The organism is Desulfoferrobacter suflitae (assembly GCF_022603395.1).
In the GTDB taxonomy this organism is placed as follows: Bacteria; Desulfobacterota; Syntrophobacteria; order Syntrophobacterales; family Syntrophobacteraceae; genus Desulfoferrobacter; species Desulfoferrobacter suflitae.
In genome coordinates this window covers 1-49,831 of sequence record NZ_JAIBKA010000018.1, presented here as the reverse complement: position 1 = coordinate 49,831, position 49,831 = coordinate 1, and the positions used below count along the sequence as shown (strand labels likewise).

The following is a 49,831-nucleotide window of genomic DNA, read 5'->3' as shown; positions in this document are numbered from 1 at the left end:
CATCGCTGCGCCGCTCCCTATGAAAAAAAATCGCCTGCGCAGGCTTGCCGAAAGCACACGGTTAACTGCAAAGGTTGAAATATTGAGATAGCGGGCAACCTCCGCACCTGCATACCCGAACCTGCGCACCGCGATCTGGCTTATTAACTTTCTTGCTTGTACCACTGTTCTTGGTGTGCTTTCCGAGTTCCTTCTTAAAAGGTCTTGTAAAATGTCATTTTACACTTTACAATTAACACCCCTGATAAAGACCTTTCGACATAAAGGATTGAGGCGGTTCTTCGAGGATGACGACGGCAGCAAGTTGCCGCCGGACATGTTGGAACGGATCAGGCTCATTCTTTCGACCCTTCACGCGGCGCAGATTATTGAAGGCATGGACGTACCAACCTTTCGCCTGCATCATCTCAAAGGGGACATGAAAGGCCTTTTCTCGGTGACCGTTCGCGCGAATTGGCGGATCGTTTTCAGATTTGAAGATGAAAACGCCTTCGACGTGGATTTCATCGACTACCATTGAAGGGAGGCAGAACCATGGATATGAAAAACCCTGCGCATCCTGGCCAGCTCGTCAAGGCGTGCCTTGAAGACCTCGGCTTGAGCGTTGCCGAAGCCGCCAAGGGAATCGGTATTTCCCGCCAGCAGCTTCACAACGTCATTGCCGAGCGTAGCAGCGTAACGCCCGAAATGGCGGTCCGCTTTGAAAAGGCTTTTGGCGGCACAGCTGACACGTGGCTTCGGATGCAGATGAATTACGATCTTGCGCAGGTACGCAAGCGGGCGTCCAGCATTGCCGTTGAACGTCTAGCCCCCAAGGTCACCTGATCCGCCGTGAACGAGTAAATCCCACTTTCCGGAAGCGAACCGCAACGTCTCCTTTTCCTGTTCCTTCACTTCCGACAATATACGGTCAACAAAGTCGCTGCCGCCCACTATCCTGGCATCGGAACTGATAGTTGCACCTTTGCGCCGCATTGACACCACCTGGAACTAGTCTCCAAGACTACGGACGAGACCGCCGCCAACCAGTTCGGGACGTCTGCCCAGTGCGACTCCTTCTTCTACAAAACTCTCATAGCCTTTTCTCGCCTTCGCGAGCTCCGATCCGAAATAGTCCAGAATCGTCTTCTGATCCTGCCATTCTCTGAGCACTTTTCCCATCAACGCGGAATGACCCGACCAGAGATATTTGTTCAGCCCTGACATCCCTTCAACCATGCCGGCCCGCGTCGGGTTCAAGTGAATATATCGGGTCAACTCCAGCAGGTATGGATCGTCCTCACACACAATTGACTTGTAACGGTTCTGGAATAGATGGCCGGCACGTCGGTGTCGTTTGTTAAAGTTGACCACATAACCGTTAAGAAGTCGTCGCATACTCGTTAAAAGCGGTAGGTTTCCGGTTCTGGCCAGGATATGAAAGTGGTTGGACATGAGAGCCCAACCCTAGACAGCCAGATTCTCCTGCAGACAAAGATCCGCCCACCGGGCGAGAAAATCTTCCCGGTCTATCTGCTTACGAAATATCTTTGTCCGCTCGATCCCTCTGCCCATGATATGGTGGAGAGTGCCCAGCGCATCCATTCTTGGTTTCCCGGGAAGCAAAAAACAAGTTGTTTTAGAACCAGCGTCCCCCATTTCAGATAAAGCGCGGAGCATGTGGTTCGATTCGGGTGTTCGAGCGAGCTGTAAGCTCGCGGATTCCGAAACCTTGCAGTGTCCGAAGTGTGTGCACGTCATGCCATCAGCTTTTATGCGGTTTGCGAACTGCTTGACTCCACGTTTGCGCACTCGTTTGAATCGGGTCCCAGGGACTGCTGAGTGGGGGTGTGTAGCTCAGGTCCAGATCGTTGAGATCCTCTACGCGCATCCCGTTGTAAAGTGCTGATGCGAAAATATCGATCCGCTTGGAGACCTCCGATTGCTTGTGTCCCACAATCTGAGCTCCGAGAAGACGATGGCTTCTGCAATCACCGGTGATCCGAATGTGCAGTTTCTTTGCACCGGGATAATAGGCTTTATGGTCCAAAACCCCGCACTCAACAGTAAGGGGATGAAAACCTGCGGTAGCTGCTTCCGAGTCGCGTAGCCCCGTTCGGGCAAACACGAGGTCGAAGATTTTTACCGCTTGAGTCCCGAGTGAGCCTTGAAATTTTCGGCGGCCACCCGCTGCATTTTCTCCTGCTATCCGGCCCTGCTTGTGAGCCGTGGTGCCCAACGGCAAATAGGCATACCGGTCCATTACTCGATGCCAGGTTTCCACGCAGTCTCCGGCGGCAAAGATATCGTTTGTATTAGTTCGCATGAATCGATCCACCTTGATAGCTCCGTTAATCCCTGTTTCAATACCGGCGGAACGAGCCAACTCGCTCCGGGGTCGGGCGCCGACAGCCACTAGAACAAGATCCGCTTCAACCGAAAAATCATTCGACCCCAGAACCACAAGCCGATGGCCTCGCCGCTCGATCTCTCCAACCGCAACCCCGGTTGCAACTGTCACACCGTGGGATTCAAGCTCCCGTCGAGTTCTCTCGCCGAATTCGCGGTCAAAGTTGGACAACACCGATGCAGCATATTCCACAACCGTTACCTTCAGTCCACGATATGTCAATGCATCGGCCATCTCCATGCCGATGTAGCCGCCTCCAACGACAACTGCCGACTGTGGCTGTTTGGCTGCCATAAATTCATGTAAAGCAAAGGCGTCGTCCATCCAACGCAGCAAAAAGACACCCTGCTGATCGATCCCATCGATTTGCGGTCGAATGGGCTCGGCTCCAGTTCCAATTATCAGTCGGTCATAGGCCAGTCTGTGAACCCCATCCTCGCGGCTTGTGGACCTTACCTCCTTTCTCTCAACATCAATGGAAGTCGCTGAGTGGTCAAGAAGGAGGTGAATGCCCGCCCTCTCGATTTCTTTGATTGATCGATGGGCGAGAGTACGCCAGTTACTGACTTCACCGCTGAGGTAAAAGGGCAGACCACAAATGCTAAAATTGGGGTAACGATCTGCAACGGCGACGGTTATTTCGATGGTGGGGTCGAGCTCTCTTGCCCGCAAGGCAGCACTAATACCAGCATCGCTGCCGCCAATAATGAGGAGATTCGGCACAGGGTTCTCCTTTTGACACACGAGACATAATGGCGGAACACTCGTGGATTGTTTCCCAGGCTAATTCACTCACACGAGTTAGTGACTCGAATGTTACGAGTATATTAAGAAAGTAAGGTTCTATTTTTCAATTAGCGCTTTGAAGGAAAAAGTGCCTTCGGCCGGATATAGCAGCCAATTTTTGATCATGTCCCGAATTTCGCGCACTTTGGCAATCCTTTCTTCCGGTGCGCCCTCAACCGCAGCCGGATCCGGAAAAGGACAGGACCACCGTTTGGTAATACCGGGAAAGACCGGACATTCTCCCTCAGATTCCTCGCAGACGGTTATGACATGATCGTAAAGATTGCTCTCCTTGAAAAGCTGAAAGACCTTTTGCGGTTTTTTGTCACTGAGGTCGATACCCTCCTCTTTCATCACCTCGACTACGAGGGGATTGACCTTTTCGGCGGGCTCAAATCCGCCACTTTCCACCTCCAGCTCTTCTCCCGCAAATTTTTTTAAATAGGCTTCCGCTATTTGACTGCGGCCGTTGTTGTGCCGACATATGAAAAGAATTCTCTTTTTTCTCACGGTAAAAACTCCTTTGGACAAAGGCGAATCCTTCGCGGTTGAAGTTTTCTTAACATATAATAAATGGGTATATTGTTAGCTCACATAGGTCTTTACATGTTACAAGTTGGCGTCTTTTGTGTGACATCTCTTTTACCCCACTAATTTGTGGTTCTGGTTTTTCACAGGTTAAATGGTGTCCATACCATTCAATATCCGGGCTAAGAAGCAGCATAAAAGTCTAATGCTCTAATCTTCAATTCTATGTGACTCGAGCCTATAACTTACATTCCGCAGTTACCGCCCATTCAATTAGGCTAATTTGTTTTGCATAGACCCTGGACATTAAGAGCACACTCCTGTATGAATGCGATTGGAAGTCCGAATTCGACTGTTCAACCGCAAAGGAGACAGGATGATCGAGTCCCAGGAGATCGAAGTCTATGACGTTTACCACCTTCCTATTATCAAAGCCTATGCCGATCGGATCGATCTTGTGAACACGATCAACCGCCTGGTACCAACCAGAATGGACATCGATCCGGGAACCCTGGTTCTGGCCATGGTGCTCGATGCCGTTTCGGGCCGACACCCGCTTTACCGCATTGACAGCTTCTACAGGAACAAGGATATCGAGCTGCTTCTGGGCCGCTCCATTGATATTGAAAAGCTCACGGACGACAATTTCGGCCGAGGTCTGGATCAACTGTACAAGGCCAACACATCCCGTCTCTTTTCACCGATTGCGATGAATGCCTTGCGCTCCTTCGATGTGCCCACGCGCCACATTCACTACGACACCACCAGTGTGAACGTCTTCGGGCAGTACAACAGCCAGGCTCCGGACACGCCCAGCACCATCAAGATCACCAAGGGTTACAGCAAGGATCATCGGCCGGATCTTAACCAGTTTGTGGTTTCACTGCTTTGCACGGGCGGTAACGTTCCCATTTTCTCCAAGCTCGAAGACGGCAACGCTTCAGACAAGAAGCTCAACAATGGTTTGCTCACCGAAATCTCCAAGAAACTGGCTGACGTAGGTATTGATCCGGCTGGTTCCATCTACATTGCCGACAGCGCTCTCGTTACTGAAGAAAACCTGCGCCTGATGGGAGAGGAGACCCGTTTTATCTCTCGTCTACCGGCCACCTTCGGAGAACATCAACACTTGATCGAGCACGCCGTTGAAAGCCAGTCATGGCAGGACTACGGCATTCTTGCCGCAACCGAGCCTACCCGAAACCGTCCCGGCGTCCAGTACCGCGGTTTCGAGACCACCGTAACCCTCTACGGGCAAACTTACCGAGCCATCGTTGTACATTCCAGCGCTCACGACCGGCGCAGACAAAAACGACTGGATCGTGAGGTCAAGGCAGAGTACGCCTCATGGTCAAGAAAACTCGCACAGATCGAAAAGACCCTCTATTTCTGCATGGCGGACACTCAGGCAGCAATGCTCAGACTTCAAAAGGAAAGCCTTCGTTTTCACGACATCCAGCTCGCCATGGAAGAGAAGCCTCTCTATGCCAGAGGAAGGCCCAAAGCCGATGGCACACGAACCGTGAAAAAGATGCGCTATGCCATCACTGCTACCCTTGGGCAAAAGCCTGAGGCCCTCAACACGATACGCGAACAGGCTGGATGTTTTGTACTGGTTACCAATGTCCCGCTCGAGGGGCCACCCAATAGCGACATCCCTTACGACGGTAAAAGGATCCTACAAGCCTACAAGGATCAGAACGGCATCGAGCACAACTTCAGTTTCCTCAAAGATCCCGTGGTCATCAACTCCGTCTTCCTCAAAAAACCCGAGCGTATCGAAGCCCTGGGGCTCATCCTCGTGATCTCCCTCCTGCTCTGGCGCCTTATAGAGCTCAACATGCGCACTCATCTAGAAAAACAACAAGCAACGATCCCCGGATGGGACAACAAACCCACAGAACGCCCAACCACCTTCATGATGACAACAAAGTTCGACAACATTCGCATCATAAAGATTCGACGCAAAAGAACTCTCAACGGCCCCCTTTCACAGGTCCAAGAAAAGTACCTTCTGGCACTGGGGGTGACCAGTACCATTTTCACTCAACCTGCTCGCTCTCATATATCGACAGGATAACGATGACACTCCATTCAAAAACATGGGCTGCCTCAATTCATAATTACCCCGTTCATCACCCGCTCAACTGCGGAATGTAAGCTATAATAATAACGATGGGAGGTTGTGTGGAAACCGTCGCAGCAATTAAATCAATCTTTTTCTTCGTCTTGGCCGGGCTCTGCGAGATCGGCGGAGGTTATTTGGTGTGGCTCTGGCTGCGGGAAGGAAAGCCTCTCTCCTACGGCTTGGCGGGTTCAGTTGTGCTGGTTTTTTACGGAATCGTGCCGACGTTGCAGCCCGCTCATTTTGGACGTGTGTATGCCGCTTACGGCGGGGTATTCATCGTACTTTCGATCCTGTGGGGCTGGAAAGTGGACGGTATCGCTCCCGACCGCTTCGACCTCATCGGGGGCCTGATTGCCCTGGTGGGTGTGGCTGTTATCATGTATTGGCCGCGTGGCTGACCAGGATATCGGAAGAATATGAGAGCAGAGGATATGGGAAATATGATGGTTGAACTTTTGGTTGCCCCTGGCTGCCCGGCCAAGCCACTGATTCTTTTGGAGGTGAATCATGAAGCGATTCGACTGTGACCTGTTGATCCTCGGTGCGGGCTCGACAGCTTTTGCCGCGGCTCTGCGCGCTCGGGAACTGGGTAAGACTGCCATCATGACCGAGAATCGCACCGTTGGAGGTACGTGCGTCAATCGCGGCTGCCTGCCGTCGAAGAACCTGATCGAGGCGGCTCACATCTTGGCTGAGGCAAACCACCCACGCTACCCTGGCCTCACCGGCGAAATGCGGCTTGCCTTCGCTGATCTGATCGCACAAAAGGACCAGCTTGTCGAGGACTACCGCCGGAAGAAGTACGAGAGGCTCATCGACGGAGGAATTCGCATTGAGCGCGGCCATGCCCTTTTCATTGATCCGCACACATTGGAGATCAACGGTCGGCGATTGCGCGGCGAGAAGGTCCTGATCGCAACGGGATCGCGGCCGGTCGAGCCGTCCATCGAAGGGCTTGACCGCGTACCGTATCTGACCAGCGATCTGCTGACCGTGGGCGAGGAGCAGGAACTGAAAGATCTGCCCGAGTCCCTGCTGATCGTCGGCGGCGGCTATATTGCTTTGGAGCTGGGGCAGATGTTCCAGCGTTTCGGCACAAGGGTCACCATCCTTGAGCGCAGCGCCCAAGTGCTCGCCCACGGCTACGAGCCACAGGTCGGTCAGGCAATCCAGGAAATCCTGGTCAACGAGGGCGTACAGATCTTAACCAAAGCGAACGTACAGGGTGTAGAGCAGGAGAATAAGGGGATCGTCGTCCACGCCATCCTGGATAATCGGTCCCGGTCATTCAAAGCCCAACTTCTACTCGTCGCTGCCGGACGGCGTTCCAACACCGATAAGCTCAGCATAGAGAAAGCCGGCGTACGGCTCGGCGAGCGTGGGGAGGTAATGGTGGATGAGCACCTGCGCACCAGCATAGAGCATATCTTTGCCGCGGGCGACGTGATCGGATCACAGCTTGGTAGTCAATTTGCCACGCCCGTCGGCAGTCACGATGGCGGGATCGCCGCCCATAATGCCCTGTCCAACGAAGATGTTCGTAAGGTTGACCACCGTGTCATACCGCGCGCACTCTTCACCGACCCCCAGATCGGGCTGGTGGGCATGACCGAGGAAGAGGCCATCGCCGCCGGCCATCCCTGTTGGTGCAACACGGTGCCGATGAGTTTGGTGCCGAGGGCCGGAGCGATTCGCGACACGCGCGGCCTTATCAAAATGGTCGCTGATGCGGAGACCAATGAGGTGCTCGGGGTATCCATGGTAGGGCACAATGCGGGCGAAGTAATCCATGAGGCAGCGATGGCAATGCGCTTTCATGCCAAGCTTCAAGATTTTATCGACCTGATCCATGTTTATCCGACGATGGCCGAAGCGCTGAAAATAGCCGCCATCTCGCGCTACAAGAACCCTGAGAAGCTTTCGTGCTGCGCCGATTGAAGGAAGCAGAATGAAGTATCCCCACTTGAATAAGGTAGGTCCACCCTTTGCTCTTCTGTGTTGCTTTGGGCTCGGACCATCGGCCCATTGGTGGCCTATACATAAAGTGGCATTGTGTTTTTTATATTCAGTTTTGTCAGTTTTGCCGCGCCGCTTGTCTGGCTGGGCATTCTCGGGCTCATTCAAGGAGCAACCCGGAACACAAAGATCAAGAAAAATTTATGGGAGAAGTCAATGGAAGACCTGATTTGCTACTGTTTCAATTACACCACTTTGGATATCGAGAGGGATGTTTTGCAAAATGGCAGATCCACCATCATGGATAAAATTGTATCGGAAAAGAAGGCGGGGGGATGTCAGTGCGCTACCAAAAACCCCAAAGGTCGCTGATGCCTTGCCGACGTCCGCCAGGTGGTGGACAACACCATGAGACGCAATGGGATTGCATCAAGGCTTCTTTGACGAATCCTAGGTCGACCACTTAAGGAAGTATGTTGCGCGGGATCAGCACAGGGCACTATGATCGTTTGCCAAACGTTAGCGTACGATTTGTTTCCGTTTCGCGCCCTTTGAACTACGGCTTGGGATGACGCACCTACTTGGGAGAAGCTGGTCAGCTTTCAAAAATACCTCCAAGCGAACTGATTCGCAGGTCTATCTCCGGGAGTTGAGACCAAATCTTTGGGCTTGACAAAGAACGGTGTCATGATAAATTCTGATCAATCAGAATATTCTGAATTGATTGAACCTAATTTAGCCCCTCCATGGAGACAAAAATCATGGCAAGAAAGAGCAAAAGCGAGCCCTGCTGGAATCCCGAGGCTTCAGAACAAGACTGCTGCAAGATCGAGTCGCTCATTGCGGTTGACGAGAGAGGGCAGATGGTTTTGCCGAAGGAGCTGCGCGACCGGGCAAATATCCGGGCGGGGGATAAGCTGGCCCTCGTCAGCTGGAAGAAGGACGGAGAGATATGCTGTTTCACCCTGATCAAGGCTGATGCCCTCGCGGAGCGCGTCAAGGAATTCCTCGGTCCGGTGCTGAAGAGCATGAGCGGGCTTTGAGATTTTCAAAAGATTAGAAAGAGGTGTTTAAAATGAAAGCTGAAGAGATCAAAAAGGCGGTACAATCGGGCTATGCTAAGGTGGCGCTGCAGAATATACCATGCTGCGGCAGTAACAGCTCCTGCTGTGGAAGCGCCGGCCCGGCGGAAGATATCAGCAAAAGGATAGGCTACAGCGACGAGGAACTGCAGGCCGTACCTGACGGCTCAAACCTTGGGCTTGGCTGCGGCAATCCGGTGGCGCTCGCTTCTCTCAAGGAAGGAGAAGTCGTCCTGGATCTTGGCTCCGGAGCCGGTTTCGACTGTTTTCTCGCGGCTTCCAAGGTAGGACCCAATGGCAGGGTGATCGGGGTGGATATGACCCCCGAGATGATCGAGAAGGCCAGACGAAACGCTGCGCAAGGAAACTTCACAAACGTCGAGTTCCGGTTGGGAGAAATCGAAAGCCTGCCGGTTTCAGACAATCAGGTCGATATCATCATTTCCAACTGTGTGATCAATCTATCGCCGGACAAGGGGAAAGTCTTCCGGGAGGCCTTTCGGGTGCTGAAGCCGCGCGGTCGCCTGATGGTCTCCGACATGGTTCTGCTGAAAGAGCTGCCCGAGGTCATTCGGCGGTCCATAGAAGCCTATGTCGGCTGCATTGCCGGAGCTTTGATGAAGCATGAGTACCTTGCAGCCATGGAAGATGCAGGATTCCTGGAAATTAAGGTGGTTGGCGAGGACATCTACCCAATCGAGCTCATATCTGGGGACCCGACAGCACAGGCCATCTGCTCAGACTCAAGCATGTCACCCGAAGCGCTGAACGACCTTGCAACCTCGGTAGCAAGCATCAAGGTTTTTGCGTCAAAGCCTGCATGACCGAGCAGAACCTGAAAGCGGCTCTATTCACTATTCACTGCTCACTGCAAAAAAAACCCAACCTCGTATTTGAGAGCCACAAACAGAATGCAGGCGCACAGAATCAGTTTGATCACCCGGCTGGGGACGTACTTTTGGCAGCGCGCTCCGAGGTACATGCCGCAAAAGCCTCCGATGCCGAATAAGGCGCCGAGCACCCAATCGGGTCCCACCGACATCTGCGTACTCATGTAAAAGTCCAGCAGCTGATAGAAGACAACGCCCGCAACGGATGTGATGAAGGTTCCCATAAGAGCGGCGCCGGCTATCGTGTAGACCGGCATTTTGAAGATGGCTACGAAAAACGGCGCCACAATGGGTGAGGTGATAGGTGATAAGAAATTGCTTTTAGGAGATTTTTCGATAGCAGGGTTTGGCGGTAGTGTCAAGGCCATTTTTGTGCCGATTTCAGGTGAGCAGTGACAAGCAGCACCACGGTGTACACCGTGGTGGTCGCACGATCGGCATACCTCGACGCACATTGAGCTTTGCGCGCGTTTTCTGGTTTGCGCAGAAGTTGAAGAAGGGTATTTGTCCGCGTTTGCGGGCAGACTGCTCCCGTGGTAGCCGCTGGGGGATTTCTCCAGCGCCCTGGTCTAGTGGTATACGAAGACGGGCTCTTCATATCCGGGCCAGTCACGCCAAGGCGTGATCAAAATCGTCGTGGACAACCGGCCCATCGACAGGTGCTTTGGGTTTTCCCTCAAGAGGGGTCGGGTGCCGGTCCCACAACCCGAGATTACGGAGGATACATTCTATCACGGCGGGTTGGTGAATGAGGCCTATGATCTTCATGTCATAGCCGCATCGGGGACAAGTCAAGGGATCCACCTCGCAGATTTTCTTAATGAGCTTCCGCCAGTCACGCCATGGGCGTGATTGAGGGGATGCGCGGGGGCTTATAGTCGGACACATCCAGGACCGTCACATCCAGGGACTGCGCCGAAGACGCCGGCTCATCTCCCGGCCTCGGGAGGCCGGCTTTGTTTCTGTCCCTGCTACTTCTATTCGAATACCAGTTCCTTCGACTTCGCTCAGGACAGGCTCCGTGTCTGACCATCTGAAAATTCTTGTCTGGAATATGCTGAGTGATGGCGGCGATGAATTCCTCGGCGGTGAAAATTTCAAAATTCTTTTTGTTGCTCGCATGGGTCATGGCCGAGCGATAGAGGACCTTGTCGGTGTCCTCGAAGTAGGTGATCTTCTGTTCACCCACGTTTGCACTCTGACCTGCGCCGAATCCAGCTGATGGCATACTCACCGTGATCAAATTGAGGCTCCAGCATGACACTTTCGTATGCGCCGTCATCTTGCATGAGAATAATGGCAAAGTACCATCCTTTGGGCCTGCCACCTTTTTGCCATCGCCTGGATTTTATTCGGTCCAAATATGTCCCTGCAATTGTGATTTTCTCCTTCCAGCTCAACCAAATCCGATCACGGATGAGGCTTCAATCGGTACCATTTGGTGAACCCACAAGCGGGGCACCTCACCTTGAACAGGCCCTGATCTCTCGAATGACCCGCTTCGTGGTGTTGCTGATCACAGAGATTCCTGGAACAATACGGACAACCACTTAACTTTGCAATTCCATGTGTGGGATAAGCTCGAACGGTCATCGTCACTGATGTCTCTCAATGATAACTGTGAAGATTGAAATCATTTCTCACTCATCAAGCCAGGAATTGGATTGATTGTCAGGGCCATGTACTTGGATTGTCTTTGCCGGGCGGTGCACTTCATTGCCGCACCCTTCCAAATCAATTTGCACCCCGCCCATCCTCTCGCGGGCGCCGGCGTTTGCAACAAATTCCAACTTATGTAGCCTCATTTTGATTTCGTATATTCGGTCCAGCCTTGTTTGCAGCGAGTCAAGTGTGCGGCGTGCTTGCTCCTTGCGAGAGAGGACATAGCTGCGTGCTTCATTATCGAGTTCACCGCACAGGCGTTCGCCCAAAAGATCATCATAGAGCTCAATCAACTTGCGATGAACCCGCATGTCAGCGGATAACTGCTGCAAGCTTTTGATTTCATCTAGAATACTATCCGTCTCTGTATACAATTCCGCCTGCTTGCCGCTAAACTCCGAGTTCCTGATGATCTTGCGAACCGTGAGGGTCATTTGTTTCAGATGTTGCAGTCCGGCGCCAGGCTCTTTTGACGCGTTATTATCGCCTTCAAACAAGACTAGACCGTCAGCTTTTGCAGGAGCATCCACCATCAACCTTTCCTTCACTGAATTTCACCAGTGCTGTGTCAAGCTTGCTTTACGGGTACCGACCGGGGGCCGTGCGCCCTGAGATATCGAAGCCTGTCCTGAGCCTGTCGAAGGGGAAGAACACCCGTGCTGTAGCAACCCTGCACAGCCAGTGCACAACCAAATTGACGAGGTGCTAGCCAAATGAGCGCTGGGTAACCTCCCCGTAACCAGTCTATTCATCAGCCAGGGCGAGAAACCTGTAATATGTTGCCCTCGATATCTTGAGTGCTGTGCAAATCTCGTTGACTGTGATGTTTTCATCGAGGCTCATTGCCTTTGCCGCTCGAACCCGTGGGTCGCTGGCAAAGATGGGTCTTCTTCCTCCCTGTCTGCCCCTGGCTCGGCCGGTCGCGACGCCGACTCGAGCGCGCTCCTGAAGCAGACGGCGGCCAAATTGGGCAAGGCAAGAAAAAACGTCTGACACTACTTCGCCGTCACTCTGTGTTGTGTCAATTACCGTGTCGCGCAATGACTTGAAGCCGATTTCCCGGTTCTGCAAGTCCTCAACGAAATTGACAAGTTGAGAAAGGGATTTTCCAATGCGGTCAAGTCGCCACACAATTAAAGTGTCACCTGCCTGAAGCTCATCCAGGCAATCTTGCAGTCCTCTCCAGGTGTCTCTGACGACTATGGCCTCGTCACTGAAAAGGAGCTCTTCACTCACCCCAGCCTTCCGCAAATCCTCTATCTGGGGTTCGAATGACCGCTCCAGCACCGATATCCGTGCGTATCCGACAAGCCTTCCCATTGCCGTCCTTTCGTATTCAACTACATTTGATTTATAAAACATAAAAAAACACAAACAAAAATTAGCAGCTGGTGGACAAAAGTCAATGGAAAATGTCGGTTGATCATTTAATAAAATTAGATTTTTTGCACACGATGAACTCTATGCTTCAGTGGTGCTTTGATCCTCTTCTACTAAGTTTTTTGAGACTATTTACTTGACAATTTTCGAAGCTGAACTAAATTTTTTTATGGACGCAGCTCCTGCGTGTTGTGGCTATCTCGTTAAGGATTCAGGGCATTTCGGTCTCATGGCGCCGGATAATCTGGAGCAAACAAGGCACAAGCTGTTTCTCGAAAAGGCTCAAGAGTTATTTGGGCCGAGGGATGCGGAATCGATTCTTCGCGCCCTTAATTTTTTTCTGGTCCTGGATCTTTTCCAGCTGCTTTTCGAACAGGCGAATCTTTTCTTCCAGATCCTGCAGCGGGGTGGCCACGGCCTTTTGTTCCAACTTGACGGCGAATTCTTCGTCTGAGAGCAATTTGCGCCCGCTTTGCAGCACCGACTGGAGGAGGACTTTGCCCTTTTCGCGGGTCAGAAAATCTCCCAAAACGCGATCAAAGTCGGGCAGAAAGCTCTGTTCCAATTTTCCTTCGTCCCTATTCAGTTTGGCCTCCAGGGCCTGTTTGGCCGATAGCGGATGGATGTTCACTTTGCCGTCTCCCAGAGCCTCCTCGATCACTCGTTTGGAAAAGAGCATCGATTCCCGCCGGTCTTCTTCATCCAGATAATCAATCTTGTTTTGGATGAAGAAGATCTTCTGGACGTATTGCTTCACGTCTTTAAGGAAATCCAGCTCGGATTGACTCATGGGAGGGTCCACCGCCAGGAGGAAGAGAGCCGCATCGACTTTGGGCAGAAAATTGTAAGTCACCTGGGTGTTGTCCGAGAAGATCGATCCCACACCCGGCGTATCGATGATATGGACACCGTCCTTCAAGTACGGGGAGGGATAGCTTATCTCGACCTGGGCCACATTTTTTTCGTTCGCCGGATTGCCTTTTTCGGTCACATAATCAACCAGTTCATCACGAGCAACACACCGCCTGTCACCGTTTTCGAACCGGACTTCAACGCACTCTTCCTCGCCGTAGCGAAGCACAGTCACAATAGAAGTGAGAGGCACCACGGCTGTCGGCAGCAGCCTGGTTCCAAGCAGGCTGTTGATGAAGGTGCTTTTGCCCCGTTTGAACTGGCCCAGGACCACCAGGTAAAATCGGTTGTCGGCAAGCTTTCTACTGATTTCGTCAACGCTTTCGAGGACATTTCGATCCTCGCGAAGTTCCGCCAATCCTTTCAGGCTGCCGAGAGCATCGAACAAGTTCTGACGTCTTTGTCTAAAGGCATCGAGCATCATGGTGCATTCTCCTGAAGCAAAAAACCCCGCCCAGTCAGGCTGGCGCGGGGTCTAAATAAATACGGTTGCCAAAACAAAAACCCCACCGGCCTTGCCAAGTGGGGTGAAAAGTCTTCATCTTCTCTGACTTCCACCCCGTTTGGGTAGAAGTCATCATCCCGGAGCTTTCCGGGCAGTTCAGGCAGACTTCATTGCCTTGATTGTTCTATGATTTTCTAGCCGATAATGTTTTCCGTGTCAACCAACATTGTTTTGGTCGACAAGCCGTGGCTGCAAGGATAACATTATCAGGGATATTTGTCGGGAATCCAGCCCCGCGCGCCTTTCTGGATTCCCGCTAAAAAACCTGCGGGAATGACGGACGCGGAGCTTAGCTCCATGTTCCTGCATTTTTTGAGAAGTTACCCTTAATCATGTCAACCGGCGGATGTCGATAACAATAGTGCGATTCCAACTGACGGTTCCACGCCTGCTCGGCGGTATCGGTCGCCAACCGATTGGGTTGTTAAGGGAACACGGAAGTTACTGGAGGATCGGAATCGTTCCCACGCGGGAGCGTGGGAACGAGGTGTTTAACTGGCCATGCGCATTTTCGGAGTCCCTAAACATTGATCGCCCCCTCAATCTGAGCGAGAATCTGGTCGTCGTTGTAGTGCTTGAAGGTGATCGCTTTGGCAGGGCATTCGGAAACACAGATGCCACAGCCCTGGCAGCCTTCGGGGTCGATGACCGATACCCGTTCCTTGTCGATATACGGAACCTGGTAAGGGCAGGTATACACGCAGACCAGGCAGGCTGAGCAAAGCTCCCGTTTTACCTCAGCCACAATGCCGCTGCTGTAGACTTGCTTCTTCCAAAGGAGTCCGCTGGCCCGGGCGGCGGCGCCAAGCGCCTGAGTGATGCTTTCTTCGATAAATCGCGGGCTGTGTGCCAATCCGCAAACGAACACGCCGGGCCTGCTGAAGTCGAGCGGGCTCAGCTTGGGATGGGCTTCCATGAAGAAGCCTTCCTGCATAAAGGGCAGCTTGAGGATCTTCCCGAGTTGGTCCACTTCCGGCTGCGGCCGGATGCCGGCGCTTAAAACCAGCAGGTCCGGTCCGATCTCAAGGTTCATTTGGCTGGCGGGATCGAACACGTCGACTCGCACTTCATCCCCATTAAACAGGACCTCGGGCGGCGATTCCGGCTCGAATTTGATGAAGATCACTCCACGGTCCCGCGCTTTTCGATAGTATTCTTCCTTGAAGCCAAAGGTGCGCACATCCCGGTAGAGGATGTAAACCGAAGCTGCTGGATTCTTTTCCAGCAGCAAAATGGAGTTCTTCACCGCTGCCGCGCAACAGACTCGGCTGCAGAGCGGAAAGTCGTCGTTGCGCGAGCCGATGCACTGAATCATCACCGTCGTTTGTGGAAGCGCGCCCTTGCCGCTCATAATGCGTTCTTCCAGCTCCAGCTGCGTGACCACTTTTGGATGCTCCCCGTAGCCGTAGTCGGAGCTTGCCGGCCGGTACGGAGAACCGCCGGCTGCGAGGATTACGGCACCGCACTCAATATCAAAAGATGCTCCGTTTTGCTGCACAAGCGCCTTGAAGCGCCCGGCATTGCCGGAAATAGCCTGCACAGTGGCCGCCGTTCGAAGTGCAATGTTGCGGTGGCTTTTGACGCGAAGCGCCAGCCGCTCCGCCATGCGCCGCGGGGAACCGCCCTCGAGCGTGTGATGAATCCTTCTTGCCATTCCGCCCAGCTGCTCTTCTTTTTCCACCAGATGGACGGTCAGTCCCTGGTCGGCCAGGTTGAGAGCCGCCGTCATGCCCGCCAGACCGCCTCCAATTACGAGTGCCGAAGGAACAACTTCAGTTGCCACATCATCAAACGGCTCCAGCAAAGCCGCTCGAGCGACCGCTGCGCGCACCAGGTCTTTTGCTTTGTCGGTGGCCGCATGCGCATCGTCTGCGTGCACCCAAGAACATTGATCGCGGATGTTGGCCATCTCGAAAAAATGCTTGTTCAGACCTGCCCTCTGCAGCGTCTCCTGAAAAAGCGGCTCGTGAGTGCGGGGTGAGCAGGCCGCAACCACCACCCGATTGAGCCGGTGTTCGCCGATTAGCTCCTGCATGCGCTGCTGGGTCTGGGAGGAGCAGGTGAACATGAAATCTTCGACTGCAACCACATGCGGGAGTGTTTGCGCATAACGGCGCACGCTTTCGACATCAACCACGCCGGCGATGTTCTTTCCGCAATGGCACACGAAAACGCCGATACGCGGCGCTTCCCCCGTCATGTCTCGCATCTTCGGACGCTCGGATTGGGTCGGCACATCTGCATCGGAATGTCCGCCCAGCAGTGCGGCAACACTTGCCGCCGCAGCACTGGCGCTCGAAACCGATTCGGGAATGTCCTTGGGGCCGTCCAGGACGCCACACACGTAAACTCCCGGTTTGGAGGTGTGAGTAGGGTCTTCCAGATCGGGTTCGATGAAGCCGTACCGGTTCTGCTGCAGACCCAGGGTGCGGATCAGAGGCCCGATGGATTTATTCGGCTTAAATCCGGCCGAAAGGACGACCAAATCGAATTCTTCCTGTCTGTGTTCGAGGGTATTACGGTCGTAATATTCGATGATCAGGTTGCCGTTTTCCGGATTCTGCATGACCTGAGAGAGCATGCTGCGTATGAACCGCACCCCGTATTGATCTTTGGCCCGCAGCACATAGCGGTCGAAGTCCTTTCCGTGAGCCCGGATATCCATGTAGAAAATGGTGGCGCGGCTTTCCGGGTCGTGCTCGCGGGTTAAAATGGCCTGTTTGACCGCAGCCATGCAGCAGACCGAAGAACAGAAATTGCGTTTGCGGGCGCTGTCGCGCGAGGCAACGCACTGAATCCAGGCGATATTTTGAGGCTTCTTTCCGTCTGACGGCCGTTTGGGCTGCCCCCCAAAAGGTCCGGCTGCCGACAGCATTCGCTCGAATTCGAGGTTTGCCACCACATTGGGATACCGGCCGTGGCCGTATTCCCCGGCCTGAGGCACCAGGCCGAGCTCGAATCCCGCGGCCAAAATGACCGCCCCCAGCGATAGCTCCAGCTGTTGGATCTGATCCTGCAGACGAACCGCTTTGGTCGGACAAAGCTTCTCGCAGATGCGGCATTTTCCCTTCTGGAAATAGAGGCAGTTTTCGGTGTCGATTACGGGAACCAGCGGGATGGCCTGCGGGTAAAGGAAATGGATGGCTTTGCGAGTGTCCATACCGGCATTGTATTCGTTGGGCGCCTTTTTCGGGCATTTTTCAACGCACAGACCGCAACCGATACAGGTTTGCGGGTCCACATAGCGGGGATGGACGCGCACCTGAGCCGTGAAAGCTCCGGGCTCCCCTGCCAGTCCCGTGCATTCGGAATGAGTCATGATGTGAATGTTCGGATGGCGCGAAGCAGCTACCATCCGTGGTGAAATCATGCAGGTCGAACAGTCGTTGGTGGGGAAGGTTTTGTCCAGGCGCGCCATGTTGCCCCCGATGGAAGGGGAGCGGTCCAGCAGATAAACTTCATAGTCCATGGCGGCAAGGTCAAGGGCCGCCTGCATACCGGCGATTCCCGCCCCTATGATCAATACCGCCCGGGAACCTTGATTCGTTGCTTTCATCATTACTTTCAACTTCTTCCTATTGAATAGCCGCTTCGGATGTGAATCCTCATTTTGCAGCCACAAATTGTGATCTGCTCACCGCTCACTCATCACTGCTCACAGTCCATCCTTCGATAAACGGTCTCGGGTCGACCAAATGGCTGGCCAGGCCGGCGTCAATGGAACGCAGACGGAAGGCGATGCCGAGTAGTTCGGTGTAATAGAGGATCGGCAGTTCCCAATCCCAGCTGTTTTGCGCACGCAGCTCAGGCTGCAAAAGATCGAGGTTGCTGTGGCAAAGCGGGCAGCACACCACGATGGCCTGGGCCCCGGCGGCATGAGCGGCACTGAGCAGTTTTGCCACCAGAGTGAGTCCGATCGTCTTTTTCGGTATTCCCATGCTGGCGCCGCAGCAGGTAGCTTTATAGGACCAGTCGATGGCCGTAGCTCCGGCAGCCGCCGCCAACAGGTCCAGATGCCGTGGATTCTCGTAATCCGTGTAGCCGGTGATCTTGGGCGGCCGAACCACCTGGCAGCCGTAGTAGCAGACAACTTGCAGCGCCGCGAGAGGGCGCCGCACCTGATCCCGAATCTTTTCCAGCATCTTCTCCGAAGCAAGAAACCGGGCCAGGTCGAAGATGTTCCGATCCAGCTTCAGCAGCCAGGGATCGTCCACCCGTTTTTCTTGCAGCATTTTTCTCGAAAGAGCCAGCCGCTTGAAGCACATGGGGCAGGCAACAGCCATATCGAGACCGAGCGCTTCGGCGCCCGCGATGTTTCTGGCCGGAAGCATCACCGACATGCGTTCATCCAGGCTGTGGGCGGCTGTAGCTCCGCAGCAGGTCCATTCCTCAACTTCAACCAGTTGAAGGCCGAGTGCCGCTGCAACCTGCTTGATGGACTCACGATAGTCCCAGCTCATGGACTGCAGCGCGCAGCCGGGATAATAAGCCATCTGTATCATGTCGAAATCACCTTTCCGCGGCGTTGTTCAAGTATCGCGCGGATCTCCTTCACCGCCCGACTCCTTTCCGGCAACAGTTTGAGGCGGCCGCGCTCGAAAAGCTCCCTGGCCAGACTCATTTCCTGCTTGAACTCCGAATAGGAAGGCAGATGGCCGGTGAGCAATGTTTTCAACTTGAATCTCTGCATGAGCTGAAGGTCATTCATCCGGCCGTACTTGTGAAGGACCTCCAGGAAAATCTCGTGAAACAGCGCGATTTCCATTTCGGCGGGCCTCTTGTGGCCGGCCACAACGGAATTCTTCACGAAATTCATCAGACCCGCCACATTGATTTCATTCGGGCAGTAGGTGGAACACATTTCACAGGACAGACAAACCCACACCGATGAGCATTCCAGCAGCTTTTCTCTTTGTCCCAGCTGCACAAAGCGCACGACCTGGTGCGGCTTGATGTCCATAAAAGTACTCACCGGGCAGCTGTTGGTGCAGCGCAGACATTGGTAGCACGACGATGCCTTGATGCCCGTCTCGGCGGCCACCGCCTGCGGCCACAAATGAATTCGACCGTCCAGCTGTAGAGATGGCGATTTTTCGTTCATATTGGTTATCAACTCCTGCTTCTCAATATTCAGCAGCCGCAATCGATGACCTTGCCGCCTACCGCTGCCCATCTTTTGATTTGGCGGTTAAATCTCACCCGATTTTTCCACAGGTGATCCCTCACAGCGCGGCGCACTTGATCCGTCTCAAGAGGTTCGCCTTTAAACATAAAGGCGCCGTTACTCAACTCGACCAAGGACCCTTTAAAAGGGTTGAACACGGGCTCTCCGGTTTTAAGCCCCCGCAGGATACCCTCCGTGAGTTGCTCGGCATCTTGCATGCTTTTGATCTCACGGATCACATCGGTCACGATGGTTGTCCCTCCGTTTCTTCTGAATGGTCCGAGCCACCGATTGACTCACCCTTTTTAATGAGGTCGGCCAGACTGATCGAGTTGAGCTTAGCGTACATGGCCTCTTGTGCTTCTTTCCATACCTGACGAGTCAGGCAAATGTCGGCACGCTCACAGCTCTCGGGATGATCCGTGCACGCCAGGATGGTTTCGCTTCCCTCAAGAAGGGCCACAATTTCACCTATGCTGACCTGCTCGGGTGGCTTGGCGAGATAATGACCTCCCTTGGTTCCGCGGACGCTCTTTACAATGCGTGCTTTCTTCAAAGGGATGATAAGCTGTTCCAGGTATTTGACGGAAATGTTTTGGCGTTTCGCAATGTCTCCAATCTGGACCGGCCCTTTTTGGTGATGCTGGGCCATGTCCAGCAGGAGTCTTGCACCGTACCTGCTGCGGGTGGATAACTTCATCGATGCTTCCGGTTTCTCCAAGGTCTGACCATTTAATGAAGAAAGCTTGACAATCTATATTAAACAAGTATAGTTTAAAGTCAAGAACAAACATGCCAAACGGCTGGGGTGTGACGTACGGGAAAATTCAGCATGTGGAAGTAGCGGCTTATGCAATTTCACAGGAGACATTCATGGCAAAGACCATCCGGGAAATCAATGAGAAAATCAAGCATGGTAAAGCGGTTGTCGTCGATGCGGAAGAGGTCATCGAAATGGTTAGACAAAAAGGGATTAAACAAGCCGCGACCGAAGTCGATGTGGTCACCACCGGAACCTTTGCGCCTATGTGTTCATCGGGAGCCTACTTCAACACGGGCCATTCCAGGCCTCGTATAAAACTCGGCGGCGGGCGGGTCACGCTAAATGATGTGCCGGCCTATACCGGCTTTGCGGCCGTCGATTTGTTTTTGGGTTCGACGGCGCTGCCCGAAGATGATCCGCGTAATAGAATTTACCCGGGCAAGTTTGCATACGGCGGTGCCCACGTGATCGAGGACCTGGTGGCGGGCAAAGATGTCAGGCTAGTCGCTCAGGCATACGGCACCGACTGCTACCCGCGCCGCGGTCTGGATAGCTGGATACGTTTAGAAGATATGAATGAAGCGGTGCTGTTCAACATGCGCAATGCCTACCAGAACTATAATGTGGCCGTCAATCTCTCCGATCGTGTCATCCACACCTATATGGGATTGCTCCAGCCCGGCATGAGAAATGCCACCTACTGCAGCGCCGGCCAGTTGAGTCCCCTCATGAACGATCCTTACTACCGCACCATCGGCATGGGGACAGCCATTTTTCTTGGCGGCGGCGTGGGCTATATCGTGGGTAGCGGCACTCAGCACAACCCGACGGTTCCTCGCGGCGAGAATGGCGTGCCGCGGATGGGAGCGGGCACGCTCTGTGTGATGGGAAATTTGAAGCAGATGAGCTCGCGCTGGCTGCGGGGAGCATCTTTCACAGGATATGGAACAACTCTCGCCGTAGGCATCGGGGTACCCATTCCCATTCTCGACGAGGAGGTCCTTCGCTTTGCCAGCGTACAGGATGCGGATATTTTCGCCCAGGTGGTGGATTATAGCGAAGCTTATCCCAACTGCAATCCCATCAGTCTTGGCGAAGTGAGCTATGCACAATTGAAGTCCGGTTCGATCTCGGTCCGCGGTAAAAAAGTGAAAACCGCCGGTTTATCTTCCTACGCCAGGGCCAAGGAGATTGCTACGATCCTCAGAGAATGGATTCTTAACGGCCGGTTCTTCCTCACCGAATCATCCGTTTCGCTGCCATCCGTGGATTCCGGCATTCAGTTCAGACCGCTCACGGAAAGGCCTGTCCAGAATCGGGCGACGCCTATGGGTTTACAACGCTTGGGTGTGGACTCATCAATTTAGGGAGCAGAGGGGAAATGGCTGTGAAACGTTTGATTTTGAATTTCCCAGCACATCTGGTCGATCAGCCGGTCACCTATAAGTTGATCAAGAAGTTCGATTTGCGAGTCAACATCCTTCGCGCCAGAATCACTCCCCGGGAAGAAGGAAAGCTGATGGTGGAAATATCCGGCAAAAAGAGCAAGCTGGAAGCCGGCCTTCGCTATCTGGCGGAATTAGGATTGGCGGTGCAGTCGCTTGCCCAGGAAGTCAATCGGCGTCAGGAACGGTGCATCGAATGTGGCGCCTGCGTTTCTATTTGCCCTAGCGGAGCATTGGCGGTGGAGCGTCCGACCATGCACGTCTCCTTTTTCGGCGATAAATGCATCGCCTGTGAACTGTGCGTCCCTGCATGCCCTTATAAGGCCATGGAGATACTATTTTGAACAATGGTGTCGACCCAATAAATAAACATTATTTTCTTTGAAGATTTCTCAGGTGAAATGCCTTGGTCTGACAGTAGCTCGTGCTTCCTCTATTGGCATGGGTAACGCCATCGAAGATTATCAGAACAAAATCGCCGAAGCCTCCGCAGCTTGACCAGTAATAGAAATGGGGAAACCCTTTTCGCAACACGCACAGGGTACTCCGTAGAAGGTCAGGGTGTGCGAAGCACTCCCTGACAAAACCCTGTAGAGAGGGGTGTGTAGCCCCTTTCCAGAGCGGCATGGTTTTATTGTTTTCGGTATGAAGAAAGGATCGAAGTGCAGGCGGAGGGCCTGCGATTCGGAAAGTTTGAAGACGTGTGAATAGGTTTATTGAACAATAACGAGCTACGGATTGTCGCTTCATGCAATCCAACGGCATGCTTTTTCTGGTAATTTTCTTGACATCCCGCCTCTCTTTCGCAAAACTCATTCAATCATGAATTCGGGCAGCCACTTAATCAGCTCTTTGGCACTGAGCGCGCTGTAGCGGGCGTGAAGGGTTCAACTGCAAAAGGACTTCCCATGGCTCGACTGACGGAACAGGAAAAGCAGGACATCATCCGCTACCTGGAGGCGGACAAGCCGCTGCCGGACAAGTACCGGTTTCTGCTGTTTGCGGACAAACGTGAAGTGGAGCTGGTCTGGAACGGCAAGACCAGCGAAGTGTGCAACCTGGTGCTGCCGTTTCAGGTGATCGAGCAGGTGGACGAGCCGCGCTCCGAAAAGGACACCTCCCTGCAATTGCATCTGTTCAACACCGACAACCGGGGCCGCCAGCTCAAAGGCTGGACCAACAAGCTCATCTGGGGCGACAACAAACTGATCCTATCCAGCCTGAAAAACGGCCCCATGCGCGAAGAAATCGAGAAGCAGGGCGGCCTCAAGCTGATCTACATCGACCCGCCGTTCGATGTCGGTGCGGATTTTTCCATGGACATCGAAATCGGCGGCGACACCTTCACCAAGAAGCCCAACATCCTGGAAGAGATCGCCTACCGCGACACCTGGGGCAAAGGCGCCGATTCTTTCATCAGCATGATCTACGAGCGACTGGTGCTCATGCGGGATTTGCTGGCGGAGGATGGGAGCATCTATGTGCATATTGGGCCTAATGTAAGTCACCATGTGCGAGCCATTGTTGAAGATGTATTTGGGATAAATCGATTCGAGAGGGAAATCATATGGCAGCGTGTATCTGCAAGGAGCCACGGATACTACTATCCCGCGACCCATGATTCGATACTTTTCTGCAGAAAAAGCGAAAAAACTATATGGAATCAGCAGCATACGCCGGTAAAAATGGAGCTTGTGGAATCTCACTACAACAACATAGAGGAGGGTACTGGACGGCGCTATACACTTGATAATTGCCTTAACCAGAATAAAGATCGCCCTAACCTCCGTTATGAGGTTAATGGTCACGTCCGAACTTGGAGATGGACAAGAGACAAAATGGAGACCCTCATTAACGAAGGGCGAATAGTCTTCACTTCTTCCGGTATGCCTAGATACAAACGATATTTGGACGAATCAAAGGGGGTACCTCTTCAATCAATCTGGTCAGATATTAAGCCAGTAAACTCTCAGGCTATACAGGACACAGGGTATGGAACTCAAAAACCAGAAGAGTTGCTGGAACGAATAATTCTATCTTCCTCCAACGAAGGCGACCTGGTGGCCGATTTCTTTTGCGGATCGGGGACCACCGCGGCGGTGGCGGAAAAGCTGGGCCGCAAATGGATCGTGAGCGATCTGGGGAAATTCGCCATCCACACCACCCGCAAGCGCATGATCGGGGTCCAGCGGCAGCGAAAAGCCGAGGGAAAAACCTACCGCGCCTTCGAGATCCTCAATCTCGGCAAATACGAGCGGCAGCACTACATAGGGATCAATCCCAACCTGCGGGAAGAGGAGCAGCAAAGGCAGCTGGAAGAGCGCGAAGCGGCCTTTCTCGAGCTGATTCTGCGCGCTTATCGAGCTGAAAAAGTGGAGGGCTTTCGCACCTTCCACGGCAAAAAGGCCGCGCGGCTGGTGGCGGTCGGGCCGGTCAATTTGCCGGTGACGCGCCTGTTTGTAGAAGAAGTGATCCTCGAATGCCGGCAGAAGCACATCATCCGGGTGGACATTCTGGCCTTCGAGTTCGAGATGGGGCTGTTTCCGAATGTGCTGGACGAAGCCAGGGCCAAAGGCATCGACATCGCCCCCAAGTACATCCCCGCCGAAGTGTTCGACAAGCGCGCCGTCGAAAAAAATCAGGTGGTCTTCCATGACGTGGCCTTTCTCGAAGTCAAGCCGCACCTCAAGAAAAATCGAGTAGCGGTGGAGCTGACCGATTTTTCGGTCTTTTACTCGCAGGATTCGGTGGCCGCCGCCGAAGCGGCCCTCAAGAACAAGGGCAGTAAAATCGTGGTGGAAAAGGGCCAAATCGTCAAGGTGAGCAAGGACAAAGACGGCCTCACGAGCCGTGAAGTCCTCACCCGGCACTGGACCGACTGGGTGGATTACTGGGCGGTGGACTTCGACTTCGAAAACAAGCGCGAGATCATCCGGGTGCAAAACGTCGAGAGCGGCGAATGGGAAGAGGTCTGGACCGGAGATTATGTTTTCGAGAACGAATGGCAGTCGTTTCGCACCAAGAAGGACCGATCTCTCGAGCTCATGAGCATTTTCTACGAATGCCTGCCGGGGAAGCGCAAGCTGGCCGTCAAGGTGATGGACATTTTCGGCAACGACACCATGAAGATTGTGGAGGTCACGATATGACGGCCGCATATCTTGCCCGTGAAGAGGTGCTTGGAATCCTGAAAAGGTACAAAGCGGAGTTTGCAAAACAGTATGGGGTCACCGCGCTGGGCCTCTTTGGCTCTGTGGCTCGAGGAGAATCGACGGCGGTGAGCGATGTGGACGTGGTGGTGCGCATGCGTGAGCCGAATCTGTTTTACATGGTGCATATCAAGGATACTCTTGAGGGCGCACTCCACGGGCACGTGGACATTATCCATTATCGGAAAAAAATGAACCCTTTCTTGAAGAAGCGGATCGATAGGGATGCTGTCTATGTATGACGTTGAACTGGTCAGCGAGATTTTGGAGCAGATCCTGATAGCGGCCCGCAGAATCAAACGGCGTTTTCACCCCATCCATCATTCGGATGATTTCTTGAGCTCTGACGAAGGACTTGATCGCTTGGATGCCATAAGCATGATGCTCATTGCCATTGGGGAAAGCCTGAAACACCTTGATAGGATCACTGGCGAAGCACTTCTCCCAAAATATCCTGAAGTGGATTGGAAAGGAGCCAAAGGAGCGCGCGACATCCTCAGTCATCACTATTTTGACATCAATTCGGAAGTCGTGTTTGCCATTTGCCGCGACCACATTCCAGTTTTGATTGCGACGGTCGAGAAGATAAAGAGGGAGATTGCCAGTGGCCCTGCACCCTGATTTTCCCGGTTCCCCGCACGCCGTGCTCGACCCGGCCATCCGCTGGTTTCCGGCCGATGAGGCGCTGCGCGAATCGAGCTTTGAGAAGCTCCTGCCGCCGCTGGTGCCGGAACTACGCAGGCAGGTTAAGGAATGGCGGGAGGCGGGCTACGAAAGGGCAACGGATACCAGCCGCAGCCTCCTCAACTGGTGGTTCGAAACGCCGCATCTGCTGCCCCAACTGGACGGGACTTCAGCCGAATTTCAGTATTACTACGCCCAGCGGGAAGCTCTGGAGACCATCGTCTATCTTTATGACGTGGTGGGAGTGAAGGATAAATACGATTTGCTCAGGTTCGACAGTTCGGGTGCGGTCACGGCGGGCATGTTCGACGAAACCTGGCGGCGCTTCGTGGTGAAGATGGCTACCGGCACCGGCAAAACCAAGGTCATGAGCCTGGTGCTCGCCTGGAGCTATTTCCACAAGTTGTACGAGCCGGATTCGGAGCTGGCGCGAAATTTTCTGGTGATCACCCCCAACATCATCGTGCTGGATCGCATCTATAAGGATTTCAGCGGACTGCGCATCTTCTTTCAGGACCCGGTGCTGCCGGACAACGGCTTCGACGGGCGCAACTGGCGGGACGATTTTCAGCTCACCTTGCATGTGCAGGACGAGGTGCGCGTCATCCGTCCGACGGGCAATATCTTTTTGACCAACATCCACCGGGTGTACGCCGGCGAAGATATTCCGCCATCGCCCGACGATGAAAACACCATGGATTATTTTCTGGGCAAACGGCCCACCGGTGCGACCACCGATTCCCGAGTGGACCTGGGGATGATTGTGCGCGACATCGATGAACTGGTGGTATTGAACGACGAGGCCCACCACATCCACGACAAACGCCTGGCCTGGTTCAAATCCATCGAGGATATTCACCACCGTTTGAAGCAAAAGGGCGATGCCCTGTCCCTGCAGGTGGATGTTACCGCCACCCCCAGGCACAACAACGGGGCCATTTTCGTGCAGACGGTGGCCGACTATCCTCTGGTTGAGGCCATCTGGCAAAACGTGGTCAAACACCCGGTGCTGCCCGACGCTCCCAGCCGCTCCCGGCTGGCGGAACGGCAGAGCTCCAAATACACCGAAAAATATGCCGACTACATTCATCTTGGCGTGGTGGAATGGCGCAAGGCGTATGCCGAACACGAAAAAATGGGCAAAAAGGCCATCTTATTCGTCATGACCGACGACACCAAAAACTGCGATGAAGTGGCCGCCTATCTGGAAGACTGTTATCCCGACCTGAAAGATGCCGTACTGGTGATTCACACTAAAAACAACGGGGAAATATCCGAAGCGGTGAGCGGCAAGAACAAGGAAGAGCTGGAGCGGTTGAGAAAACAGGCCAACGAGATTGACGGCGAGGAAAGCCCCTATAAGGCTATTGTTTCCGTGCTCGTACTCAAGGAAGGCTGGGATGTGCGTAACGTAACCACCATTGTGGGTTTGCGCGCCTATTCGGCCAAGAGCAACATATTGCCGGAACAGACGCTTGGCCGCGGATTACGCAGAATGTATGCCGCCAGTGTGGATGAATATGTCAGCGTGGTGGGCACCAACGCTTTTATGGAGTTTGTCGAGTCCATTCAAGCCGAGGGTGTGGTGCTGGAGCAAAAGCCCATGGGGGAAGGCGCCCGTCCCAACACGCCGCTGGTGATCGAAGTGGACCGGGAAAATGAGAAAAAGGACCTGGCCGCCCTGGATATCGAAATTCCGCTGCTGACTCCCCGCATGCAGCGCAAGTATAAGAACCTGGACGGCCTGGACATGCATGCCGTCGATTATGTTCGAGTTTCCTACCGGCGGTTCAGCGAAGAAGAACAGCGCGAGATCGTCTTTAAGGACATCACCACCGGGGAGGTGACACACAAAACCATTCTAGATTCGTTGGGGGTGGCGGACTATCGAAGCGCGATCGGCTATTTTGCGCGAACCCTCATGCAGGACCTGCGGCTGGTGAGCGGCTACGACGTGCTCTACGGCAAGGTCAAGGAGTTTGTGCAGGACGGGCTGTTCGACCGGAGCGTGGACCTGGAAGATCCCAACACCCTGCGCAACCTCGCCGAGCTTGCAGCCACAAAGACGCTCATGGAGGCGTGCAAGCAGGCGATCAACGCCCTGACCATTCAGGATAAGGGCGGCGCCGTGATTTGCGAGCGCATCAAACTGCGGGATACCCGTCCGTTTGTCGCCAAGGAACAAGGCTATCTGATCCCCAAAAAGAGCGTGTTCAACCGGATCATCGGCGACAGCCGTTTCGAGCTGCTGTTCGCCCAGTTCCTGGACGGTTGCGAGGATGTGGTCTCCTTTGCCAAAAACTATCTGGCGGTGCACTTCAAACTGGAATATGTCGATGCCGACGGAGACATTGCCGGCTACTACCCGGATTTTCTGGTCAAGGTGTCGGAGCGAGAGATTTATATCGTCGAGACCAAGGGGCGGGAAGACCCGGACGTGCCGCTGAAAATGCAGCGCCTCCGGCAGTGGTGCGAAGACGTCAACCTCGCCCAGCAGGAGGTCCGTTATGATTTTGTCTATGTGGACGAGGAAAGCTTTAGCAAATACAAGCCCGCTTCATTTCGCCAGCTGCTCGGCAGCTTTACCGAATACCGTGGTTGATGCGCGTTTCGTTACTACCCACCCCATAACACCCGGCTTGTGCTATTTTCTTCGACCGCTGGAACACAGCTCTGAATTTGCTTGGAACAAAAGGTTGGCTCGGAATTCGTCGATGAAACAGCCGGGAATGAAAGCAGCCTGTCAATTTCTTCGATGAACCGCGAATATACGATTTTCTGAGCCTGCTTCCAGGAACGAACAAACGCTGAGGACACATAGTTTTCTTGCAAGGCGATTTGCTGGATGCGACGGATGACAAGATGTACGCGAACCCGCTGCATACAAGCGTGCGTGCAGGTTTCACAGTCGATGCAAAGCCACATCATGGGGGAGGCAAGCAGATCGGCTGCAAAACCGAGGTTCATCATACGTAGCATCCACATGGGATCGAACACAGATGGTTCATGGCAGACGGGGCAGGCATTGCGGCATTCGCTGCAGGTGAAACACTCCGAGAGATTGGTAGGATAACCAAGGTAGGTGCTGCAGGCCTTGCGAATAGATCGAGCATCGGCGGGGATCTCAGTCGGGGTGAGATCTTTGCTGCAATATTCGATGGGGAGCTCTGCCATCCCCCGCCAGTCTGAAGACAGGACCGGATCGCGGCCGGAAAGCATTGCTGCTGCCACATGAGCGCGCAGCCGGTGAAGCTGCCGCTGAAGCTCCTGGATATCCGACAAGATGTCTTTTTTCACCAGGGATTGGCGAACCGCCTCAAGGCGAAGATGGGCGACCAACGCAGCCGGTTTGACGGTCATGGGGCAGGCATTATTGCAGCGGTTGCAGGAAAGGCAGTACCAGATCTCAGGAAGTCGAACCAATTCCTCGATCAGGCCGAAATTGGCCATCATCACAAGTTTACGCGGCTGCAGCCGGTTGGTCGCCAAATTCACCGGGCAGGCCGTCAGGCAGGAACCGCATGCGTAGCAAAAATGGCAACGCGATGGCGTGGGTTCAGGCAGCACGCGCCGGTTCAACGGCGGCGGCCTGATTTCACGGTTAAGATATGGATCAGAGAAAAAATTTTGCAGATCCATTGTATTTCTTCCTAGATGCTCTTGCCGAACGGGCAGTGCGGGTAGGAACAGTCGGGACAGTCGCGGCACAAGCCGCCATGGCCGTAGAAGGCCAGCTCGGCCTTGCCCACGTGTTCACCGGAGAGGATGCGCGGAAGCACCAGATCCAACACCGTCGCCCGATGGTGCAGAGCACATGCGGGAACGCCCAAAAGCGGAATCTCACCCAGATACGCGACCAGGAACATGGCTCCGGGCAGGACCGCCGAACCGTAGTGCATTTGTGTTGCGCCCGCCTGCCGAATCCCATAGCGGGTCACATCATCGGGGTCGACGCTCATGCCTCCGGTCAACAGCAACAGGTCACAGCCGCGGTCGAGCTGCGACCGGATGGTCTGCGAAATCAGGTCGGCACTGTCTGGAGCAAAATCCAGCGAGGTTACTTCCGACCCCAGGGACTTCACTTTTTCGGTCAGAACCGGCGCAAATCGGTCCTCAATCAATCCATGATAGACTTCGTTCCCGGTAATCACCAGTCCCACCCGGGCCTGCCGCAAGGCTTTGACCTGGAGCACCGGACCATTGCTCCGGGCAATAGAGGCAGAGCGCTCGATGGGCGTTCGCTTCATGACTAAAGGTATGGCCCGGGTGGCCGCAACCAGTTCACCCTTTCGAACCAGGGTGTGGTTGTGCAGCGTGGCACACATGACCTCATCGACCATGTTGAAGGCGGCGAGAGTGGCCGGATTGACCCTTAACAACCCATCTATTCCGGCCAGTAGAGAAATTTTCCCTTCGCGCGGCTCGTTTTTCCAGACAATGTTCTCCCCCGCAAGTGCCTCAGCAAGAATCGCCGCCGCTTCGTTTTCGTGAATTTCGTCCTCTTCCAGATCGATCAGATAAAGATGGTTCTTACCCAGTTTCTGCAGCCGGTAGATGTCTTCATCGCACACCTGATGGCCTTTGCGAAACGCCGCTCCCTTGAAAACGCCGGGACGGATTTCGGTGATGTCATGGGCCAGGGTGGTCCCGACAGCCTCTTTCAACGGAATGATTTTCAGCACCTTATTTCTCCTCTCGGGCAGGCCCCCAGAGCACCCGCGGTCAGTGCGTCCCGATGAGCGGTTGTCTCCGCCTCATGTCCATTGGTCCTTGTCCGATAAATTAAACCAAAATGCGGCGTCGCTTTTAATGCCCTCAGACTTTACTTTTCTTGCTTTTTGCGGGCTTGCATGATAGCGTTGCCCCCCTTCACGGTGCGTGAGTCACGCTAATCCGCGATGAGCTACTTTTCTTTCGACTCCTGCTTGGCACATTCCACGCAACGGCCGAATTCATCAACGCAATCACTGCAGTGGATTCGTCCGCAAACACGACACTCCGTCATTGTTTCCTTGTCAGATTCTTGCTCTTTGCCGCATACGCTGCATATGAATAAAGGATCAGTCATTTTCATGCCTCCCGCAATCGAACCGAATGGACGAGCTCCGGTTGTTTGACTCAGATTCTCGATCCAGCCATTAAACACAGCTCGTGAACCCTGTTTTACTATGTTCTTCCCATTCCTTAATAAGACTATGACGGTTCCACTGCACGTAATCCGTGCCGAAATTTGCGACCTTGATTTCAATCCACCTGCAAAGCCTCTCTATCTGCCGTGGAGTTCCGTGAAGCTCTTGAACATCAAGCAGTTTTTTAACTTCTTCGGCGTCCATATTCTCAGCTGCCTCATAACCGATCGGGCACCGTGTCTCGTCACTATCCCTCGCGCTCTTCACTCGAAGAGGGTTGCTCCGAGCTCTCCGCCACAGGTATAACCTCCGTCTCCATTGGACCGCCGTCCTTGAGCGCAGCAAGCCCCTTTGTCATTTCCAGAAGGACTCCCAGGCCTTGCTTTACTTCACTGTTGCGGAGCGCGAACATCATCCGGAAAGGTCCCGCCGGACGGGCGTTGGAGAGGTCCATTCGAGCCGGAACTTCAGCCATTCGATCCAGCAGGGCCAACGTGTTTGGATCACTGAGCTTCTTTGTCACTCCGACAAAATGCACCACGACCTTTCCGACCTGTTCGATATCTTCAGGCGTGTAGGTCTCGGCGATCTTTTGGAAAACCTCCAGGGCGCGCAGCCCGATTTGCAAAACACCTCTCTGTTCCAGCTGATCGAGGGCCATGATGGCCTGAGGTACAGCCGACTTCATCAAGGGCTCGACTGTTCTCAGAAAATCGATGAGGCTTTTCATTTGGTCCAGGGACCAGTTCAGGTTCCTGACATTTCTCACCACGTTTTTCAGCAGCAACACCAGGTCTTCGCGTCGGCAATCGGCTTCAATCTCGGCCAGCTCCGTGATGAGGTGCTTGACGGTTTCGTTGATTCTGGGCGATAAATCATCCCTCAGCTCCCTCAAGGCTCTCGCCGATTCGGTAATCACGGCGACTTGCCGGGTCAAGAGGTCAAGTCGTTCGACAACCATTTCGTCGCTATTCATGAGGTCCTCCCGGCATTTAAGCCGCTGCCTGTCGCAGCTTGCCCGCCATATTGAACTGGGCTTCCAACGGTAGATCGAGCCCTTTCATCATGAGGTTCCAATAAACCCACTTGAACATCATCTTGCCCCAATAATTGCCAAACGTCTCATCGAGCAGGCTGAACGGTCCCAGGCCGGGAAACGGAAAACTGCCTTGAAGCGGTTCTACGTCATAGTTGAAGTCGAGCAATATGGCCTTTTCAAAACCTGATGCCAAAAAACAGGTGGCGTGGCCGTCAAAACCCGGCAAGGCTTCATATCCGTCTATCTCGCGCACCAGATTCTGCACCACCGTGTACGACATATAGTGGGCAACCGAGCCCGCTTTGGAAGTAGGTACATTGGCGCCGTCTCCCAGCACGAACACGCGGTCGAAGTTCTGGGCCTTCAGGGTGTGCTTGTCCACCTGCACATAGCCCATTGGGTCCCCCATGCCCGAATCCATGATGGCTTTATCACCGAAATTGGGGGGGATGGCGACCAGCACATCGTATCCCACCTTATCTCCCTTGTGGGATTCAATGGTTTTCTCTTTTGCGTTGACTCGGGCCAAATCGAAGAAGGGGGTGATCTTGATTTTCTTGCGATTGGCAAACTCTTTGAGCGCACTGGCCGCTATCGGTTTGGTGAAAACGTTGTCGAGCGGCGTGACGAATTCGATCTCGACCTTGTCTCGCACCCCGTTCACCGTAAAAAACCAGTCGGCCATGAAAACGAACTCGAGCGGAGCGATCGGGCATTTGAAGGGAAATTCGGCGATATTGAGAACCACCTTGCCTGAACTGAAATATTTGAGCTTTTTGCGCAGGGCAATTGCCCCATCCAGTGTGTAGAAGTCAAATACATCCTGCCGCCAGGCGTCCATCATCCCTTCGATTTCATCCGGGACGATGCGGCAGCCGGTGGCGATGACCAGCCAGTCGTAGTTGAAAAAGTCCCCACCGGCCGTCTCCACCCTTCGCTGTTCCGTATCGATCCTGGTTACCTCGCCCACCACGAATTCAACCCCTTGAGGGATGAAGTCCCTTTTGGGCCTGACAATGTCCGTAGGGGAATAGATTCCAAAGGGGATGAAGAGGTAGCCGGACTGGAAATGGTGCCGGGGATCACGATCAATGATGGTGATGTGCCAATCCCCGTTCAACTCTTTTCGCAAATTGGCCGCGACCATGGTGCCGCCCGCTCCTGACCCGATAATAACAATGTTTCTCATCTTGTTCTCCTTGCGACTTTCCTTTGGTTCACTGCGGTGCTGAACTCTTCACAACGGAAATTCCGTGCGGGCCGTAGCCGCGTCGGCTTTGCGTTGGTTCCCCGAGATTTAGCGGGAAGTCGCTCCGGCGGATGTCGCAGGCGGCACCCACGCCCTCGATTGAGGCGTGGATTGAAGAGTCGACGGCTGGTTAATTTCTTCCAAGGTGATTTCACGAATCTCCTCAAAATATGCTCCCCGGCCGCAAGGCACGCAAAGGGGAACACCGCCCTCCATGACTTCTCGACCATCGCGAACCACCTGGCCGCATCTTGCACAGACGACTTTTCTACGGGTGGGGCCTGGCAGGTCCAGTTCACTCATCTTGACACGCACCTGCTGCACCCGAAACAGCACGCTGTCCGGCATGCGCTTGTAGGCAGCCAGCTGCTGTGGATATTTACCGGCGACTTCCGGCGCAAACAGCGGCGCCAGATCGCGGGCTTCCTCGGTGGAAAGCACCCGGTAGGCCTTACCGGTTTCCAGATGAACGAATGTTGCAGCCATGATGCCGTAGTCCATGAACTTGAGCGAGCGTCTGCCCAATTTGGCTCCGGTCACGTGCGCCACGGCATCAGCGGTACACCGATCCATTTCCACATAGACCACGAGTTTTTTGATCTGTTCCCTGCTGGCTGGATCATCCAGCCCGATCAGCCGGCAGCCCAGCATGGCCATGCGCACCCCCACCACCTGGCCGGGGCACAGGTGCCCGTGCGCCGTCGCCGATTCTGCCAGAAGGGCCTCAAAATCCTTCATGGGTTGTTCTCCCGCATCTCCCCTTTAGAAATTCGCTGCTTCCAACATCTGGTATTTCTCGTCTTCCAAAAAGCTCTTAAGCAGAGCTGCCAGAGCGGCGTAAAATGGCGTACTTGCATTTTGTCCGACTCGTGTGAGACACTTTCCACTCCACGCCAGCAGGTGCTCTGCAAGGAAGGCGGCCCTTTTTGCATAGAAGCCTTGGGCTTTGTCTTGATCTCCGCACTCCATTGCAGCGGCACATTTGCAGCTGAGAAAAGCTACAAATTCAAGTTCCACTCCCAAATGGTCGGGCAGCCCGTCAAAGTGCTCGCGTGGCTGCAACCCCTCATCCTTGTAAAGTTGCGCCACCTCTCGTGCTTCGCGGCCCCATAAAGCGGCTTTGCCACCCTTGGCATGGGGATCATCGTGTTGCCGATAGACCGATTCGAAGGGGTGCACGTAGCTTTCTCCCGGGACTCGAAACAGCGCTTCATAATCCAGCAAGAAATCCTGATCCTGCCGCCGGCCGAAGCGATGCCGCCAACTGATCTGTTTGAACGTCTCAACGTCAGGATGGCCGGGAAAAAGCATCTCCATGGCCGTTTCCCCAGCGACGGTAAATAACTTGTCCAATCGTTCCGCGGTTGGCGGATTGAGCAGCAGGTCCGAAAAAAAAGTATACAGGCGCGCCCTTGCTCTTTCCATTGCAGCAGCTTCTGCGATCTCGTGCTTCATCTTAAACCTCCCTACACCTTTTCCACCGCGACCCGAGTATCGTAGAAAGAGGAACTGCCTCCGATGGGGTCCTGCAAACAGACATCCTTGAGGTGGGGGTCGAGTAGCATTACGGGGTTGGCCGAACAGCCGCGGCCTATCCAGGAGGCCGATCCGGTCGGTTTGTCGTCCAGCTCGAAGGACTTGCTGCTATATTGCCAATGCCCGAGCGAATGCGGGATGCAGATGATGCCGGGCCGAATCGCCTCCATCACCCAGGCTTTGCCGCGCACTCCGTCCTTGTTGCTCTCAGAATACACGCGCACCATATCTCCGTGCTTGATCCCGAGGTGTTCGGCATCGCCTGCGTTGATCTGGATTACTTCTTCGGGGGTGACCCCCATCAGCCAGGGGCTTGCGGCGGTGCGCGCCTGGGCGTGATAAACCGGGTGATAGGTGATGATGTGGAACGGATACTCCGCCGCCATATTTTCCACCGGTCGCCCCAGGCAGTCCTTGACGGGCTCGTACACGGGCAGGCCGTCATAAAACTCACCGGTCATTGAATCGCTACTGGTTGCCAGTTCCTCATTGTAAATGAAACACGGGCCCTTGTAGGCATGCTTGGTGTAAGGGCCTTTGTAAGCATCCTTATAATCTTCGAAGCGCCCCCCACGCTCCACCACGTAGCGGACTTTTTCTTCTTCGGTGGCGCCCGGCACGGAGTCACCTTCCTTGTCGCCGTAGGCAATATTAGCCACCAGCAGCTTGTACCAATCCCACGGTTCAACAAGGTCTCGACCGGGGCCGAGTCCGTCCTTGCCAAAGCCGGGCAAACCCATCTTTAAACCGATATCAATGAATATCTGCTCCAGCATCTTGGTGTCCTTAAAGGCGGGCTCGGCCACCGGCTGGCGCAGACCGCTGGTGGTCGTGAGAATCGTCGGGGCGACATGCGGCGTACCGTAGTCCTCCAAAAAGTGACGACAGGGCAGGATGTAATCGGCCAGGGAGGAGGTTTCGCCCATAACAATGTCAATGGCAACAAACAGAGGCAACACTTTCGGGTTCTTGACTGCTTCGATCTGACGAATGCCGGCGGGAGCGGAGTACACCACATTGTTCCAATAGGTGATCAAACATTTGGTTTGATAAGGGTACTGGGCGGCAATACTGGGAAAAACCTCCTGATAAACGTGGTTGTAGGCAAAAGGAAACCAGGGCCGCTTGGCCGGATAGCCGTTCTTTTTGAACTCGGTGGTCTCCTCATATCGGTTCTTATGACGATCGATGTGCACGCCCGAAGCCTTCACTTTGCCTGGCAGGAACTCTTTCTTTTTATCTTTGATGTCATAGGGATTGCCCGGCTTTCCACCCAACTCGTGCCAATGGCTTCCGCCGTGCGCTTCGCATCCGCCACGCCAGGAAATATTGCCGATGAGGAAATTAAGTATTCCCAAGGTGCGCGCGGTGTAGGTGCCGTTGGTGTGCTGCACGGAACCGCGGTAGAAGTCGGCCGTGGCCTTTCGCGAATGCGAGGTGAAGTCATCCGCCTCGCGCTCGATAGCAGCGGCATCCAACCCGCAGATCCCAGCGTATTGCTGGATGGTGCGCTCCATCACACGGTCCCTGAGGAGTTTGTAGACGCTTTGCACCCTCACTCCGTCGACCGTCGTATCGACCAGCAAGTCGGCGCTTTTGACCTCCTCGGCCGATGCCAGGCTGCCGTTCGACATGACCAGCAGGTTGTCGCCGTCTTTTAACAGCTTGCGGTCGTCGTCGCGCACCAGGCAAGTGGCATTGGACCAGGTCAAATGTCCGGCCCCCTGCTTGGCCGCTTTCGCGTTGGGAAAAGAGAGATACTCCAGGTCTATCCGGTCGTTCTCCATCATCCAGCGCATCATACCCAGAGCGAAGGCCGCATCGGTTCCAGGCAGAATCGGGATCCAGCGGGCGGCCTTAGCCGCCGAATTGGAAAACCTGGGGTCGACGATCACCATGGTGCCGCCGCGCTCGCGGAAATAATTGAGCTTTCGCGCCAGGGCCTGCATGGGGAAGTTGGCTTCATAAGGAGTGGTACCGAAAAAGATGATATATTCGGCGCTCATGATGTCAGGCTTGATGTGGTGGCTGCCTTTAAAACAAAGATCGAGCCCGATGTGGTGCGAGGTTTCGCATATGGAGGTGTGGTCGTTTCGCCGGTTCACCGTGCCGTAGCAATTTTCAAACCAGCGGTCGGTGAATTCCTTGCGGCCGTGCTCGATGCGACCCGCCATAAAACTGAGCTGATTCGCCTTGGGACCGAGCTCTGGCGCCCCGGGATCGATGGGGTCAAAACTACGAATGGCCTTCAGTCCATCCACATGACCTTCGCCGAACAGGTCACCGCCGTCGATGATCTCACCGTAGGCCTGTTCCCAGGTGATGGTTTTCCACTTGCCGGAGCCGCGCGGTCCGACCCTCTTCAACGGATGCTGAAGACGGTAGGGGTTGTACATGGTTTGCAACGTTGCCCCTCCCTTGGCGCAGACTGTACCGTTCACATTTTCTGCTTCTTTAGGATCTGTGGCGTAGGGCAACTGAGGTTCCCGTGTGTTTGGGTGGTACGGATTGCCATCGATCTTTACCGCCACCCCATCCTTTGCTTTAACCTGTAGGCCGCAGGCGCTATGACAGCCCAGGCACACCGTGCGCACCACTTTGGCCCCTTCAACCATATCGGGATCCGGCGCACCGCTGATCCAATTCTTCGGCTGCGAACTTTCACTCATGCACCCCCCGGTCATCAATAAACCGGACAGCGCCATGGCTCCTTTGATAAAATTTCTTCTGCTGGTTGCACTCATGAGGACACTCCCTCCTGAACTTCGATGTTTTCATAAGGAAGAATTTTGTAGGTGACCAGGAAAACCACAAACATGAGCACCATGGTAATGATGCCGAAGGTCATCCTCCCCGGTTCCGGCTCCAAATGTTCCCAGCGGAAACTGGTCATGGGGAGCATCTGTCCGCCGATGAATATATTCACACAGCCGAACAGGGTACCGACCATAGCCGCCACAGCGGCGATGCAGGAGACCACCACGTTCTCCCGCATCTTCTTATAGAGCATCAGAGCGAAAGGGAGGATGAGCCCGATGGCCACCTGAAAAAACCAGAACTGGAAGGCACGCGGGCCTGTGAAGAAAACCTTACTGGCCAACCTGCCGCCTATGCCGGTGTATTGCAGCAACACAAAGTAGATAAAGAAGACCCCTGCCTGCGCCACCAGCGCATATTTAAGGATGATGCCGAACTCGGCAAGGTAGCGCTGCTGCTCGGCGAGCGCCTTTGGCGGCGTGTGAACCAGGGCGTTTTTCAGGTGAGTGAGCAAAATCAGAAAAGCCGACCCCGAACAGGCTCCAAAGCTGAAAAAGATAAAGACCATCACCGAAGAATGCCACATCACCCGGCCCTTGAACGAGGAGAGAAGGATTCCCAAATAAATCAGGCCCAAAAAGGAGAACAACAGGCTCACACCCGCCCAGAAACGTTCACCCCGTTCCTGGCGATCTCTGATCTCTCTGATGTCTCCGCTTTCCACCTGGTTGAAAACCGCCAGCCGGTAGAGTCCCTGCAACGGTCCCTCCTGCCTGGCGCGATGGATCAATTCCGGTCGAAACAGGTAATAGGCGTGGATCGCGTAGGAAATCATGCACAAGGTGATGATGTAAACGCCGTAAGCGACCGGGGACGTCCAGTGCCAGTTGTAGAACATGGTGTAGAAGCGCTCCGGGTGCCCCAAGTCTGCTACTAAAAAAAGAGGCACCAAAGCTAAAATGATAAAGGGCTGAAAGGTCCCGACCTTTTCCAACGGCCGATAATCCTCAGTGCGATAGTACAGCCAGCTAAGGTGGGCAACAATATGAGTGCCCTCGGCCAACGAGATTAACCACAGATACCAGGCGATCAGGTAGCCCAAGGCTACGCCATGCTGTATAAAGTAGATGTATTGTATATTTTCGTTCATGAGGACCTCCCCGCCAGGAGCCTTGAGTAGTCAGGCCCCATAATATATTCGTCAGCGTTCACGTAATGGACCTTCGGCCGAGTATCCAAATCCGCGCGCAATCTCTGCGTGGAATGATTCTCCAAGTAACGCGAAACATCGCTTTCGGGATCGTTCATGTCGCCAAAAATACGCGCCCTTCCCGTACAGGCATCCACACATGCCGGTTGCAGCCCTCGAGTGATGCGGTGGTAACAGAAGTCGCACTTATCCGCGGTGTGCGTGATGGGATTGACAAAACGCGAACCGTAAGGGCAGGCAACCACACAAATACGACACCCCACGCAGATCTGCCGATCAACATGGACCACGCCGTCTTCGTGGGTTCGGTAGGTGGCGCCGGTCGGGCACAGGTTCAGACAAGGAGCATCCTCGCAGTTGTTGCAGAGGCGCGGCAGAAAATGCGTGCTCACGTTGGGGTATGATCCCTTATTCATGATCTTCACCCAACTGCGGTAATGGCCGTCCGGCACGTTGTTTTCGCTGATGCAGGCGATAGTGCAGCCATGGCAGCCGATACAGCGATTGGTGTCTATTACCATGCCGTACTTCTTCAGGGAATTCGCCGCTGCAAGCGACGGACGCGCGACTTGCACAAGAAAAGCACCGACTCCCACGCCACCCACTTGCTTGCCGAATTTCCGAAAAAATTCGCGCCGACTGACAGTTTTTCCGGATTTTTCCATCGAATTAGCCTCCAGTTGAAAGATTACAGAGATCCCCACTGCATAGTATTTTCTCATATTTTAGGAGAATCCCTTGCACCATGATCTTTTTTAATGATGCTGCGCAACAGATACAGCATTTCTTCCGAATCAACCGGTTTGCGCAGGCATGCTGAAATATCTGTGCTGATGGACTCCTGCAATTCGGGATGAAGCAGGCGGCTGGAAATCACAAAAATACAAACTTCGGGATTGCGCTTCCTGAACATCTTGATAAAATGATTGTTGACCGAAAAAGAATCGAGGTCGAGAAAAACCACCCGCGCCCCATTTGTTAGAAGACTCTCTTCTATATGCTCCACCGCATTTACAGTAACCGCCTCATAGCCGGAATCATTGAGCACATTGCATACTTGCTCGCATTCTTTAAGGTTTCCACTTACAACAAGGACAGGTTCGAATGTTTTCTTTCCCACGCGACTCTCCGGGCACGCCAAGCAATGTGTTTGAATTACCTCCTGATTGGTGAGCAATTCGCGTGCCAAAGCCGAAATCACCTGGAAAGTGTGGATAGAAGGTGCTCGTGGCGGATCCTTTCGCCGTTAAAAGTGTCCTCATAAGAGACACGATTATTCCTTATTTGCTTTTATTCTATAATAGCGAGATCTTAAATGTGTTAAAAATTAGGACACAGCACAGGAGGGGATGACACGCCACGGGACGCACTGGTCATTTTGAAGGCCTGACGAAAGGATGACTCAATCTCCGCGCAACGGTCAGGTCGCGCATCCGTGCGGAAGGAGGAGCGCACCAACAGGGTTCACGGATCAGGTTTGCTTGATGCCGTATTTTCTTATTTTATTATAGAGGGTGTTACGACTGATGCCGAGGCGGCGGGCGGCTTCTTTCTTGTTCCAGCCGCATTCGTCCAAAACCCTTTTCAGAAGTTCACTTTCATGTTCGGCAATGGTGGGCGGCTTCTCGTTACCCAGCACCGATTCGGCGTAACTGGACCGGATGACAGCAGGCAAATCCCCCGGCTCGATATGAACATCTTTGGCGAGCGCCACGGCGTGCTCGATACTGTTTTCCAGCTCTCGCACATTGCCTGGCCAAGGGTGTGCCAACAAAAACCTCATAGCTTCAGTGGTAAATGATTCGATGTTTTTACCATGAGCGGCAGCGAAGTATTGGAGGAAGTGGCGGGCCAGAAGTGGAATGTCACTGCGCCGTTCGTGCAGTGCGGGCAGCAAGACAGGAATTACGCTGAGGCGATAATATAGATCTTCACGGAATTCACCATTCTTGACTTCATCCAGTAAATCCTTGTTGGTCGCAGCCAATATACGCACATCCACCGTGATGGATTCCTCGCCTCCAACGCGCTCGAACTCCTGAGTCTGCAGAACTCGAAGCAGCTTGATCTGAGCAGATGAAGAAATTTCGCCGATTTCATCCAGAAAAACCGTGCCTCCGTCGGCCAGTTCAAAACGACCCGGTTTCAGGCGAATGGCGCCGGTAAATGCGCCTTTCTCGTGTCCAAAAAGCTCGCTTTCGAGCAAACTTGCCGGATATGCGGAACAGTTAATGACAACAAACGGCTTGTTGTGTCTCGGGCTCAATTGGTGGATGGCTCTGGCCAACAGTTCCTTGCCTGTGCCGCTCTCACCCTGAATCAGAACAGTCGCATCCGTGGGCGCAATGTCCTCAATCAGTCGAAAGATCACCTGCATTTTGGGGTCTTTTGCAACAATGCCATGGAATTCGGCGGACGTCTCAAGACGGCTCTGCAGGTCACGAATCTTCTCCTCATGAAGAACGGCCCTTTTGATGACCGGCGCTGACTGGTTCAACATCACGGCAACCATTTTAAGTTCATCGGCGCTGCACGAAGGATTGCCCGAGCAATTCATGAAGAGTCCGCCAAAGGGCTGTCCCTGGTGGAAAAGGGGAAGAAAAGCCTGTCGCTGAGAATCGTGCATACCATCGGTGAGAAAAAATTCATTCAGAATGGGTTCCTTGCTGAACTGCGGCTCAGCCCGATGGTCCGATTCCTCAAGAAATCTCGAAATATTCTGAATGAAGTCCGGATCGTTCAAGACCTTCGTGTCATTTCCAGACAACAAAAAGACCGTGTTACTAGTCTCATTGAGTACAATGAGAAGCATGTCGCGGCAAGTGACAATGGAACTCAGCTTTTTGACAAGGAAGGTCCCGATTTCCTGTAAAGTCTGTTTTGCGCCAATTTCTTGCACCATCCCACAAACAGTGCGGGTCTGATTGTGTGCGCGCTCCAGTTCCAGCGTCTGTTCTTCGAGTCGTGTGGTGTAAACTTGAAGGCGCCCCACCATATGGTTAAATGAAGTAGCCAAAACGGCCACTTCATCCTCTCCCCGCAACTCTACCCGCGCATCAAGCTCGCCTTGATCGACTCTATCTACAACCCGAGAAAGCTCGGTTAGTGGACCGGTTATCTGTTTTACGAAAAGCAGACAGCCGGTCAAAGCCAATAACAGCACGACACCGGTTAACAAAGCCATCTGTACGCGCAGCCTGCTTACCTGTTGGCGATATGGCTCTTCAGAAAATCCCAGCCGCAACGTACCGGCTTTGCCCTCGAAAATCGGAAGAGCTATATCGATATAATGATCTCCCGATTCTGAAGCGATCCGCTGCATGCGCGATCCAAGCTCCGGACCTGGCGTATTTGCCGGGATGAGATCAGCGGGTATGCCGCCTTTGAATGTGCTGGCCAGCACCTGCCCATCCTTAATCACGAAGAGATAAGAGAGCGCGGGGTTGCTTGAGAGTTGCTGGTCGAGCATTTTCTGCAAGGCAACCAGATCGTTGGTCAAAATGAGGTCGGCGGCTTGATGGGCGACCGCATCACTCAGATATTTGGCCTGGGCGGCCATTGCGTCGGAAAGACTCCGACTGTAGCGTTGTGTAACCAAAATTGAAATGAGTAGGCCACTTGAGAGAACGAGGGCAATAACCCCGATCAATAATTTACTTTTGAGCGTCTTGGGTCGCATGGCGCTGCCTTGTCAAATGATTCGATTGGTCTTCAATCTGTCGTATGGCCTCGTACCATCCCTCACTCGGAGCAGTAAAGCGATCGATCATGAGCCCGTTCAGAATCTTCTTTCCTTCAGGGTCTTCGTGCATTGAAAAGAGAGTCTTTTTAAGACGTTCTTTTAAATTGACTGAAATGTTTCTTGACACCACCAAGGGGGGAATCCCATAGGAATCGGATTTCTGAATGATGCGCGTCAGAGAAGTCCATTTAGGGTCTTTTTCTTGAAAGTAGTCCCAGACAAGGCTATCGACAGCCGCTCCATCCACAAGGCCCTTGGCAACAGCCAGTATCGAATTGTCGTGGCTGTAGGTATAAATTACCTTGCTGAAAAATGTCTCCGGCGTTTCCTTGATTTCCGCAAGCCACACGGCCGGAATGATCTTTCCCGTCAGCGAGTCCGGATCGGTAAAAGCGAACACTCCCCCTTTCAGATCTTTCAAATCTTGCAGGGTGGAATTCCGGTTGACAATTAGGTACGATTGATATCGGTCGCTTTCTCGAATCAGCGGGGTGGCCACCGCCATAAATCCCTGCTTATCTTTTCCCGCTAAATATGGTCCCGAACAGATGAAGGCCAGATCGATCTCACCTTCGCCCAGAAGCTCATTGATTTCACTGTAGGTTTTACGTTGCACAAGTTCGGCCGGCCGGTCCAATCCTTTACCAATATAATCAACCAGCTCACGGTAATGCACGAAGGTTGCTTTAGGTGAAATCATAGCACCGACGGCGAACTTAAGCGGAATGTCGCTCGATTTGTGAACAAGTGGCTGCGGGTCAGGGATCCTCTTGTTGAAATCTATGACCTTGGAGTCATTTTCACGACTGCACGCCTGGAATGAAAGCAAAAGTAACGCTGAGAAGAGAACAAAGATATTTCGTTTATTTGCAAAAATGCTTAAAATCCTATGCATAAAGTCCCCTATAAGAGGGTGTGACTCAATTTTTGTCACGATCATTAGGCTTTCTAATTTATAACCAGGATCTCTCAGTTGAACAACAACTACCTGACAGAATTAAACTTTTTCAATCGAATGATATTCGGAGTTTTGTCTGAAATCTATGAAGTGTGCAATTCTTGAGCACTCAGCCCCGATACAAGTCTCCTGGCTAGTTAGTCGGAGCCGCTAGCGAGTGAACATAACCATCAATAAGAATCGACACGAAGCAAAAGGCTGAAAGGGGAAGTTAGAACTCAACGATGATTGGTATGCTCGGAACCACACGAAAGAGGTTTTTGTGCATAACGGATCTCAAAATCTTATGTCACCCCATACAAATTCACTGACCAGGGAATCAAGGGTATCAAAGAGTTTCCTAATCGAATTGAAGAGGCATAAAGAACTAAGAAAAGATGGGAGGTAAAGTTATCGGTGTTTACCCGGTACTGGGCGAATAGGCCATTGTAGCCATCGGTGAAGCTCCAGGTGATGAAACAGCGTTGACTTTTTACTGGCATTGGGCTCGCAAGGAAATGTAAGAACAACAACAGTCAAGGCCTTCACAACGGAAGAATTCAAGAAAATAGTCAAGAAACTACCTTAATCAAAAGGATGAAGACTGGTAGGAACTTGCGAGCAGTATTGCCTACTGATCTTCTAAGGAAACACCATAGTTCGCTTATTTCTGAGGTGAGAGCAATTTCGTTAGGAACGGAACAAAGGGCCGTAGGGGGGGTGATGTCCACTACCCTCGGATCCCGCCCTCTACGATTTTTTCAAGGCGCGGTGTGAATTGACACAAACCAAGTTTCTCTATTCTATCTGGTCCAGTTCCAAGAACCCTATTGGTTGGTAGCGATCAAGATTTGCTATCCCAGTACGTAACAAAATGATGATTGACGAGGGATAGGCCAAAGTAACCTTCTGGCTGTTCTTTCTGGAGAAGCACAGAAAAGAGGCAGAAGATGGTCCTGGAGATTGTTGGAGAGCTGAGCTATTTTGGACAAGTTGAGCATGTCCTTTCGATCTCGCATTTTAAATCGTCACGATATATACGTCTAACACCTAGCAGAGAGACTTTTGACAGACCCTCATCGAAGCTCCTACGTCCCACAATATTTGATTTGAACAGTCCCAAGTAATCTGATCCCGCCTATCCCGCTATACCTCGCCATGCTTTTGCACTTTACCCTGCCTACCCCGCGCGCCGGGCGCTAACCGGTCCCAAGACCACGCCGGATAACGGCTGGGCATCAGCGGGGGCGCCGAAGCACCTCCGGAATGTCAACATTACTGGTTGTCGCAGCGCCACGAGCCTCGCCGACCACCTGCAGGCCATGGCTCGGCTGCAAGATCTATTCTGCTGATGACGATGCAGACTCCAGTTCAGAGGCTTTCTTCAGAGCCCATTCAATGGCTTCGTTGTCAAATCCTGGCCTTGAGCGCATAAAAGCGGCCGCCTTTCGGTAGTACTCAGCGGCCATCCTATTCTGCCCCTTGGCTTCATAGACCGTTGCCAGTCTGTCGAGCCCGTCAACATCGTCCGGATATTGCTCCAATAGCTTGTGACACTGAGCTTCCGCTTCGTCCAGTTTCCCGGCTTGGATGAGATCAATGACACTATTCGATAGGTTGTCCAACTCCTCCATTTGGGCATGGATCTGTTTGAAGACATCTGAAGGAGCCTGCGGCGGCCGTGTCGCTGAGACCTGTTCGCGCAACAAACAGCATTTTTTGTACTTCTTTCCACTTCCACAAGGGCAGGGCGCATTGCGGGATATCTTACTCATGGGTAACGCAACTCCTTTGTTGAAAAACCGTTGCCAAACATAGCATCTGGCGCGTCGGGCGCCGGCGGTTTTGCGCTTGCGGGCGGCGCCAGGTTGGAGTAAACGAACGGCTTTTTCGGAAACCTCTTCGATCATGACTATTCGCTCAAGTGGGAGACGCCATGTTTGCTCCATTTACCCGCTCAGATATTAGAAAATACAGCTTGAATGTGCTGCGAAACAAGATCCGCTGCGGTTTGCCCTCCTGCCCCGTCTGCAATACTCAACCGTATTTGTTCAGGCGGCATCAGGCACGCCCCCGCAAATTCCGCATTCTATGCGACGCATTGGTCCAGGTGGTAAAATGCCTTGTCATTCGGTGGAAATGCCCCGGCTGCCATAAGACCTTCACCGAACAGCCTCCTTTCGCGCTTCCCTTCAAGCGTTACACCAGCGACGCGATACTTCATCGCTCGGCAAGCTATCTGGAAGATGAGACGTCGACCTATCGGAAGACAGTCCTGGAAGAAGGCTCGGAGATCTTCCATGCCTCGACGGACGAAGGAAATACGCCGGTCGATAAAGTCCTCTCCCACACAACCCCTTACCGCTGGATCGACACTCTTGGCCGCTTCAAAGAAATCCCGCGCCGCGCTCTGGACCTCATCTTACAGAAGGATCCGGCGACAAAAGTCTACCGGGATCTCGCCGCGCTAACGATCTCCCCCAATAAGTTCGTGAAAACCGCTCGGGAAGAAACCCTCAAACGCTCTCGCCGGCTCGTCCACCTGGAGGCGGTATTCCGAGTTGTTTTTGGTGCTTCAATTTTCCCCTTCTTTGCAACAGGCTGCGCCTGGCAATGATTTATGCTCGCCTCCAACCATAAAACAAAGGAGGCGTTATGAAGCAAAAAGATGAAAAATGGGCCCTGTTCTGGTGCGATCTCCTTCGCCCCGTTCTCTTCGACGAGGTGGAGCCGGAATCGATCCAGGATTTTCTCAAAGAGATCTCTCAAAAGGAGATGGTCTTTCCCGGCGGACGTACCGGCAAGCCCTCCCTTTCCACCCTCAGGCGAAAGCTGAAGCGCTATCGAACCGGAGGATTCGATGCTCTCGCAAGAAAAGACCGCCATGACCGCGGCCATGCCAGGGCCGCACCCGCAGAAATCATTGCAACCGCCATCGAGCTTAAATGCGAGCAGCCCAAGCGCTCCCCTGCCACCATCAACCGATTCCTAAAGGACCTCTATGGCGTTACGCTCTCCCGCTCTACTTTGTATCGCCATCTTAAAGGTGCGGGCGCAACCCGCCTCAAGCTCGGCGTTGTCAAAAACAAGGTGAGAAAACGTTGGACCAGAGACCATACCCATGATCTCTGGGTTGGGGACTTCGAGGAAGGCCCCTATGTTGTTTTCGGCCGGGAGGTCCTGCCCACCTATCTTTCCGCTTTCATCGACTGCCACAGCAGGTATATCGTCGAGGCCCGCTACTACCTGCGCCAAAGCCTCGATATCCTCATCGACTCGCTGCTGCGCGCCCTGGCCAAGCATGGCGCCCCCGGCGAACTCTACCTCGATAACGCCAAGGTCTATCACGCAATCGGCCTCAAGGCTGCCTGCTACCGGCTCCACATCCGGCTTCGCCACCGGCCGGCCGGGGACCCTTCCCCGGGAGGACTCATTGAGCGCTTCTTTGAGACCGCCCAAGACCGGTTTGAATCCGAGGTGCGGGCACAAGATGCCATAAGCCTCGATGATCTCAACCGAGCTCTCAGCGCATGGATCTCGGTGGATTATCATAGCTCCATTCATTCCGAGACCGGCGAGACTCCCAAGGACCGCTATCATACCGGACTTTCCGTCATCCGCCACGTGGAAATGGACCAGGTGCTCGCTTCCTTCCTTAGAAAGGTCACTCGGGTCGTCCACAAGGATTTTTCCGACATTAGCCTCGATAAGCGGCTCTACCGGGTCGATCCAGCTTTAAGGGGAGACAAGGTCTGGGTCCACTACGATCCCTTCTCGTCTTCAGATAGCGTGAAGATCTTTTCCCTGAAAGGCGAATACCAGGGATCGGGCGTGCTCCATCACCGCGAGGCCGAGCAACCGCCCCTTCCCGCACAAGCTCGGGGAAAACCCAAGCATAACCTCATCGATCTCCTCGTTCGCGAGCACCGGGAGCAGCTCGCCGCAAACACTCGCGGCATCGATTACCGCAAGGTCGTCTCCGTGCGGCCGTGGCCGTTTCATGCCTTTGTCAAAGCCTTTGCCCGGCTGCTCGGAAAAGAAGTGGGCATCTCCGCCTTCACGGCACAGGAGCTCGAAACGCTCAAAAAACTCTACAATCAAAACGTTCAGCTCACAGAATCCGTGCTCACGCAGGCCTTTGCCCGAGTGCCTAACAAGTCGTTCCCCCACCTCGTCGGTGAGCTCAAACAAATCCTACAGCAAAAGGAGTAACCACCATGTTCCTCGATCATTTCAAAATGAACAGCCATCCCTTCCAGGAACGCCCTCCCGTGGAATGGATCCTCAACGACCACCGCATCTCCCAGTCCCTGGCCAGACTCGACTACTTTGCCCGGCAAGGGACCCTGGCCCTCCTCATCGGACCAACCGGTGCCGGAAAATCCACACTCTTAAGGCTCTTCATCCATAACCTCTCTAAAAACCGCTACCGCCCCGTTTATCTCCACTTCACCGGAATCCCGTCATCCAGCCTGCTTCGCCTAATCGTGACTCAGTTGGGAGAAGCCCCCCGGCGAGGCAAGGATCATCTCTTTTTACAAATTCTCGATCGCACCGCAAAAGAAGATCTCTCAACGGTGCTTATCATCGACGAAGCCCACCTTATAGATCCGCAAGCTTTGACCGATCTGCGCCTCCTGGTTAGCTCAGCCCTCGATACCGATATGTGAAGGAGCACGATAATTGATGGAAATCCAGAGGAAAATGTGCGAGTTAACTGAGGGACAGGGCAGGAGAGCCCTCAATTAGCCTGCACGCTTTGCGAAAAGCCTCCTGCCCCCCACACCACTTAGGGTAGTAGGAGGAATATGTTACCAGAACTGCTCCAAAAGACTAGTCTATTTCGCCTTCTTTTTGTCATCGATTCCGATCTTGCCGCCCGTAAGCGCGAGGAAAGATGTCCTCATTGCGGCGGCCCACTTCATAAGGCCAATTATCGACGCAAACCACGGGGTGGTCCGGTGGACATCCCGGAACAATACTGTATCCGACAGAGTCTGTGCTGCGGCAATGAAGGATGCAGGCGAAGATGTTCCGTTGAATCCTGTCTTTTCATAGGCAGGCGCGTCTACTGGAGGAGTGTGGTGCTTGTGGTGATGGCGCTGCGACAGAGAAGGCCCGACAGCCTGAGTGCTGGCGAGCTTGTCCGGATGTTCGGAATATCCAGAAAGACCCTCGTGCGGTGGTTCGATTACTTTGAGAAGGTGTATGCCGGCTCCATGGAGTGGCAAAGGGCTCGAGGCCGTCTGAGCTCGTGTGTTGCCGATGAGCGGCTTTTCGGCAGCTTGCTGGAGCATTGCTTGAACCATGCGGCGGACGCACTGAGCGGGCTTGTTGCGTGCTGCCGGTTGCTGGCCGTGGGGACATAGAAAAGCGGGATAGGTGAGGGGGAATTTCGGCCACGCGGAAGATGGGGAATTCCAGGATAAGGCGGCTAGGGGTATAGAGCGGCTTAAAGGCATGAGACTGATATCAACCCATAAGGAAGGAGCCGCCAAATGCCGGAAGAATCGAAAAGGACCCTCAAGAGCTGGGCACATTTACGTTTCTCCATCGTAGGGCCGTTGCTGGCAAGGCCACCGGAGCAAGGTGAGCTTGGAAAAGAGCTGGAAAAGCTCGCCGGGTGCCGTTATCCCCATCCAAGCCGCAAGGGAGAGACGGTCAAATTCGGGGTATCCACCATCGAGCGTTGGTATTACCGGGCGTTGGGAAATGATGACCCCATCAAGGCACTGGGCCGCAAGATACGCTCCGATGACGGCAGCGCAAAAGCCATCGGTCCAGATATCTCAAAGGTTTTACATAATCAGTATCTGAGCTACCCCGACTGGAGCTATAAGCTTCATGCCGACAACCTTGCCGCGTATCTCGAGGAGCACGGGCAGCTTGGTCCAGCCCCTTCCTACGCCTCCGTGCGTCGGCTGATGGTGGCAAGGGGCTGGCTCAGAAAACCACACCCGGCAACCGCCGGGCAAAAACGAGCAGCAGACCGCCTGGAGAATAGAGAGGTTAGAAGCTTTGAATCCAAGTATGTCCACGCCCTGTGGCATCTTGATTTCCACCAGGGCCGAAGGCGTGTCGTGGATTCCAGCGGACTCTGGCATACTCCCGTCTGTCTTTGCGTGCTCGACGACCGCTCGCGCTTGTGCTGCCATATCCAGTGGTACCTTACCGAAACTGCGGAAGATCTCATCCATGGACTCGTACAGGCTTTCTTCAAAAGAGGGCTGCCACGAGCGCTTCTTACCGATAACGGCGCGGCCATGCTGGCCGGTGAAACCGAAAACGGGCTCTCGCGCCTTGGCGTCATTCACGAAACGACCCTCGCGTACAGCCCATACCAAAATGGGAAGCAAGAGGCCTTTTGGTCCCAGCTGGAGGGACGTCTGCTCTCCATGCTCAAACTGGTCAATCCCTTGTCCCTGGAGTTTCTCAATTATGCCACCCAGGCTTGGATAGAACAGGAATACAACCGCTCCACTCACTCCGAGATTGGAACATGCCCCCTAAAAAGACTCCTTGATGAAACATCTGTTAGCCGCCCTTGTCCGGACAGCAGTCAGGTGAAGCTCGCTTTTTGTGTCGAGGAAGGCAGATCACAGCGTCGCAGCGATGGAACAATATCCATAGGAGGCATTCGCTTTGAAGTACCGGCCCGCCTTCGTCACTTCCCGAGGCTGAAAATCCGTTATCAATCCTGGGACCTGAGCGTGGCCTACCTGGTGGATCCCAAGGATGGCCGGCTTATC

Annotated in this window: 47 protein-coding genes and 1 riboswitch; of the genes, 19 read left to right on the top strand and 28 right to left on the bottom strand. The window is 53.7% G+C overall.

Annotated features, from left to right (window positions below; all coding sequences use genetic code 11):
- Positions 1–211: 211 nt before the first annotated feature.
- Together K1V27_RS21460 and K1V27_RS21455 are read left to right on the top strand one after the other, a co-directional pair.
- Positions 212–520, top strand: a complete 309-nt coding sequence (locus K1V27_RS21460) for a type II toxin-antitoxin system RelE/ParE family toxin (protein WP_258932304.1) — start codon at positions 212–214, stop codon at positions 518–520.
- A 14-nt stretch (positions 521–534) separates the two neighbouring features.
- Positions 535–825 (top strand): HigA family addiction module antitoxin, encoded by a 291-nt coding sequence (locus K1V27_RS21455; protein ID WP_258932303.1) that lies wholly within the window; start codon positions 535–537, stop codon positions 823–825.
- Here the strand turns inward: K1V27_RS21455 and K1V27_RS21450 are convergent.
- The 5 genes from K1V27_RS21450 to K1V27_RS21430 form a co-directional block, all read right to left on the bottom strand.
- On the bottom strand, positions 805–975 hold the full coding sequence (locus K1V27_RS21450; RefSeq protein WP_258932302.1) for a hypothetical protein: 171 nt from the start codon (positions 973–975) through the stop codon (positions 805–807). The genes K1V27_RS21455 and K1V27_RS21450 overlap by 21 nt on opposite strands.
- Positions 976–990: 15 nt before the next feature.
- The gene (locus K1V27_RS21445; protein WP_258932301.1) at positions 991–1,377 is read right to left on the bottom strand and encodes a hypothetical protein; all 387 of its coding nucleotides are present in this window, start codon (positions 1,375–1,377) and stop codon (positions 991–993) included.
- Positions 1,378–1,446: 69 nt separating this feature from the next.
- Positions 1,447–1,584, bottom strand: coding sequence for a hypothetical protein (locus K1V27_RS21440; RefSeq protein WP_258932300.1), 138 nt, complete (start codon positions 1,582–1,584; stop codon positions 1,447–1,449).
- A gap of 160 nt (positions 1,585–1,744) precedes the next feature.
- On the bottom strand, positions 1,745–3,112 hold the full coding sequence (locus K1V27_RS21435; RefSeq protein ID WP_258932299.1) for an FAD-dependent oxidoreductase: 1,368 nt from the start codon (positions 3,110–3,112) through the stop codon (positions 1,745–1,747).
- Between the two features lie 120 nt (positions 3,113–3,232).
- Positions 3,233–3,685: an arsenate reductase ArsC gene (locus tag K1V27_RS21430; protein ID WP_258932298.1), complete on the bottom strand. Its 453-nt coding sequence runs from the start codon at positions 3,683–3,685 to the stop codon at positions 3,233–3,235.
- A 394-nt stretch (positions 3,686–4,079) separates the two neighbouring features.
- On the opposite strand from K1V27_RS21430, the gene K1V27_RS21425 reads away from it, so the two are divergent.
- The 6 genes from K1V27_RS21425 (at position 4,080) to K1V27_RS21400 (ending at position 9,693) form a co-directional block, all read left to right on the top strand.
- Positions 4,080–5,783, top strand: coding sequence for an IS1634 family transposase (locus K1V27_RS21425; protein ID WP_258932297.1), 1,704 nt, complete (start codon positions 4,080–4,082; stop codon positions 5,781–5,783).
- 107 nt (positions 5,784–5,890) lie between these two features.
- Entirely contained in the window at positions 5,891–6,229 is a 339-nt protein-coding gene (locus K1V27_RS21420) for a YnfA family protein (protein WP_258932296.1), read from the top strand.
- Between the two features lie 109 nt (positions 6,230–6,338).
- Positions 6,339–7,769 carry a mercury(II) reductase gene (merA, locus tag K1V27_RS21415; protein ID WP_258932295.1) on the top strand — a complete coding sequence of 477 codons (1,431 nt, stop codon included), beginning with the start codon at positions 6,339–6,341 and terminating at the stop codon, positions 7,767–7,769.
- Between the two features lie 234 nt (positions 7,770–8,003).
- Positions 8,004–8,231 (top strand): bacterioferritin-associated ferredoxin, encoded by a 228-nt coding sequence (locus K1V27_RS21410; protein WP_435051688.1) that lies wholly within the window; start codon positions 8,004–8,006, stop codon positions 8,229–8,231.
- Between the two features lie 317 nt (positions 8,232–8,548).
- A complete protein-coding gene (gene hgcC / locus K1V27_RS21405; protein ID WP_258932294.1) occupies positions 8,549–8,830 on the top strand; it encodes an HgcAB-associated protein HgcC in 282 nt (93 codons plus the stop codon).
- Between the two features lie 32 nt (positions 8,831–8,862).
- On the top strand, positions 8,863–9,693 hold the full coding sequence (locus K1V27_RS21400; RefSeq protein WP_258932293.1) for an arsenite methyltransferase: 831 nt from the start codon (positions 8,863–8,865) through the stop codon (positions 9,691–9,693).
- 41 nt (positions 9,694–9,734) lie between these two features.
- Here K1V27_RS21400 and K1V27_RS21395 read toward each other — a convergent pair whose 3' ends face one another.
- From K1V27_RS21395 to K1V27_RS21350, 10 genes are all read right to left on the bottom strand, one after another.
- A complete protein-coding gene (locus K1V27_RS21395) occupies positions 9,735–10,127 on the bottom strand; it encodes a sulfite exporter TauE/SafE family protein (RefSeq protein ID WP_258932292.1) in 393 nt (130 codons plus the stop codon).
- 467 nt (positions 10,128–10,594) lie between these two features.
- Positions 10,595–10,993 (bottom strand): transposase, encoded by a 399-nt coding sequence (locus K1V27_RS21390; protein ID WP_258932305.1) that lies wholly within the window; start codon positions 10,991–10,993, stop codon positions 10,595–10,597.
- Positions 10,994–11,399: 406 nt separating this feature from the next.
- Positions 11,400–11,954: a hypothetical protein gene (locus tag K1V27_RS21385; protein WP_258932291.1), complete on the bottom strand. Its 555-nt coding sequence runs from the start codon at positions 11,952–11,954 to the stop codon at positions 11,400–11,402.
- A 211-nt stretch (positions 11,955–12,165) separates the two neighbouring features.
- A complete protein-coding gene (locus K1V27_RS21380; RefSeq protein WP_258932290.1) occupies positions 12,166–12,741 on the bottom strand; it encodes a recombinase family protein in 576 nt (191 codons plus the stop codon).
- 349 nt (positions 12,742–13,090) lie between these two features.
- Positions 13,091–14,137, bottom strand: a complete 1,047-nt coding sequence (locus tag K1V27_RS21375) for a dynamin family protein (RefSeq protein WP_258932289.1) — start codon at positions 14,135–14,137, stop codon at positions 13,091–13,093.
- 137 nt (positions 14,138–14,274) lie between these two features.
- Positions 14,275–14,342, bottom strand: a riboswitch (Fluoride riboswitch).
- A 396-nt stretch (positions 14,343–14,738) separates the two neighbouring features.
- On the bottom strand, positions 14,739–17,777 hold the full coding sequence (locus tag K1V27_RS21370) for a CoB--CoM heterodisulfide reductase iron-sulfur subunit A family protein (protein ID WP_258932288.1): 3,039 nt from the start codon (positions 17,775–17,777) through the stop codon (positions 14,739–14,741).
- Between the two features lie 82 nt (positions 17,778–17,859).
- Positions 17,860–18,720, bottom strand: a complete 861-nt coding sequence (locus tag K1V27_RS21365; RefSeq protein ID WP_258932287.1) for a CoB--CoM heterodisulfide reductase iron-sulfur subunit B family protein — start codon at positions 18,718–18,720, stop codon at positions 17,860–17,862.
- Positions 18,717–19,319 (bottom strand): 4Fe-4S dicluster domain-containing protein, encoded by a 603-nt coding sequence (locus K1V27_RS21360; RefSeq protein ID WP_258932286.1) that lies wholly within the window; start codon positions 19,317–19,319, stop codon positions 18,717–18,719. Before K1V27_RS21360 ends, K1V27_RS21365 begins: the two co-directional genes overlap by 4 nt.
- Before the next feature lie 29 nt (positions 19,320–19,348).
- Positions 19,349–19,630 carry a hypothetical protein gene (locus tag K1V27_RS21355; protein WP_258932285.1) on the bottom strand — a complete coding sequence of 94 codons (282 nt, stop codon included), beginning with the start codon at positions 19,628–19,630 and terminating at the stop codon, positions 19,349–19,351.
- Positions 19,627–20,082, bottom strand: a complete 456-nt coding sequence (locus K1V27_RS21350; protein WP_258932284.1) for an RrF2 family transcriptional regulator — start codon at positions 20,080–20,082, stop codon at positions 19,627–19,629. The genes K1V27_RS21355 and K1V27_RS21350 overlap by 4 nt, the downstream gene beginning before the upstream one ends.
- A gap of 173 nt (positions 20,083–20,255) precedes the next feature.
- On the opposite strand from K1V27_RS21350, the gene K1V27_RS21345 reads away from it, so the two are divergent.
- The 6 genes from K1V27_RS21345 (at position 20,256) to K1V27_RS21320 (ending at position 28,085) form a co-directional block, all read left to right on the top strand.
- Positions 20,256–21,512 (top strand): homocysteine biosynthesis protein, encoded by a 1,257-nt coding sequence (locus K1V27_RS21345; protein WP_258932282.1) that lies wholly within the window; start codon positions 20,256–20,258, stop codon positions 21,510–21,512.
- A gap of 14 nt (positions 21,513–21,526) precedes the next feature.
- Positions 21,527–21,934 (top strand): NIL domain-containing protein, encoded by a 408-nt coding sequence (locus K1V27_RS21340; RefSeq protein ID WP_258932280.1) that lies wholly within the window; start codon positions 21,527–21,529, stop codon positions 21,932–21,934.
- 564 nt (positions 21,935–22,498) lie between these two features.
- The gene (locus K1V27_RS21335; RefSeq protein ID WP_258932278.1) at positions 22,499–24,739 is read left to right on the top strand and encodes a site-specific DNA-methyltransferase; all 2,241 of its coding nucleotides are present in this window, start codon (positions 22,499–22,501) and stop codon (positions 24,737–24,739) included.
- Complete coding sequence (locus tag K1V27_RS21330) at positions 24,736–25,041, top strand: nucleotidyltransferase family protein (RefSeq protein ID WP_258932277.1); 306 nt, start codon at positions 24,736–24,738, stop codon at positions 25,039–25,041. Before K1V27_RS21335 ends, K1V27_RS21330 begins: the two co-directional genes overlap by 4 nt.
- Positions 25,034–25,420: a HepT-like ribonuclease domain-containing protein gene (locus K1V27_RS21325; RefSeq protein WP_258932276.1), complete on the top strand. Its 387-nt coding sequence runs from the start codon at positions 25,034–25,036 to the stop codon at positions 25,418–25,420. Before K1V27_RS21330 ends, K1V27_RS21325 begins: the two co-directional genes overlap by 8 nt.
- Positions 25,404–28,085, top strand: a complete 2,682-nt coding sequence (locus tag K1V27_RS21320; protein WP_258932275.1) for a DEAD/DEAH box helicase — start codon at positions 25,404–25,406, stop codon at positions 28,083–28,085. Before K1V27_RS21325 ends, K1V27_RS21320 begins: the two co-directional genes overlap by 17 nt.
- A gap of 14 nt (positions 28,086–28,099) precedes the next feature.
- On the opposite strand, the gene K1V27_RS21315 is transcribed toward K1V27_RS21320, so the two are convergent.
- The 13 genes from K1V27_RS21315 to K1V27_RS21255 form a co-directional block, all read right to left on the bottom strand.
- On the bottom strand, positions 28,100–29,122 hold the full coding sequence (locus K1V27_RS21315) for a 4Fe-4S dicluster domain-containing protein (protein WP_258932273.1): 1,023 nt from the start codon (positions 29,120–29,122) through the stop codon (positions 28,100–28,102).
- A gap of 11 nt (positions 29,123–29,133) precedes the next feature.
- A complete protein-coding gene (locus tag K1V27_RS21310) occupies positions 29,134–30,165 on the bottom strand; it encodes a molybdopterin-binding protein (RefSeq protein WP_258932271.1) in 1,032 nt (343 codons plus the stop codon).
- A 694-nt stretch (positions 30,166–30,859) separates the two neighbouring features.
- Positions 30,860–31,588: a DUF1641 domain-containing protein gene (locus K1V27_RS21305; RefSeq protein ID WP_258932270.1), complete on the bottom strand. Its 729-nt coding sequence runs from the start codon at positions 31,586–31,588 to the stop codon at positions 30,860–30,862.
- Positions 31,589–31,604: 16 nt separating this feature from the next.
- The gene (gene sqr / locus K1V27_RS21300; RefSeq protein ID WP_258932269.1) at positions 31,605–32,840 is read right to left on the bottom strand and encodes a type III sulfide quinone reductase, selenoprotein subtype; all 1,236 of its coding nucleotides are present in this window, start codon (positions 32,838–32,840) and stop codon (positions 31,605–31,607) included.
- A 108-nt stretch (positions 32,841–32,948) separates the two neighbouring features.
- Entirely contained in the window at positions 32,949–33,638 is a 690-nt protein-coding gene (locus K1V27_RS21295; RefSeq protein WP_258932268.1) for an FmdE family protein, read from the bottom strand.
- 24 nt (positions 33,639–33,662) lie between these two features.
- Positions 33,663–34,355 (bottom strand): TorD/DmsD family molecular chaperone, encoded by a 693-nt coding sequence (locus tag K1V27_RS21290; protein ID WP_258932267.1) that lies wholly within the window; start codon positions 34,353–34,355, stop codon positions 33,663–33,665.
- 11 nt (positions 34,356–34,366) lie between these two features.
- Positions 34,367–37,180: a molybdopterin-dependent oxidoreductase gene (locus K1V27_RS21285; RefSeq protein WP_258932266.1), complete on the bottom strand. Its 2,814-nt coding sequence runs from the start codon at positions 37,178–37,180 to the stop codon at positions 34,367–34,369.
- Complete coding sequence (gene nrfD / locus K1V27_RS21280; RefSeq protein WP_258932265.1) at positions 37,177–38,343, bottom strand: NrfD/PsrC family molybdoenzyme membrane anchor subunit; 1,167 nt, start codon at positions 38,341–38,343, stop codon at positions 37,177–37,179. Before nrfD ends, K1V27_RS21285 begins: the two co-directional genes overlap by 4 nt.
- On the bottom strand, positions 38,340–39,068 hold the full coding sequence (gene dsrO / locus K1V27_RS21275) for a sulfate reduction electron transfer complex DsrMKJOP subunit DsrO (RefSeq protein WP_258932264.1): 729 nt from the start codon (positions 39,066–39,068) through the stop codon (positions 38,340–38,342). The genes nrfD and dsrO overlap by 4 nt, the downstream gene beginning before the upstream one ends.
- A 53-nt stretch (positions 39,069–39,121) precedes the next feature.
- Positions 39,122–39,523 carry a DNA-binding transcriptional response regulator gene (locus K1V27_RS21270; protein ID WP_258932263.1) on the bottom strand — a complete coding sequence of 134 codons (402 nt, stop codon included), beginning with the start codon at positions 39,521–39,523 and terminating at the stop codon, positions 39,122–39,124.
- A 351-nt stretch (positions 39,524–39,874) separates the two neighbouring features.
- The gene (locus tag K1V27_RS21265) at positions 39,875–42,082 is read right to left on the bottom strand and encodes a sigma 54-interacting transcriptional regulator (RefSeq protein ID WP_258932262.1); all 2,208 of its coding nucleotides are present in this window, start codon (positions 42,080–42,082) and stop codon (positions 39,875–39,877) included.
- Positions 42,057–43,085 carry a substrate-binding domain-containing protein gene (locus tag K1V27_RS21260; RefSeq protein ID WP_258932261.1) on the bottom strand — a complete coding sequence of 343 codons (1,029 nt, stop codon included), beginning with the start codon at positions 43,083–43,085 and terminating at the stop codon, positions 42,057–42,059. Before K1V27_RS21260 ends, K1V27_RS21265 begins: the two co-directional genes overlap by 26 nt.
- A gap of 1,337 nt (positions 43,086–44,422) precedes the next feature.
- Complete coding sequence (locus K1V27_RS21255) at positions 44,423–44,992, bottom strand: tetratricopeptide repeat protein (protein ID WP_258927476.1); 570 nt, start codon at positions 44,990–44,992, stop codon at positions 44,423–44,425.
- A gap of 26 nt (positions 44,993–45,018) precedes the next feature.
- Between K1V27_RS21255 and K1V27_RS21250 the strand changes: the two genes are divergently transcribed.
- The 5 genes from K1V27_RS21250 to K1V27_RS21230 form a co-directional block, all read left to right on the top strand.
- Entirely contained in the window at positions 45,019–45,699 is a 681-nt protein-coding gene (locus tag K1V27_RS21250; protein ID WP_258927475.1) for a DUF6431 domain-containing protein, read from the top strand.
- A gap of 38 nt (positions 45,700–45,737) precedes the next feature.
- Entirely contained in the window at positions 45,738–47,294 is a 1,557-nt protein-coding gene (locus tag K1V27_RS21245; protein ID WP_258927474.1) for a helix-turn-helix domain-containing protein, read from the top strand.
- 5 nt (positions 47,295–47,299) lie between these two features.
- Positions 47,300–47,752: an AAA family ATPase gene (locus K1V27_RS21240; protein ID WP_258932260.1), complete on the top strand. Its 453-nt coding sequence runs from the start codon at positions 47,300–47,302 to the stop codon at positions 47,750–47,752.
- Positions 47,753–47,890: 138 nt separating this feature from the next.
- Positions 47,891–48,451, top strand: a complete 561-nt coding sequence (locus tag K1V27_RS21235) for a hypothetical protein (protein ID WP_258932259.1) — start codon at positions 47,891–47,893, stop codon at positions 48,449–48,451.
- 129 nt (positions 48,452–48,580) lie between these two features.
- Positions 48,581–49,831: DDE-type integrase/transposase/recombinase (locus tag K1V27_RS21230; RefSeq protein ID WP_258932258.1), on the top strand; the 1,251-nt coding region annotated here is incomplete at its 3' end.

What these genes read in the sequence shown, in the direction of transcription:
- K1V27_RS21460 (WP_258932304.1), top strand. Translation starts at nt 212, where the DNA reads ATGTCATTTTACACTTTACAATTAACACCCCTGATAAAGACCTTTCGA.
- K1V27_RS21455 (WP_258932303.1), top strand. Translation starts at nt 535, where the DNA reads ATGGATATGAAAAACCCTGCGCATCCTGGCCAGCTCGTCAAGGCGTGC.
- K1V27_RS21450 (WP_258932302.1), bottom strand. Translation starts at nt 975, where the DNA reads ATGCGGCGCAAAGGTGCAACTATCAGTTCCGATGCCAGGATAGTGGGC.
- K1V27_RS21445 (WP_258932301.1), bottom strand. Translation starts at nt 1,377, where the DNA reads ATGCGACGACTTCTTAACGGTTATGTGGTCAACTTTAACAAACGACAC.
- K1V27_RS21440 (WP_258932300.1), bottom strand. Translation starts at nt 1,584, where the DNA reads ATGGATGCGCTGGGCACTCTCCACCATATCATGGGCAGAGGGATCGAG.
- K1V27_RS21425 (WP_258932297.1), top strand. Translation starts at nt 4,080, where the DNA reads ATGATCGAGTCCCAGGAGATCGAAGTCTATGACGTTTACCACCTTCCT.
- merA (WP_258932295.1), top strand. Translation starts at nt 6,339, where the DNA reads ATGAAGCGATTCGACTGTGACCTGTTGATCCTCGGTGCGGGCTCGACA.
- hgcC (WP_258932294.1), top strand. Translation starts at nt 8,549, where the DNA reads ATGGCAAGAAAGAGCAAAAGCGAGCCCTGCTGGAATCCCGAGGCTTCA.
- K1V27_RS21400 (WP_258932293.1), top strand. Translation starts at nt 8,863, where the DNA reads ATGAAAGCTGAAGAGATCAAAAAGGCGGTACAATCGGGCTATGCTAAG.
- K1V27_RS21395 (WP_258932292.1), bottom strand. Translation starts at nt 10,127, where the DNA reads ATGGCCTTGACACTACCGCCAAACCCTGCTATCGAAAAATCTCCTAAA.
- K1V27_RS21385 (WP_258932291.1), bottom strand. Translation starts at nt 11,954, where the DNA reads ATGGTGGATGCTCCTGCAAAAGCTGACGGTCTAGTCTTGTTTGAAGGC.
- K1V27_RS21380 (WP_258932290.1), bottom strand. Translation starts at nt 12,741, where the DNA reads ATGGGAAGGCTTGTCGGATACGCACGGATATCGGTGCTGGAGCGGTCA.
- K1V27_RS21375 (WP_258932289.1), bottom strand. Translation starts at nt 14,137, where the DNA reads ATGATGCTCGATGCCTTTAGACAAAGACGTCAGAACTTGTTCGATGCT.
- K1V27_RS21370 (WP_258932288.1), bottom strand. Translation starts at nt 17,777, where the DNA reads ATGATGAAAGCAACGAATCAAGGTTCCCGGGCGGTATTGATCATAGGG.
- K1V27_RS21365 (WP_258932287.1), bottom strand. Translation starts at nt 18,720, where the DNA reads ATGATACAGATGGCTTATTATCCCGGCTGCGCGCTGCAGTCCATGAGC.
- K1V27_RS21360 (WP_258932286.1), bottom strand. Translation starts at nt 19,319, where the DNA reads ATGAACGAAAAATCGCCATCTCTACAGCTGGACGGTCGAATTCATTTG.
- K1V27_RS21350 (WP_258932284.1), bottom strand. Translation starts at nt 20,082, where the DNA reads ATGAAGTTATCCACCCGCAGCAGGTACGGTGCAAGACTCCTGCTGGAC.
- K1V27_RS21345 (WP_258932282.1), top strand. Translation starts at nt 20,256, where the DNA reads ATGGCAAAGACCATCCGGGAAATCAATGAGAAAATCAAGCATGGTAAA.
- K1V27_RS21340 (WP_258932280.1), top strand. Translation starts at nt 21,527, where the DNA reads ATGGCTGTGAAACGTTTGATTTTGAATTTCCCAGCACATCTGGTCGAT.
- K1V27_RS21335 (WP_258932278.1), top strand. Translation starts at nt 22,499, where the DNA reads ATGGCTCGACTGACGGAACAGGAAAAGCAGGACATCATCCGCTACCTG.
- K1V27_RS21330 (WP_258932277.1), top strand. Translation starts at nt 24,736, where the DNA reads ATGACGGCCGCATATCTTGCCCGTGAAGAGGTGCTTGGAATCCTGAAA.
- K1V27_RS21325 (WP_258932276.1), top strand. Translation starts at nt 25,034, where the DNA reads ATGTATGACGTTGAACTGGTCAGCGAGATTTTGGAGCAGATCCTGATA.
- K1V27_RS21315 (WP_258932273.1), bottom strand. Translation starts at nt 29,122, where the DNA reads ATGGATCTGCAAAATTTTTTCTCTGATCCATATCTTAACCGTGAAATC.
- K1V27_RS21305 (WP_258932270.1), bottom strand. Translation starts at nt 31,588, where the DNA reads ATGAATAGCGACGAAATGGTTGTCGAACGACTTGACCTCTTGACCCGG.
- sqr (WP_258932269.1), bottom strand. Translation starts at nt 32,840, where the DNA reads ATGAGAAACATTGTTATTATCGGGTCAGGAGCGGGCGGCACCATGGTC.
- K1V27_RS21295 (WP_258932268.1), bottom strand. Translation starts at nt 33,638, where the DNA reads ATGAAGGATTTTGAGGCCCTTCTGGCAGAATCGGCGACGGCGCACGGG.
- K1V27_RS21290 (WP_258932267.1), bottom strand. Translation starts at nt 34,355, where the DNA reads ATGAAGCACGAGATCGCAGAAGCTGCTGCAATGGAAAGAGCAAGGGCG.
- K1V27_RS21285 (WP_258932266.1), bottom strand. Translation starts at nt 37,180, where the DNA reads ATGAGTGCAACCAGCAGAAGAAATTTTATCAAAGGAGCCATGGCGCTG.
- nrfD (WP_258932265.1), bottom strand. Translation starts at nt 38,343, where the DNA reads ATGAACGAAAATATACAATACATCTACTTTATACAGCATGGCGTAGCC.
- dsrO (WP_258932264.1), bottom strand. Translation starts at nt 39,068, where the DNA reads ATGGAAAAATCCGGAAAAACTGTCAGTCGGCGCGAATTTTTTCGGAAA.
- K1V27_RS21265 (WP_258932262.1), bottom strand. Translation starts at nt 42,082, where the DNA reads ATGCGACCCAAGACGCTCAAAAGTAAATTATTGATCGGGGTTATTGCC.
- K1V27_RS21260 (WP_258932261.1), bottom strand. Translation starts at nt 43,085, where the DNA reads ATGATCGTGACAAAAATTGAGTCACACCCTCTTATAGGGGACTTTATG.
- K1V27_RS21255 (WP_258927476.1), bottom strand. Translation starts at nt 44,992, where the DNA reads ATGATCGAAGAGGTTTCCGAAAAAGCCGTTCGTTTACTCCAACCTGGC.
- K1V27_RS21250 (WP_258927475.1), top strand. Translation starts at nt 45,019, where the DNA reads ATGTTTGCTCCATTTACCCGCTCAGATATTAGAAAATACAGCTTGAAT.
- K1V27_RS21245 (WP_258927474.1), top strand. Translation starts at nt 45,738, where the DNA reads ATGAAGCAAAAAGATGAAAAATGGGCCCTGTTCTGGTGCGATCTCCTT.
- K1V27_RS21240 (WP_258932260.1), top strand. Translation starts at nt 47,300, where the DNA reads ATGTTCCTCGATCATTTCAAAATGAACAGCCATCCCTTCCAGGAACGC.
- K1V27_RS21235 (WP_258932259.1), top strand. Translation starts at nt 47,891, where the DNA reads ATGTTACCAGAACTGCTCCAAAAGACTAGTCTATTTCGCCTTCTTTTT.